This is a genomic window from Enterococcus sp. DJ147D b, assembly GCF_058216655.1.
In genome coordinates this window covers 57,672-115,342 of the sequence record NZ_JBZADF010000002.1, presented here as the reverse complement: position 1 = coordinate 115,342, position 57,671 = coordinate 57,672, and the positions used below count along the sequence as shown (strand labels likewise).

The 57,671-nt window shown below is 31.8% G+C and carries 49 protein-coding genes and 2 pseudogenes (2 of these 51 cut by a window edge); 8 read left to right on the top strand and 43 right to left on the bottom strand.

Translation table 11 applies throughout. From position 1 onward, the window contains the following. From AC4BD1_RS12770 to AC4BD1_RS12750, 5 genes are all read right to left on the bottom strand, one after another. Positions 1 to 207 carry the 5' portion of an ArsR family transcriptional regulator gene (locus tag AC4BD1_RS12770; RefSeq protein WP_490486118.1) on the bottom strand. The gene continues 342 nt to the left of window position 1, outside the view, so 207 of the gene's 549 nt are visible here — the first part of the coding sequence; it begins with the start codon at positions 205 to 207; the stop codon falls past the left edge of the window. Between the two features lie 371 nt (positions 208 to 578). Further along, positions 579 to 1,112, bottom strand: coding sequence for a TraM recognition domain-containing protein (locus AC4BD1_RS12765; RefSeq protein WP_490486117.1), 534 nt, complete (start codon positions 1,110 to 1,112; stop codon positions 579 to 581). 349 nt (positions 1,113 to 1,461) lie between these two features. Continuing rightward, entirely contained in the window at positions 1,462 to 2,523 is a 1,062-nt protein-coding gene (locus AC4BD1_RS12760) for a YncE family protein (protein ID WP_490486116.1), read from the bottom strand. Between the two features lie 80 nt (positions 2,524 to 2,603). Beyond that, the gene (locus tag AC4BD1_RS12755; RefSeq protein ID WP_490486115.1) at positions 2,604 to 3,239 is read right to left on the bottom strand and encodes a hypothetical protein; all 636 of its coding nucleotides are present in this window, start codon (positions 3,237 to 3,239) and stop codon (positions 2,604 to 2,606) included. Between the two features lie 269 nt (positions 3,240 to 3,508). Continuing rightward, positions 3,509 to 3,916: a hypothetical protein gene (locus AC4BD1_RS12750; RefSeq protein ID WP_206910785.1), complete on the bottom strand. Its 408-nt coding sequence runs from the start codon at positions 3,914 to 3,916 to the stop codon at positions 3,509 to 3,511. A 447-nt stretch (positions 3,917 to 4,363) separates the two neighbouring features. On the opposite strand from AC4BD1_RS12750, the gene AC4BD1_RS12745 reads away from it, so the two are divergent. The 3 genes from AC4BD1_RS12745 (at position 4,364) to AC4BD1_RS12735 (ending at position 5,449) form a co-directional block, all read left to right on the top strand. Further along, positions 4,364 to 4,720, top strand: a complete 357-nt coding sequence (locus AC4BD1_RS12745) for a potassium channel family protein (RefSeq protein ID WP_490486114.1) — start codon at positions 4,364 to 4,366, stop codon at positions 4,718 to 4,720. A 216-nt stretch (positions 4,721 to 4,936) separates the two neighbouring features. Continuing rightward, the gene (locus AC4BD1_RS12740; RefSeq protein ID WP_490486113.1) at positions 4,937 to 5,167 is read left to right on the top strand and encodes a hypothetical protein; all 231 of its coding nucleotides are present in this window, start codon (positions 4,937 to 4,939) and stop codon (positions 5,165 to 5,167) included. Between the two features lie 45 nt (positions 5,168 to 5,212). Continuing rightward, on the top strand, positions 5,213 to 5,449 hold the full coding sequence (locus AC4BD1_RS12735) for a transcriptional regulator, SarA/Rot family (RefSeq protein WP_242589999.1): 237 nt from the start codon (positions 5,213 to 5,215) through the stop codon (positions 5,447 to 5,449). A gap of 315 nt (positions 5,450 to 5,764) precedes the next feature. Here the strand turns inward: AC4BD1_RS12735 and AC4BD1_RS12730 are convergent, their stop codons facing one another. The 18 genes from AC4BD1_RS12730 to AC4BD1_RS12645 all read right to left on the bottom strand — a co-directional run bounded on the left by AC4BD1_RS12730 (position 5,765) and on the right by AC4BD1_RS12645 (position 31,137). Beyond that, a complete protein-coding gene (locus tag AC4BD1_RS12730; protein WP_490486112.1) occupies positions 5,765 to 6,538 on the bottom strand; it encodes a carbonic anhydrase in 774 nt (257 codons plus the stop codon). A 955-nt stretch (positions 6,539 to 7,493) separates the two neighbouring features. Further along, positions 7,494 to 8,324 carry a hypothetical protein gene (locus tag AC4BD1_RS12725; protein WP_490486111.1) on the bottom strand — a complete coding sequence of 277 codons (831 nt, stop codon included), beginning with the start codon at positions 8,322 to 8,324 and terminating at the stop codon, positions 7,494 to 7,496. A gap of 21 nt (positions 8,325 to 8,345) precedes the next feature. Further along, positions 8,346 to 9,263, bottom strand: coding sequence for an ABC transporter ATP-binding protein (locus AC4BD1_RS12720; RefSeq protein ID WP_490486110.1), 918 nt, complete (start codon positions 9,261 to 9,263; stop codon positions 8,346 to 8,348). A 20-nt stretch (positions 9,264 to 9,283) separates the two neighbouring features. Further along, on the bottom strand, positions 9,284 to 10,093 hold the full coding sequence (locus AC4BD1_RS12715; protein ID WP_098040922.1) for an ABC transporter permease: 810 nt from the start codon (positions 10,091 to 10,093) through the stop codon (positions 9,284 to 9,286). Then, the gene (locus AC4BD1_RS12710; RefSeq protein ID WP_490486109.1) at positions 10,090 to 11,148 is read right to left on the bottom strand and encodes a hypothetical protein; all 1,059 of its coding nucleotides are present in this window, start codon (positions 11,146 to 11,148) and stop codon (positions 10,090 to 10,092) included. Before AC4BD1_RS12710 ends, AC4BD1_RS12715 begins: the two co-directional genes overlap by 4 nt. A gap of 22 nt (positions 11,149 to 11,170) precedes the next feature. Next, complete coding sequence (locus AC4BD1_RS12705; RefSeq protein WP_490467346.1) at positions 11,171 to 11,962, bottom strand: serpin family protein; 792 nt, start codon at positions 11,960 to 11,962, stop codon at positions 11,171 to 11,173. A 14-nt stretch (positions 11,963 to 11,976) separates the two neighbouring features. Continuing rightward, complete coding sequence (locus AC4BD1_RS12700; protein ID WP_206910177.1) at positions 11,977 to 12,288, bottom strand: hypothetical protein; 312 nt, start codon at positions 12,286 to 12,288, stop codon at positions 11,977 to 11,979. Positions 12,289 to 12,306: 18 nt separating this feature from the next. After that, positions 12,307 to 14,448 carry a glycosyltransferase gene (locus AC4BD1_RS12695; RefSeq protein WP_206910176.1) on the bottom strand — a complete coding sequence of 714 codons (2,142 nt, stop codon included), beginning with the start codon at positions 14,446 to 14,448 and terminating at the stop codon, positions 12,307 to 12,309. A gap of 9 nt (positions 14,449 to 14,457) precedes the next feature. Beyond that, on the bottom strand, positions 14,458 to 16,632 hold the full coding sequence (locus tag AC4BD1_RS12690; protein ID WP_490486108.1) for a CgeB family protein: 2,175 nt from the start codon (positions 16,630 to 16,632) through the stop codon (positions 14,458 to 14,460). Further along, positions 16,605 to 17,054 (bottom strand): hypothetical protein, encoded by a 450-nt coding sequence (locus tag AC4BD1_RS12685; RefSeq protein ID WP_490486107.1) that lies wholly within the window; start codon positions 17,052 to 17,054, stop codon positions 16,605 to 16,607. The genes AC4BD1_RS12690 and AC4BD1_RS12685 overlap by 28 nt, the downstream gene beginning before the upstream one ends. Next, a complete protein-coding gene (locus AC4BD1_RS12680; RefSeq protein WP_490486106.1) occupies positions 17,055 to 18,290 on the bottom strand; it encodes a glycosyltransferase in 1,236 nt (411 codons plus the stop codon). Further along, positions 18,283 to 19,419 (bottom strand): glycosyltransferase family 4 protein, encoded by a 1,137-nt coding sequence (locus AC4BD1_RS12675; protein ID WP_490486140.1) that lies wholly within the window; start codon positions 19,417 to 19,419, stop codon positions 18,283 to 18,285. The genes AC4BD1_RS12680 and AC4BD1_RS12675 overlap by 8 nt, the downstream gene beginning before the upstream one ends. 91 nt (positions 19,420 to 19,510) lie before the next feature. Beyond that, entirely contained in the window at positions 19,511 to 20,767 is a 1,257-nt protein-coding gene (locus tag AC4BD1_RS12670) for a nucleotide sugar dehydrogenase (RefSeq protein WP_490486105.1), read from the bottom strand. A 28-nt stretch (positions 20,768 to 20,795) separates the two neighbouring features. Beyond that, positions 20,796 to 21,275 (bottom strand): DUF4352 domain-containing protein, encoded by a 480-nt coding sequence (locus AC4BD1_RS12665; protein WP_490486104.1) that lies wholly within the window; start codon positions 21,273 to 21,275, stop codon positions 20,796 to 20,798. A 118-nt stretch (positions 21,276 to 21,393) separates the two neighbouring features. Further along, positions 21,394 to 23,949: an immunoglobulin-like domain-containing protein gene (locus AC4BD1_RS12660; protein WP_490486103.1), complete on the bottom strand. Its 2,556-nt coding sequence runs from the start codon at positions 23,947 to 23,949 to the stop codon at positions 21,394 to 21,396. Positions 23,950 to 24,412: 463 nt separating this feature from the next. Then, the gene (locus AC4BD1_RS12655; RefSeq protein WP_490486102.1) at positions 24,413 to 25,894 is read right to left on the bottom strand and encodes an AcpB/EbpR/MafR family transcriptional regulator; all 1,482 of its coding nucleotides are present in this window, start codon (positions 25,892 to 25,894) and stop codon (positions 24,413 to 24,415) included. 667 nt (positions 25,895 to 26,561) lie between these two features. After that, complete coding sequence (locus AC4BD1_RS12650; protein ID WP_490486101.1) at positions 26,562 to 28,046, bottom strand: helix-turn-helix domain-containing protein; 1,485 nt, start codon at positions 28,044 to 28,046, stop codon at positions 26,562 to 26,564. A 607-nt stretch (positions 28,047 to 28,653) separates the two neighbouring features. After that, positions 28,654 to 31,137, bottom strand: coding sequence for an MSCRAMM family protein (locus AC4BD1_RS12645; RefSeq protein WP_490486100.1), 2,484 nt, complete (start codon positions 31,135 to 31,137; stop codon positions 28,654 to 28,656). Between the two features lie 516 nt (positions 31,138 to 31,653). Here AC4BD1_RS12645 and AC4BD1_RS12640 point away from each other — a divergent pair. Then, entirely contained in the window at positions 31,654 to 33,141 is a 1,488-nt protein-coding gene (locus AC4BD1_RS12640) for a helix-turn-helix domain-containing protein (protein WP_490486099.1), read from the top strand. A gap of 415 nt (positions 33,142 to 33,556) precedes the next feature. On the opposite strand, the gene AC4BD1_RS12635 is transcribed toward AC4BD1_RS12640, so the two are convergent. From AC4BD1_RS12635 to AC4BD1_RS12620, 4 genes and pseudogenes are all read right to left on the bottom strand, one after another. After that, complete coding sequence (locus AC4BD1_RS12635) at positions 33,557 to 33,688, bottom strand: hypothetical protein (RefSeq protein ID WP_277988536.1); 132 nt, start codon at positions 33,686 to 33,688, stop codon at positions 33,557 to 33,559. Further along, positions 33,662 to 33,921, bottom strand: a pseudogene (locus AC4BD1_RS12630) (nucleotidyl transferase AbiEii/AbiGii toxin family protein); the annotation flags it as partial. The gene AC4BD1_RS12635 and the pseudogene AC4BD1_RS12630, both read right to left, overlap by 27 nt. 96 nt (positions 33,922 to 34,017) lie before the next feature. Further along, positions 34,018 to 34,662 (bottom strand): type IV toxin-antitoxin system AbiEi family antitoxin domain-containing protein, encoded by a 645-nt coding sequence (locus AC4BD1_RS12625; protein WP_490486098.1) that lies wholly within the window; start codon positions 34,660 to 34,662, stop codon positions 34,018 to 34,020. 297 nt (positions 34,663 to 34,959) lie between these two features. After that, positions 34,960 to 36,048, bottom strand: a complete 1,089-nt coding sequence (locus AC4BD1_RS12620) for a replication initiator protein A (protein ID WP_490486097.1) — start codon at positions 36,046 to 36,048, stop codon at positions 34,960 to 34,962. A gap of 885 nt (positions 36,049 to 36,933) precedes the next feature. Between AC4BD1_RS12620 and AC4BD1_RS12615 the strand changes: the two genes are divergently transcribed. Both AC4BD1_RS12615 and AC4BD1_RS12610 read left to right on the top strand, forming a co-directional pair. Next, positions 36,934 to 37,791 carry a ParA family protein gene (locus AC4BD1_RS12615; protein ID WP_206911180.1) on the top strand — a complete coding sequence of 286 codons (858 nt, stop codon included), beginning with the start codon at positions 36,934 to 36,936 and terminating at the stop codon, positions 37,789 to 37,791. A gap of 4 nt (positions 37,792 to 37,795) precedes the next feature. Next, a complete protein-coding gene (locus AC4BD1_RS12610; RefSeq protein ID WP_490486096.1) occupies positions 37,796 to 38,347 on the top strand; it encodes a hypothetical protein in 552 nt (183 codons plus the stop codon). Positions 38,348 to 38,618: 271 nt separating this feature from the next. On the opposite strand, the pseudogene AC4BD1_RS12605 reads toward AC4BD1_RS12610, so the two are convergent. Continuing rightward, positions 38,619 to 38,771: pseudogene (locus AC4BD1_RS12605) on the bottom strand (tyrosine-type recombinase/integrase); the annotation flags it as partial. 306 nt (positions 38,772 to 39,077) lie between these two features. Here AC4BD1_RS12605 and xerS point away from each other — a divergent pair. Continuing rightward, entirely contained in the window at positions 39,078 to 39,824 is a 747-nt protein-coding gene (gene xerS, locus AC4BD1_RS12600) for a tyrosine recombinase XerS (RefSeq protein ID WP_490486139.1), read from the top strand. A gap of 789 nt (positions 39,825 to 40,613) precedes the next feature. Here the strand turns inward: xerS and AC4BD1_RS12595 are convergent. The 15 genes from AC4BD1_RS12595 to AC4BD1_RS12525 form a co-directional block, all read right to left on the bottom strand. Next, the gene (locus AC4BD1_RS12595; protein ID WP_490486095.1) at positions 40,614 to 41,000 is read right to left on the bottom strand and encodes a DUF4176 domain-containing protein; all 387 of its coding nucleotides are present in this window, start codon (positions 40,998 to 41,000) and stop codon (positions 40,614 to 40,616) included. A 314-nt stretch (positions 41,001 to 41,314) separates the two neighbouring features. Then, positions 41,315 to 41,845 carry a hypothetical protein gene (locus AC4BD1_RS12590; RefSeq protein WP_490486094.1) on the bottom strand — a complete coding sequence of 177 codons (531 nt, stop codon included), beginning with the start codon at positions 41,843 to 41,845 and terminating at the stop codon, positions 41,315 to 41,317. Beyond that, entirely contained in the window at positions 41,842 to 43,083 is a 1,242-nt protein-coding gene (locus AC4BD1_RS12585) for a T7SS effector LXG polymorphic toxin (protein WP_490486093.1), read from the bottom strand. The genes AC4BD1_RS12590 and AC4BD1_RS12585 overlap by 4 nt, the downstream gene beginning before the upstream one ends. Continuing rightward, a complete protein-coding gene (locus tag AC4BD1_RS12580) occupies positions 43,074 to 43,436 on the bottom strand; it encodes a hypothetical protein (protein ID WP_490486092.1) in 363 nt (120 codons plus the stop codon). The genes AC4BD1_RS12585 and AC4BD1_RS12580 overlap by 10 nt, the downstream gene beginning before the upstream one ends. Before the next feature lie 15 nt (positions 43,437 to 43,451). After that, positions 43,452 to 43,703 (bottom strand): hypothetical protein, encoded by a 252-nt coding sequence (locus AC4BD1_RS12575; protein WP_490486091.1) that lies wholly within the window; start codon positions 43,701 to 43,703, stop codon positions 43,452 to 43,454. Positions 43,704 to 43,713: 10 nt separating this feature from the next. Further along, positions 43,714 to 44,139, bottom strand: a complete 426-nt coding sequence (locus tag AC4BD1_RS12570; RefSeq protein ID WP_490486090.1) for a DUF4176 domain-containing protein — start codon at positions 44,137 to 44,139, stop codon at positions 43,714 to 43,716. Continuing rightward, positions 44,136 to 48,566 (bottom strand): type VII secretion protein EssC, encoded by a 4,431-nt coding sequence (gene essC, locus AC4BD1_RS12565; RefSeq protein WP_490486089.1) that lies wholly within the window; start codon positions 48,564 to 48,566, stop codon positions 44,136 to 44,138. Before essC ends, AC4BD1_RS12570 begins: the two co-directional genes overlap by 4 nt. After that, complete coding sequence (gene essB, locus AC4BD1_RS12560) at positions 48,547 to 49,719, bottom strand: type VII secretion protein EssB (protein ID WP_490486088.1); 1,173 nt, start codon at positions 49,717 to 49,719, stop codon at positions 48,547 to 48,549. The genes essC and essB overlap by 20 nt, the downstream gene beginning before the upstream one ends. Beyond that, complete coding sequence (locus AC4BD1_RS12555; RefSeq protein ID WP_490486087.1) at positions 49,716 to 49,985, bottom strand: EsaB/YukD family protein; 270 nt, start codon at positions 49,983 to 49,985, stop codon at positions 49,716 to 49,718. Before AC4BD1_RS12555 ends, essB begins: the two co-directional genes overlap by 4 nt. 14 nt (positions 49,986 to 49,999) lie before the next feature. Beyond that, positions 50,000 to 50,497 (bottom strand): hypothetical protein, encoded by a 498-nt coding sequence (locus tag AC4BD1_RS12550; RefSeq protein ID WP_490486086.1) that lies wholly within the window; start codon positions 50,495 to 50,497, stop codon positions 50,000 to 50,002. Continuing rightward, positions 50,494 to 53,889, bottom strand: a complete 3,396-nt coding sequence (esaA, locus tag AC4BD1_RS12545) for a type VII secretion protein EsaA (RefSeq protein ID WP_490486085.1) — start codon at positions 53,887 to 53,889, stop codon at positions 50,494 to 50,496. Before esaA ends, AC4BD1_RS12550 begins: the two co-directional genes overlap by 4 nt. Positions 53,890 to 53,956: 67 nt before the next feature. Continuing rightward, positions 53,957 to 54,250: a WXG100 family type VII secretion target gene (locus AC4BD1_RS12540; protein ID WP_016627689.1), complete on the bottom strand. Its 294-nt coding sequence runs from the start codon at positions 54,248 to 54,250 to the stop codon at positions 53,957 to 53,959. A 116-nt stretch (positions 54,251 to 54,366) separates the two neighbouring features. Then, a complete protein-coding gene (locus AC4BD1_RS12535) occupies positions 54,367 to 54,759 on the bottom strand; it encodes a hypothetical protein (RefSeq protein ID WP_490486084.1) in 393 nt (130 codons plus the stop codon). A gap of 2 nt (positions 54,760 to 54,761) precedes the next feature. Beyond that, positions 54,762 to 55,868 carry a replication initiation factor domain-containing protein gene (locus tag AC4BD1_RS12530; protein ID WP_490486083.1) on the bottom strand — a complete coding sequence of 369 codons (1,107 nt, stop codon included), beginning with the start codon at positions 55,866 to 55,868 and terminating at the stop codon, positions 54,762 to 54,764. Between the two features lie 235 nt (positions 55,869 to 56,103). After that, entirely contained in the window at positions 56,104 to 56,427 is a 324-nt protein-coding gene (locus AC4BD1_RS12525; RefSeq protein ID WP_490486082.1) for a hypothetical protein, read from the bottom strand. A 292-nt stretch (positions 56,428 to 56,719) separates the two neighbouring features. Here AC4BD1_RS12525 and AC4BD1_RS12520 point away from each other — a divergent pair, with 292 nt between their 5' ends. Continuing rightward, positions 56,720 to 57,671, top strand: partial view of a site-specific integrase gene (locus tag AC4BD1_RS12520; protein WP_490486081.1) — the 5' portion only. 212 nt of this gene lie beyond the right edge of the window; 952 of the gene's 1,164 nt are visible here — the first part of the coding sequence; its start codon is at positions 56,720 to 56,722; the stop codon falls past the right edge of the window.

Sequence of the window (57,671 nt, the reverse complement as noted above, 5' to 3'; positions counted from 1 at the left end):
ACGCTTATTTTTACTTGGCTGCATGTCCTTTACTTCGTAAACTTGTCGACGCTCACTTTGAATGTAACGCAAATGTTTTTGAGCTCCAACAACTTTTAAAGTTTCAAGCAAAGCCTCATTAATCATCAAGCAATGGTACCAGTTGTATTTTGGAACTTTTACTAAGGGATAGTATCCTTGAATTGATTGATAGCTAATTCGTTCCAAATAGTACACCTTCGTTTTTTATCGTTGTCAGAAAGAAAATAATCAATCAATTCATCTTTTTTAAAGATACCAAGTGATTTCGGCAGTCCAAGTTTTGGTGGGACGTTGACGGTAGGGTTGTTGCTTTTTCTTTTGACCTTATTCTTTTACTTACTTTTTCTTTTATTATTTTTATCTTTTTTATTTTTCTCTCACTTCTTTAGTCATTATCTTAGGCGGACTTAGTCGATGGGCACTGGACTTTTTGTTAGTTTTTTTTGTCATTGTCTAGATCATGGAAGACTCATTGAAGATTCAATGAAGGGTCATAGAAGACTCATTGCCAAAATAAAGTGTTTATTTTTGAGTGCTTCTATGTTCCTTCAGCTATTTCACACTGGGTTCCTAACGTATACTTTACGTATCGGTTCATGACTATTTTGTCCTTTTCGATAGAAGTAAAACTCACCTGTTCGTAAACTTTTTAAGTCGTTCGGGTGGATATTGAACTTGTCGACCATGCGTTTTGTTCCACGTTCACCTGACCACGAAGTCCTGTTCAAGTTGTTAAAACCATCCGCTTGTTCAATCATTTCAGTGAGTTCTAAGTCACGATAAGTACCGAAAATTTCCGCCCAATAACTCGCTTCGTCCTTCTCATTTACCTGTTCGAACATATATGTGTTGACGTTTCCGACGAGCTGTTTCATGAGTGATTCATCTATTTTGGCAATGTCTGTCATAGTTTGTGGACTGAAGATAGCGTGAACGCCTGCCCCACGTGCCTTGTTTGCAATCGCTATAAAGGACTCGTCCAGATAGCTGGCTGGTTCATCAAATAGTGTGAGAATCTCCTTCTTTTTTTCGGCTCCTTTATAGATTTCTGCTGTTAAATGTTTCAAGTCTCCAATGATAAAATGTGCCAATTATTTGATGAATTCTTCATAGATTAACCCGTTCAATGATAAGTAAACTAACTGATTCTGACGATAAATTTCTTTGAAATCCAGTTCCAGTTCACAATGTTTTGTATCGAATAACTGCCCCACTTCACTATCAATCAACATGTTTATATTGGTCTGAAGTGACTCTGAAGTCGCATACAAATAGAACGGACTTTCCTTATATTCGTACCGAATGAATAACTGATTGAATAGCTTGCGATGGGTTTCTGATAACTCGTCAAACTGTTTATCGAATACAACGAGAACTATCTTAAGAGTTTCTTTTGTAACACACTCTTTTAAAGGAGCTACGATTCACCAGCGTCCCTTACTAATTTAATACCTTTTGTTCATCTAGTTGTAGTACTCTGTCCACTTTAATTATTTTGTTGTTTTTTCTAAAACGCTTGGTACCTGACTCGAAAATAGCATATAAACTATTTTCTTTAGAATAAATCTGCTCTAAATAAGGTGGTGCCTCAATCTCCTTAACTAAATCTTCTTCCAAAGAGAGTGAATTCTTTTCATCATTATAAATCAATATTTTCGATTTCTCTGATCCATAGGACTGAGAAAATAAAATATAGTTCTCATAGAATGTGACTCCTTGAATTTCTTTATTAATGTTATACGTCTGATCTGGTTTATCCTCAATTACGATTTTTCTATCAGATGTTTGCTTGACCGTTCCCTGTTCATTCAAAGTATATCTATTCATTTTTCCATGTCTCTTATCAGAAAAGTCACCTATATAAAGAGCATGATTCTTATAGCCAATAAAAGATGCTTTATTTAAGTCAGTCAAATCAATTGTCTGGTTGTATTCAATAGGCTCATAGTTCTCACTGAATCGATATTTTTTTAAATCGGATAAAGAAATGGATGAAATCCTTGCTGTGGAAGTATTCCTTTTATCATTACAAATCCAAATATTTTGATTGACCGGATCATAGATAATACCTCCCACATGTGGATTACCATCCAAGACCACGGTCTTTATATACGCATGTGTCTTATTATCTAAAACATAGATCACTGAATTGTAATCCTTTTTGTGACTATAAGCGCTAATTAGCACATAGTCTTCTGCAACTGTTATCCCTTGCGGATCCATCTCGTCACTAATTTCTTGTTTTCCTGTTCGATTCGCTTTTAAAGTTTCTGTTTTTAAGAGACCAGGGATAACGTATGTACCGCTATCTTGTTTATCATTAGAAAAAGATAAATCGTAAAACACGGGCATCTTCTCTAATTCCTTCTTTTGTTCATCTAAAGAATAAAGCGTGGGCTTCACATTCGTTTGGTTTTTTCCGTTATCAGCTTCTCGATTTGAACAACCCGCTAAGCCAAGAATGAAAACACAAGCAAGGGCTAGTTTAACGTACCATTTCATAGAAGTTCCTCCTCAACTAAAAAAGGCATTTACTATCTAATGAATTGATTATTAGATAGTAAATGCCTAAAAGATTATTCCTATGGTTCTAGTGGAAGATCCACGTCGAATGTGTGGGTTTCATCATCATCTGCTTTAAAGCCGATTTCTAAAGACTTTATTTCTTCCAATTTTTGTTCTTCTTTAATTTTGAAATGTAGATACCCATCTTTATGTTTGTCATGGGTCAAAACTTCGTCATCCCAATCATCCTCAAATACAAGCGCTTCAACTTTTTCTCCATCATTTAAAATCAAATAAGCTTTATCAGGTTTGATGTGTTTGTCCTTTGAGTCTTCATTATACATTTTATATTTTATAGAGAGCAATGTACTGAACTTATCATCATTTTTATCTTTGTATTTATCGACATCAACAATTTTAATGTGATCAATCACAAATTTTGTATCATCCCAATCAGAATTTTCATAATCTGTTTGATAAGAAACTTCACTCTTTATCTTAGGATCAATTCCATTCGTTACGATATCCTTGAAATACCCATCATCTTTCAATGTTACTTCGTCTACCACAACTTTTGTGGATGAACTACTCACAACTGTTTCTTTTCCAGACTCATCCACGATTTTTCCTGATTCTTCAGTTTTTGAACACGCACCTAGTGTTACCAATGTGATTGCTGCAAAACACATTCCGATTATTCTTTTTGATCTCATACTGTTTTCCTCCTCAATATTAATATTGTCAGACATCCTCTGACTGGATATTCTTCAAACCAACTGATGGGTTTAAATTAGTAGATAGATGAATTGTTGCCAAATGTTCTTTGTCTTGTGACAATGGGTATAACAAAGTGAACCACGAAAGTCCAAAAGTTAGGGGAAGACTCTGTCACAATTCGCCAATTTTTTGAAGATAGGGTCACTGACCACATTTTACTAAGAAGAACTTACATAAAATTATTTACAGCCTCAATCAAACTTTTTTATAAGTCAAAAAATCGACTTGCATCGTGTAAAATATTTTTTATATCACGAATAGCTTGTTTTTGAGCGATGAACCGTTTAGCTTTGTTGGCATTACCAGTTAATGTATAAAGCTGTTTTTCAAGATCCTTTAATTTTTTATTGATTTTTTTTAAGGTCTTTACTTCACTTGAAGCCCAGTCATCAATAGCTTTTTCTTCATGAACTTCCTCTTTATCCTCTAGGTTACCAAGCTTAGCTTCATTTTCTAAAATATAAGAAATGTTTGCTAATGCAGCTTGTTGTTCTGAGTAAATTAAATCAATATCATCACTTGTATTGATAATATCCATGTCAGTATCAATATTAGTAATACTATCATTGATTTTTGATAATACTTTGCTTTCTTTTTTTTGAATGTTTACCATAATATAACCTTCTTTCAAAAATAATTATATAAATAAACAAAAAGCTTACAAATAAAAAAACGGACTAATTATGTGCAATAAAATAACGCTACAAAAAAGTTGGAGATTCTTACATATTTAAAGATTTCTGATAAGTAGAAGACAGCTGAGAAATTAGGAATTGGATTTGTTTATCTACACAAATTACAGATCGATGAAAACTTTTAGTAAAAAAATATTATTAATTGATGCGCAAGTAAGGTTTAAAAATTTAATCAGTATTAATAAAAAAACAGAAGAATTATTTATGTGACTATGTGATTGTATTGTACAAGTCCTTTTGTATAGATAACTATGACTTGTTTATCTGGTATATTATATTTTAATAACTATATTAAATATAAAGCAGGTTCAAGGAGTAGAAATACGTTTCTTATGACAGACTGCTAAGAAATGGAGCTAATTATCATGAATATGTATAAATCAATAAATATGCTATTAAGGAAATTCGTTTTAATCTTAAAAAATGAAGATATGCGCAGTATCTTGTTTTTAATGGTAATTACATTATTTGTGGGGACTATGGGGTTTTTCTTAATAGAGGATCTTAGTATATTTAATTCCTTTTATTTAAGTTTTATTACCTTAACGACAATAGGCTTTGGAGATATACATCCAGTAACTATCTTAGGTAAAACATTTTTGATTATCTACGGAACTTTTGGAATGGGCGTGATGAGTATTTTTATTTCATCACTAGTAAAGTATTATATTCATTCACATGAGTCACATAAACGACATCAAAGGGATAAACATCAAGCATAATAATCAACTTTATTCTGTGGCTAATCAGACAAAGAAAATTCTGTAAAAATCAGAAAGAATCAGTATCTTATAACTTTTGAAGATACTGATTCTATAATTACTACAGAGAACTTCAAAACAATAATCTTCCTGCAAGTTGGTGTGATAGCTATTCCCACGGTGGAGGTGCCTCTTTAGCAATATGTTAATAAGGTTCTTTTATGGGAGGCAGGGTCAATGATTGAGAATCATAAAATAGGTTCAGGAAACTACTCTCAAGCAATCCATAGAACATATAAACCTGATTTATTATTTTCACCACTAGATTGGAGTGTACTTATGAAAGCAGATAAAAACTTAGTTCCTTTGGATGATCATCTTTGTTTTTCGCTTTATACCACTTCTCGTACCATTCAGAGACTTTATCGTCCAATGCTAGAGAAACATGGACTGACCTATCCTCAATAGTTGATCTTAGTCATCCTTCACGATGAAAACACCCTTTCAGTAAAAATGATTGGTGAGAAGTTAGATTTATCAAGCAATACTCTGACACCTCTATTAAAGCGAATGGACCAACACGGATTAGTAAAACGAATTCGCAGTAAAGAAGATGAGCGTGTCTTGCTGATCACTATTACCAAACTAGGAAAAACGACTCGAGAAGAAGCATATGATCTTCCGAATATTTTATTAGACCGTTCAACCCTTTCTTTTTTCCGAATGGAACGAACTAAACCGCTTACTTGATCGTTTATTTAAAGACACAAAAAATTGATTAGTTAATTAAAACATAAATATTTAATTTTATAGTCCAGTAGGATATTTCCTATTGGACTATAACTCATTGGTATTTTAGCAGGCATCTTGTCAAAATTGCCTGCATAATAGTAGATGGGTGTATTGCCAATATCTATTTTTTTATTAGATAAAATATAATGTTCATAATTTCAGTTCTTAACAACTCCTATCTTCATCGTTCAATTTTCATCAAAATTATTGATACTAATTAAGGGGCTACCACTTATAGAATCAGATTGAAAGAAGTTTTTATCACTAATTTATTTATTCGTTATGCTCAATTATTGCTCTACCATTCAACGGTTGAATATCCCTATTATTATGAGAGTATAGTTTTTTAAAAGATTCAATTTGCTCTGGTGATACTTCAATGTTGTTTTTCATAACATACCATTCAACATTTTCAGTTAATGGGGGTGTTGTTAAAGAACCTAAATAATGATAGTAACTTTTATTAGTAGGAATCATATCATTTAAATTCTTAATAGGTTCTGGTTTCTCCTTGTTCACATCATCCAACACTTCTTGAAATCCTTTGTTTTCTGTTCCTTCTGTAAAAAAGACGCCTATTACTGCGATTCGTCCATCTTGAGACATATTAACAAAATGAGCTTCGATGGGATAATGTTCACCATCAACAGTATGCTCACTTTCCGCATGAAAATGGAATTGACTTAATTCAAAATTTCTTCCGTTAATGATAGCTTGTCCTCCTCCAGTAACCTGGATACTGTGGCCATTATTTTCAACACTCGTGATATCCTTACTATAATCTAATGTAATTGTTCCATTATCTGGCGTCATTTTTTCAGTCTTATCCCCTAGAATGTCAATTGGAGATTGCATTTTTCCAGAAGTAAATTCCCAATCTGCTTGATCATCATAGTCAACATGGCCTGATTTTTCTGCATGTTTTGATGCCTCTGTGGTTGCCCATTCTTTTTTTGACGAATTAATTGTAGTATTACTTGAAGAACATCCAACAAATAATACAACGGTGCAGTTCAAAAGTAACATAACGAGCACTTTTCTTTTCATTTTTCATCCTTCTTAATACTAGTTTTCTCCAATATACATTAAATTAAAGTATTTAAGTGTCATATTTAGTTATTTATAATACCTATTTTTACCCACTTGAATATAAAGTACAGCATCATGTCAAATAGTTAAAAAAATTACCAATTTTTTATTTTTTCATAAAGAACATATTTTAAGATATTTTCCTCACACCCATGGACATATGCAGCAATCGGGGAATAGTTCTGGTGAAGTCACGGCTTACCAATAAACATCATTTACACCATCGCTAATATCTGGAATCACAGAAAATCCATAATCAACAAATCTAATGCTATACAAAAAAGCTTCGATTCATTCTTATTATATTTCCTATTTAACCTTTTCAGTTCCAGTTGTCTTTGCTTTGAATCTTTACTGTTACTGGGAGACGCTTAGTTCCTAGAGATAAAGTCATTTCATTTCAATTTATCATTTTTGGATAAAAAAAGAATTGTGAAATAAAAAAATCAGCTCAAATCCTTTTCAACAAGGTTTTGAACTGATTCATTTAAGTTTAATATTTGTAACTTGTTTTCCGATCAATCGATAGTTCATGAGCTATTTCAATACCATTTTTATACCCCTCGATATTTCTTAAATAATCAAGTATTTCTATTTTTTTTTTACATCATTATCGATAAAACAATTTATATCCATCTCAACCTCCAAAAGATTTAAAATAATAGTGTGCCATGATGAATTTGTCTAGATAAGTTTATCATGGCACACTATTATTTTAAATGTTCGTTATTTTGATAAAATATGAAAAGCTATAGAATTTATTGTTGTTGATTAGTAATACAGGAGCTAACCTTCCGGTGGTGCACATCATAATTTTTTTGGGGGTCTTCTTACAGCTAGCAATTAATCCACCTAATTTTAAAATTAGTTTAATGGGAAAGTCTATTATTGCTGTAAAGTATTACAACTAAGTTTACTGCATACCTATAGCTTTATAAGTCGCAATATGGACATTATCTGATACAGAAGTAAACTCATCTTCGTTCCAAAGAATATCTTGATCTAATCTTTGAATTAGTGAAGTAACTAACTTTGTGTGATTTTTAATCAACGGATTGTGTGGCTCAGGTGTAGGCATTATTAATAATTGACTATTTATGTCTAATACTTCGTTAAGTTTTCGATGGAAATTAACGAGTTCTTTAAAACCATAGTCACGAACCCCTGTAAAAAAGTAAAAACTTGTTTTTTTAGTAGCATACTTCATATCTTTAAATATAATGTCATTGTTAAAAATATTTTTTACTTTTTCTTCAAATAATTTATCATTGTTGAAAAAAAGATCTTTACCGCTATCACCAAAGCCATCAGTAGATATTCTTAAATCTGGTACCATTGCAAATACTTTATCAATAAACTTATTATGTAAAGCCATTAGAATAGATCCAGCACCGCCTTTAGAGCTACCCACCAAATAAACTTTTTGATAATTATTTTCCATTATAAGTTGTTCTATTTTTTGACTTAATTCTTCATAAATAAATTTACCATGATCAAAAATATACCAACCATAGAGCTTTGAGTAATAATCTTTTAAATACAAATAATCTCTTTTATCATTCCTTTGTGATAATTTCATAAAATGATAATAATTATGAAGATTTTTGACAGATTCTTCATCTATCTGTCCATTAACAATGCTTTTCGCGTACATTTCATTTGTTTTAGAGAAAACTCCTTGTAATACAATAACTAATGTATCTGAATTATTCTTTATGTGTTTTCCCTCTATCATAACTTCCAAATTCTAACATCCCTTCTCAGATTAAAGAATACCAATTAACTTAAATCCAGTAATAATTACAATAAAAAATAAAATTGTTACTGATATAATTGGAAACTTAAAAGAGTCATGTTTAATTTTTGTTCTTAACTTTCTTTCTTGCCCTGCCATCATTTTTTTTTGATATATTTTTTTTTCAGACCGACTCAGTTTATTAAAGTGATGGATAAACTTACTATATTCTAAACAAACGGTCTCACATTCTCCAAATTGTCGTAACTTGCCATAGTGAATCCAGGCAACAACATCAGCAATATCTCTCATTTGACTAGTCGCATGACTGACAAAAATAATAGTTTTTTTCTGATTTTTAAATTTTTCAATTTCGTCTAAGCATTTTCTATAAAAGGTTTGATCGCCAACAGATAGCGCCTCATCAATAATTAAAATATCTGGATCTGTTTGTACAGCAATGCCAAAACCTAATTTTGCTCTCATCCCACTTGAATAATGCTTTAAAGGTTTATCAATAAAATCATATAGTTCTGTAAATTCTATGATTTTATTGATTCTACGGTTGATCTCTTTATTACTGAACCCCATCAATAACATTTTCAGTCTAATATTTTCACGGCCCGTTAAATTTGGTTTAAGACCTGAACTGATCGCCAATAAAGAAGTAGTCCCTTTAAAATTAAATTCTCCGTATGTCGGTTTTAAGTGCTTAGCCAAAATATTCGCCAAAGTTGTCTTTCCTGAACCATTTAATCCAACTAACCCAACACATTGACCGGGCTTAAATGTGAATGTGATTTCATCCAAAGCTTCAAAATATTGATATCTTTTTCTATTTTTTTTATTATCCTTCTTACTATCTTTCTTTACATAATATAATTTAGTAATATTACGTACGTTAATCTTTTCATTAGAATCTGATAGGAAAGTTTTTTCTTTAGCCAATAATTTCTCCTACTTTCTTGCTACATGTATTCTACAAAATCATTCTTATACTTTTCAGTAATATATATTCCTACAAGCAAAATTAAAGCGACGCTAGAAAAGAAATAAGCCATTTTGGGAATATTATGAAAAAACCATCCTCTTGAAAGAAGCGCATCTCTAAATCCTTCTATAATATAAACAAAAGGATTCAAAAGTAATAATTTAGCTAGCCTAGAATCAGTATTACTACTCACATTGATAACTGTGCCAGAAATAAAAAATAATAATCTCATACTTGAACTAATCAAAGGTTGTAAATCTCTAAACATAACGGTTATTGCAGAAGTAACTACAGAAATTGCAAGTAACGAAATTATCATGCAGAAAAAATAATAAATTAACTGTATCCATTCTAAAGTTGGATAAAATCCCTGGATTATGAAATAGAAAAGAAATAATCCCATCATGGTAAAAAAACTATTTAATCCTTTAAGAATAGAAATTGTAGGAAGGATTTCTACTGGAAATTTTGTTTTTGAAATTAAATTTAAGTTTTGATATATAGACCCTGACCCTACAACAATACTAGAACTGATGTAAAACCAAGGTATCATGCCTATCAGCATCCAATCAATATATGGTATTTGAGAATTAATCATCGTTTGCCCTTTTAGTCGAACGCCAAAGACAAAATAATAAATCAAAATTTGAATTGTAGGACTTAGAAATTCCCAAAAAAATCCGAATGAATAACTTTTATTAATTGATTTTTTGTCAAAATGAGTTATTCTCAAAATGCGAGGTATGTTGAGAATTTGCAATTTCAACCATGAAAACAAAAGTTTCATTTATTATTCTCCTTATCCTGAATAATTTCATGAATTTTGTTTTGTAAAAAAGGAGTAAAATAAAGTCCTGTTTGACTATGATCATCATAAAGTTTCAAGTCCAAACTGTAGTCAACTTCCTTCTTTTCAAATAAATTTAACAATGGTTTGAGGTGTTGCTCATAATGAAAGTCCCCTTCACCAACATGAAAATGCAGGTTTGGAAATTGATCTGTCATAATCACTTGATTTAAGATCAAATTGTTCCAAAAAGCTTGCCCAAATTTTCTATCTTTTCCCAATAATTTATAATATCTTTTACGCATAGATTTAGAGTTAGCACGTTGTTGCAAATATTTGGAAATATAAATCTGTGGAGCCCCAATAATGGCATGGCCAAAATAATATTTTATACTAAAATAAAGTGCAGCTGAGCCACCTTTACTTGAACCCGTAGCAATTATATTATCTACAGGTATTTTCAATCTATTTGCAACACTCATTATTAAAGCAAACACGCTACGTTCAAATTCCTTCGATCCTCCAAAACCTACATAATAACAAAATTGTTCTTCAAAAGAATCCAAGATAAATAATTTGTTTGTATCTATTGTTTCCAAAGTTCGAATATGATTATATACTGGCGGTCCACCTTGAAATTCTGTCGAATATAATCCTGAAAAAGAAATTACTAAATAAGGAGAATTATTTTTGGATTCTTGTAAAACAAATTTAACAGGGTGATCATTAAAATAGACTCTTTCTGAGTTAAAATTAGAAGGAATTGTTTTTTTTTCTTCTACACTGATCCACAGAAGATTCGATTGTTGATTTAATATGATCTTTTCTTTATATTTAACAAATAGTCGAATCTGATAGGAACCACTAAATAATGGAACTTCTACAATCTCTTGATACCTCGAAGATGATGTTTGATACCATATCCGTTTTATAACCTTTCCGTCTTGATACAAGTAGTATGCATATTCATATTCTGATGGTTGTAATGTATCTACTTCAAAAGCCAGTTTTAACTTTTCTTCTGTAAAAACCAGCTCATCTAACATTATTTTCATAATTACTAGTACTAATTTTGGGCTACTTCAAAATAAAACACTCTTCACTTATTTGATACGTTAACCGATTAGTACGTCTATCCTCCTCCTCAATTAAGTCCTCTAAAAAACTATAAATAAAATTAGTATACTGATTTACTAATCGAGTATGCTTTTCATCACTGCGGTTTAAATAAAGCTTACTGACAATATTTTTATCTTTTAAAAATTTTCTATATTCAAGTAAGTTATTGAATTGAATATCTTGGGAACCTGTGTAAAAATTAATGTTGGTTTGAGAGTAATCATTATATAAATCAGAAGAATAAAATAGATTATTTACTTTTTGTTCAAACTCTAAACTATTATGAAAAAAAAGACTTTTTTCATTTGGACAGAGTTTGTTAATAAAAGTAGCGACATTAATTTGTGGAACTAAGGAGAAGACATCCGTAATAAACGGATTGATTAAGCCGTATAGTAAGGCTCCTGTCCCCCCTTTACTAGAACCAAAACTAATCACTCTTTTATATTTATTTTTTTTAATAAACATTGTCAGTTGTTTATTAAATTCTTCATAAATAAATTTTCCTTCATCCATGATATACCAGCCATAAACACTAGAAAAATGATCCTTTACAAATAAATAATCAACTTTACTACATGTTTTCGCAAACTTAATCCAAGTATATTGTTCATGCATTTCACTAACTTCAGCTTGACTTATTTTGTTCAAATAAATATTGGGTATCGCTTCATTTAATGGTTTCGCAGCATTTTGGAAAACAATAACCAGTGTCTTTCTTCCATTTTGAAAATGTTTTCCGTGTAACATTTGCTTCTTCTCCTTTAAAAATCAATGACAGTCGTTTTTTGTATAGGTGAGCTCATCATAGTTTTAATTTCGTTTGTGGTATTATTTTTAACAAAAACCTTTACTCTATATTCACCATTATCCACTAACTTAATTTGATTAGTATCAAACGAGCTGTAATCTGAACGATATATAGCATCTGCTCTATCTTGCTGATATACATAAAAAGCAAAAGAATACCCTTTTTTTGATGTTGTTAGCTGACATTTTGTTTGTAGATACTGTTTAACTAAAAATACATCAACACTTTTAATTAAATCTTCTTTCGTTTCTTTCTTTTTACTCAAAATAGAAATCAATCCCTTTTATTTTCTTCTTTGGGTAATACTAGATCTCACCATATTTTCTATCTGCCTTGAAATTTTTTTCTTATCAAACTTATCAAAAGCTTCTTTCTTACGAGACTCCATAGCTTCTTCTGACCAATCAGCATGTTTAACTTTTTCAATTGCCGAACCTAAAGAACTTACAATATATTTCTCAAAATAGATTGTATTTGCTCCGGCCCAATTTCGAATAATAGGAATGGAGCCACTGGCTATTGCTTCTGAGACAGAAACATGTGACCCTTCATAGTCACTAGGAGAAAGGAGAAAACCAATTTTTTGCAACCATTCTGGTATATCGCTACCATGCCCATCAAATTGAACATTTTCCTTCCACGGTGCTGTTTCTATTCTATTCATCACTGATTCATAATAACTACGTTCACTTTTTCTAGCCATTAACCAAGCAACCTCTTCTGGTCTTTTCCCCTTAATAAACAGTTTATAACGATTGTCGGTTTCCCAAAGCGCCTCAAATAAATCTATAGCTATATCCAATCGTTTACGTGCTGGTAAAATCCCACATATTCCTAGATTGAATTTACTATCTTTGTTCTTTGGTAAATTTAGTTGATTAGCGTCAATCAAATTATCCACATAGTTTAATTTATATTTTGGAATTTCAAAAATACGATGAAACTCTTCTAACATATAGGGAGTGATTGCTATAAACTTATCTACTTTTTTAAAGTCTACCATTCTCAAAAATTTTAAATCTTTTTCTTGAAAATGAAGCCGTGCTATTAATGACTGATTATCTTTTTTATGGTTTGAATACCAAACTAAATTGCCTAATCCCCACTCACAAAAAATAACATCTGCCCATTCTACACATGCTTTACTGTGATTTACATCATGTTTTTCATGTGAACTAAATTGATCAATTTTTACTTCAAAACCTGCATTGTTTTCAAAGTGTTTAATAATCATGTTAGCAAATTTTAAATCATGTCCTGCAAAAACAATCTTTATAGGCTCTTTTTTAAATGACCAAATAAATTTACTTAATCGGTTATGTGCTGCCTGAAATGTATATTGAAGACTAGCATTATACATTTTTCGTGCTGATTCGAAATATAAATCTTCATTTTGAAAAATATTTGTTACTTTGGCAATTACGTCTTCCTCTGAATCTACAAATAATGGATAATCTTTTCCAAGTAAATCTTCGTGCATTTTAGTTCTTCTAACTAAAGCCGGCTTCCCTAAGCGTCCGTATTCTAGTAATTTACTAGATAGTTCAACACTATTGTCATTGTCTAAAAACGCACTACGCCAACTAATTCCTATATCAGAATTTTCTATTATTTCTTGGCATTTTTCCCTAGAAACAGCCCCTACCCAATCAATTGATTCGGTTTCCTGTAATGCTTTCTTTATTCGTAGTTGATTTTCTTTTTCTCTCAACGCATCTTGGAATTTATCACCAACAATTGTTGTCTTAATTCTATCGTCTAATAATGACAACTTTTTTGTTACTTTTATAATTTCCTCCGTATACCAATCTTCATGAAATTTACCACTATATACTAAACGATAATGCTTATTTCTAAAGTCTGGTTGTCCTACTGGATCCGGAATCATTGGGGTTAAAATGCGAATTTTTTCTCCTCCGACATTGATTAACTTTTGAAATGCACTTTTAGTTTCTTTGGTCTGTAAAAACATAAAATTAAAGTGATCATACACTTTTTTTAATTTTTCTCGTTCTTGCTTTGTGGAGCGTTCATCATGCTTAAAATCAGTTAAATAAGGAACTGTAATTTCTTTGAATTCTTTGTATTTCATAACTTCTGAGACTAATTCAAATCCTCTTATAATAACAAGATCATAACTTTTTTGTCTCTCTAACTTTCGCATGAAACTAACTGCTTCAATTACAGTTAGTCGTTCTGAACTATCACTATTCATTGCCTCTGATGCTGGGATGCAATGAATATTAGGGATATTTTTTACTGATTGTACTAAGTGTTTATTTTTTTCTTTAGCTTTTAACACTAAATCAATATTTACATTAGGATTTAGTGCTAGCATTTGTGCCATCGAAATTAGCCATACTGCTGAACCATCCATAAAATTTAGATCAATATCACCATATAACAAAATGTTCAAATTTCTCATGTTTCACCTCTATATTTCCACTTGCTTTCTACTGGTTGCTGTAACATTATTACAATCTTTTATAAAGTTATAACAATCGGAACTAAACATAATGCCACCATAACGTTTATATTCACTTAAACTTTCGTTATCTAAAAAACTTGAAAGCAATTGCTTAGCATCCTTACTGAAAGCATATCTGCTTTTAACTATTGAACTCTCTGGACGTAACTCATCCACATAGATATATTCTTGTCCGTCATTGACTTTAACTAAATCTTCATTTTCATCCATACAATAATAGGTGTTTTTTCCAATAAAGTCAGCTTCTGTATAAATACTTGCTAACATTAAATCCTTTAGATAATTATATCCATAATAATTATCTAAATTAATAAACGCTAACCAATCTGTGGTAAATGCAGAACTAATTTCATCATAATTGTCCATATATGAAAGTAAATAAACGCTTATATCTTCTTCTTGATATACATTAAAGATATGATTTATATCTTTAATTTTGTTTTCTTCGTTAATTATCAAGACTAATTTTTTATTACTATAACTTTGAGATTTAAACAAAGCTATAGCTTCGTTTACGTCCTCTTCTGAATTTACAACGACCATTACTGTAACAGACTCTGGAGTAACAGCCACATCTATATCCATATTTTTTAAGATATACGATAATCTATGTTTATAGGTATGCTTTTCGTATACCTCTCTAATACCTAGTAATGATTTTCTATGATATGCTCTATCATTTTCAGAAATAAATTTTAGTTGTTTTCTTAGTCCATCTGCGTCTTCAGAGATCATTACAATATTATTAAATGTCTTCAAAATTCCCTCAGAATAACTACTCAAAATAGGGGTGCCCGATGCTAAGCCCTCAAAAACTCTTCTTGAAAACATAGTTGGCGACTGTATAACACTATTGACATTTAACATAAAACGATATCCCTTATATGCTTTGTTAATGTCTTTATATGATAAACTCCCAATAATGTCTTCTGAGAATCTTTTTGGAAATCTGAATTCCTCTTCAGGACGGTCAAAATTACGATCGTAAATAACTAATCCATATTCTTGACAGATATCTAACATTTCATCCATAATTTTCCGTCGTTCTTCATGACGATTCGCATAATATGAACCTGCAAAACAAATTAAATCTTTTCGTGGTTCCTCCAGCTGGATTGGATTGTGTAACTTAGGATTAGCAGCAAATGGCAATGCAAAGACATTATTATGATTAACATGCTTTTTATACTCGCTCACCATATTTCTATCAGTGGTGTATATATAATCAAAATGTTTAGCAGTGTCGATAAATTTGTTAAAATGAATAGGGTCTTCCTTATTCCAAAAAATAGTGGGGATACCATTTTGATTACACCACTTCAATAACTGAAATAGATTTTCCCGACTTACATTAGAATATTCTCCTATTTGATATTGCCATGTTCCATCGTTTCCATGCCATGCAGATTCAACAAATAAAAGGTGTGGCATATTATTTGTTAAAACAGTTTCCCAATTTTCTGGGGTAAATGTTATTAGTTCCACTTCATTTCTATAATTAGCCATTGTAAATGGATCAAAAATACACGCAATTTTTAACTCTTGAAATTTTGTTATTTGATTTGGATGTTTATTTGCATTTTTAATTTCTTTTTTTCTATTAAACATTCTATCTAGCGTTACTTCTTTTATTCTCAAAATACCCTTACCACTAATTTTCATAGCTAATCGTAAATATTTAGTATCTTTATTCAATAAAATCTGTTCCTTTTGATTCAAATCTATAAGTGTTGTTTTTATTTTTTCAGTTACACTATATTCAATAATAGCTATTTTGGCTTTTAAACCTTCTGAAAATTCCGCTTGGATCTTAACACTCAAATTTTCATCGGGTAAAACTTCAATTTTATGATCTGGAAGACGATTAAATGCAACATTACCTTCTAGAAAAGAAGCATAATTTGATCTATTATATGCATTCGCAAAGCAAAGTTCATCTTCTAAAATATATGCATGCAAGCCCTCATTTTTTACATACCACCAATTTTCGGCTTTACAGAATTCTTTTTGCGTAATTATTTGCGGGTAAATATCTGCAATTATTTCCTTTTGAAATGTATGCAGAGACTTATAGAAAAAATCGATTTGTTTTTTTAATGTATTTTCTTTAATAGATTCCAATACTTTCCAGTCCATTTCATTGTTTTTGTATTCATCATTTTCGTATATCTTTCCGTAATAAATTCCAGCTCTGTTTCTCTATCCAATAACTGTTTGGTTAGTTTGTCATTTTCACGTTCGATAGTGTCAACATCATTATAAAATGACTTAAGCCAAGTCTTCTGATTCTCAATCAGTCCATAAGAACGCTGTTTATAATCAATTAATTCTGATTGTAATTGTTTAACTTTTTCATTGAGTTGAATAGTTAATTCCTTATTTTCATATTTTGTTTCTATTTCCAACAGCAAATTATTTTTGTCATTGTTTAGTATTTTTACTTGTTCTTTCAAATAAGAAAGCTCTTTTTTTAATTCCTTATTTTCTGATCGCAAAGATATCTCTCTATCAATATATTGTTGAATATCTTCTTGGTCTTCCATCTACATCTCCTCCTTATATAATGCTTCATAAATTTTTAATAAATTTACTTTTTCTAATTCCCAATTGTATTTCATTCTAGCTTTAAGAGAATTTTCTTTTAACTGTGCCCATAATTGCGTATCCTCTACTAAAAGATTTACTCCATTAGCGATAGAAGTATAATCTGATGAATCCACAACTATTCCCGTACCTTCACCATCAATAATTTTTTTTATCTCTGGAAAATCACAACCAACAACTGGAACTCCAGCCATCATGTATTCAAACAGCTTATTAGAAGCAGCTGAAAAATGATTGTAGCAAGTATTATTCAATAACTGAAAACCTATATATGCATTTCTGGTATACAGATGTAATAATTCCATTGGTACTTTATCAATAAATTTGATTCTATTCTCTAATTTATTTTTATGTGTCTCTTGTATTAAGTACTCTTTAAGTTTTCCATCACCTATGAAAACAACCGTACCCTTGTTAATAAAAGGGACAGCCTGTATTAATTGTTCCAACCCACGACCTTGTTGCAATCCCCCTTGATAGATCAAGAGTAATTCACTTTCAGGTAAATCTAATAGTTTGTGCATATTTATTTTCTTTTCATCTTGTCTTAAATACGGATAATTATAAAGTACTTGGGGTCGGAAACCATACAAATTTTCTATGTATTCCGCACGAGTATGATTTTCATGAATAACACAATTCGGAATATGGATTAAAGATTTTTCCAGAAACGCGTATATCCATGAGTCATACCCTGAACGACTAGTATTAACTTCATGTGAATCAAAAATAAGTTTCTTCCCTTTGAGTTTTGCACAGATAGTTGCTTGAATTAAAGTATTTAAATCATTTGCATGATAGATATCTGTTTTTAATTTCAAACCCCAAAATAGCATTTTTGATAATAAGATTATTCTTCGTGTTATTATATTTATTTTTGAAATTTTAAGTAGGGCGCATACTACGAGAAATAAAATAGCTATTCTATAATTCCACATTAACAAATATATAGATGCACAAATAAATAGACATTTGAACATAAAACTGGTTTCAAAGTTACGATAAGATACTCTATATATTTTAAACATTTCCTTACGCTCTTCTATACTATCAGTTTTTCCTAATGCAATTAAATTAACTTGATAGCCAGCTTGTTCTAATGCTGTACACTCTCTCAATACACGAGAATCATTATAAAAATCATTCCATACGAACATTGTCACTTTTTTAGTCATCGAGATTTTTCAATACCTTTCCTAATAAATTTTGATTACTATCCCAATCAAAATGTTTCTGAGCGTATATCCTAGAGTTTTCTCCATAATATCTTCTAACATCTGAATGATAAATCAATCCTTCTATTGATTTTACCCAGTCATCAATTCCATCATCTAAATTCAAAACAATGCCCGCATCTGCTTCTTCAATTATTTTTCTTGAATATCCATATGTCAAAGCAATTATAGGTAATCCCGCTCCCATATAGTCAATAAGCTTTCCGGGTATAACTGTATGAAAAGCTGACTGATTTTCTAACCCTATATATGCAATATCCGATTCTTTCATTCTTTCTAGTACCTTTGCTCTGGGTTCTGGTTGTAAGATTTCTATATTTGTTAAGTTTCTTTTTTCTACAGTATCAATAATATCTTGGCTATAAATGCCATAACCCATTAAGACAAATTTAACTATATTATTATTTTTAAATGCGTTAGCTAGTTCTAAAAAAACACTTAGATCTTGAGCAATCCCTAAATTACCTGCATAAATAATTTGAATGGTTTCTTTATTTTCATATTTTTTATCATAGTTAAATTCTTTAGTGGTTAAAGAGTTTGGTATAAATACAATTTCTTTATCTGGACCAATAATTTCTCGTATATATGGAATAAAAGCTTCGCTATTTACAATAATACTATTAGAAGATTGATAAATTTTTTTTTCAAGCGGATAAGAAATATACTGAAGTATCAAAGATGAAATACTTTTTATGGCCTTTAATGTTTCCGGCCATAAATCTCTAACATCTAAAATTAATTTAGCTTTAAATTTATGCTTTGCATAAATTCCTAATAGCGGAATAGATAAGGGAGGGCTGCTTACAAAAATAAAATCATACTTTTCTTTACTCAAATCGTTATGAATACCTCTAAATAATTTAATAAATACTTCTAAATATAGAAATAATCTCAACATTAAAAAATGTTTATAGGATTTTTTTTTTGTACGAACACGTATTACTTTAATATTCTCATTTACTTTACTCTGCCAATCTTTTTTATTTCTATACAATTCGGAATTTGGATACTGAGGTTCTGTAGTTAAGACCGTGACATCATAATCAGAACTGAAATAATTACTAATAAATGAAAGTCGATTAGCAGCGCTTCCTATCTCTGGGGAAAAATTTTGAGTAATTAAAAGTACTCTTTTTATTACAAGCAGCTCCTTTCTACTAAATTTGAGAAATATTTCCTAAGGTATAATAATTTTCATAATCAATACATTGATTTGCAATATTTTTAGCATCAATAACAATTGCATTTTTTGTTGTATTGAAATTTTCTGGAACCAAATTTTTAAATTCATCATGATCTACCAGTATCAGAACTAAACTAGCATCTTTTAATGCAGCCTCAAGATTATTTTCAACAATATCACTTTGCACATGTGGATCATACGCAACTACATCGTAATTTTTAGGGGAATTTTTCAACGTGTTATAAACTTCAAGTGCAGGGCTTTCTCGAATATCGTCGATATTGCCTTTGTAAGTAAGTCCCATAACAACTACCTTATTTCCTGTAGCTTTTTCTAAAACATGGTTACTTTTTTCAACAATAAAATTCGGCATACTCGTATTAATTTCTCTAGAAATTTGAATTAATGGTGACACGTCAGGCACTTGTGCAGCAATGAAATAAGGATCTACAGCTAAACAATGTCCTCCTACTCCGGGTCCAGGGGTATGAAGATTAACACGTGGATGTTTGTTAGCTAATTCTATTACTTCAAGCGCGTTAATTTCTAATGAGTCACAAATTTTTACTAATTCATTAGCCAATGCGATATTGACGTCTCTATATGTGTTTTCCATTAATTTGGATAATTCTGCGACTGATGCAGATGTTCCCAAAAGTTCTCCTTTAACAAATTTTCCATATATATATTTACCTTTTTCAGTACAGTTTGGTGTAATGCCTCCAATAATTCTATTATTAAAAACAAGTTCCTCAAGTACTTTTCCTGGTAAAACTCTCTCTGGACAATGAACTAAAAAGACATCTTCTCCAGGGGTAAATCCAGCACCTTCAATCATTGGTTGAATTTTGTCTGACATACTTCTAGGTGCTATAGTAGATTCAATAATGACAGTACTTCCATTTTTTAAAACAGGTAAAATCATTTTTACTGCAGATTGAACATATGACAAATCACATGATTTCAATTCATCATTCTTATTAGGTGTAGGAACTGAAATAATATATACATCTGCTGGTTGAACTTCATTGCTAACACTAAAGTTACCTTTTTCTATTGCTTGTTCTAGCGCAGCTTGTAGACCTGGTTCCTCAATGTGCACTTTTCCTTCTGCCAGCTGCTTTAATACTTCACTATTTGTATCATAGCCAATAACTTGTTGGTCATGATTTGCAAACATAACGGCTGTAGGTAATCCAATATACCCAAGACCTAATACTGATATTTTCACAATTTAAACCTTCCTTTTCTAATAAGAATTATTCAGGTGAAGGAATTTCAATTTCCCACTCCGCTAATACTTTATCTGCTGGTTTATAGACTAATTTAGCTTTTGTTAGTTTTTCTGGAATTACAAAAGTTAAGTTTTTCTTTAATTCCTTGCCAGAATCTACTGGTTCACCAAAATTATTTGAATTTGCATCTACCGCGTATTCTTTCCCATCACCCTCTAAATAAAAATCAATTGAGCCAATATCTTTTCCTTCTAAACCGTTATTTTCAATATCCATTGTTAAAATAACTTTTTTATTCTTATCTTCCGTTTTTGCCACCTTTACTTCAGAAACATTTAAAAGTAAATTATCTGCATCTTTAAGTGCAAATGATTGTGTAGTTTCTGAAGAATTACTTGAAGAATTGCTCTTAGTCTCTTCTTTTGAACACCCTGTAAGTAAAACTAAACTTAAGCTTAATCCTAAGACAAGTACACTAGCGGCTTTCCAATATCTTTTTTTCAATTAAATATCCTCCTTTTTAATTTTGCCCTTGTTAAAAAAACAAGGACAAAACTAAAATTATGCTTAAAAACTATCATTTATTTACAATAAATAACCAAACTTTTTGTTTTTCGTTTGATTAAACTAATTTAACGTTTACTCTATTTAGTTCGTTTCTTTGGTCATCATAGGCAACCAATACAACAGTATCATCTTTAGACTTAATTGCTGATCCAACATAATAGTCATAAGTTCCGTCATCTTTGACTGCTCTTTGTGATACTTCCAAACCATTAACAAACATTTTTACTACGGCAACATCTCCAGTTGTTTTACCATGGATGTATGCATCTTTACCACCAACTTCATACTCATTAGCAGTAATTGTTCCTTGTTTTGGTTTTTCTTTTTCTTTAAGATTTACATTTGCGCGATCCAATTCTTTTCCATCTGGGCCGTATGCAACAACTGTAACTTTATCGTTTATTGAAGTAATATTGCTACCCACATAGTATTGGTATGGGCTACTTGTTGCTGGAATTGTTGTTAGTTCTTTACCGTTAACAATGACGCTAATTCTACTTACATCGCCAGTATACGTACCTTTGACATAGCCATCCTGTTTGATAGTGAAATCATTCGCAGTAATTGTTCCTTCATAACTTGGTGCTTCTTTATCTTTAAGATTTACATTTGCGCGATCCAATTCTTTTCCATCTGGACCGTATGCAACAACTGTAACTTTATCGTTTACTGAAGTAATTTTGCTACCCACATAATATTGATAAGGACTACCTGTTGCAGGAATTGTTGTTAGTTCTTTCCCATTAACAATGACGCTAATTCTACTTACATCGCCAGTATACGTACCTTTGACATAACCATCTTGTTTAACTGTGAAATCATTCGCAGTAATTGTTCCTTCATAATTTGGTGCTTCTTTATCTTTAAGATTTACATTTGCGCGATCCAATTCTTTTCCATCTGGGCCGTATGCAACAACTGTAACTTTATCGTTTACTGAAGTAATTTTGCTACCCACATAGTATTGATAAGGACTACCTGTTGCACTAATTTTCGCTTGTTCTTTTCCATTAATAATGACACTGATTGAACTTACATCGCCGGTATACGTACCTTTGACATAACCATCTTGTTTAACTGTGAAATCATTCGCAGTAATTGTTCCTACATAACTTGGTGCTTCTTTATCTTTAAGATTTACATTTGCGCGATCCAATTCTTTTCCATTTGGACCGTATGCAACAACTGTAACGCTATCGTTTACTGAAGTAATTTTGTTACCTACATAGTATTGATAAGGGCTACCTGTTGCCTTAATTTCCGCTTGTTCTTTCCCATTAATGAAGACCTTGATTGTAGTTACGTCGCCAGTATACGTACCTTTGATATAACCGTCTTGTTTAATTGTGAAATCATTCGCAGTAATTGTTCCTTCATAACTGTTAATGCTGTCATCGATAACAGTTACATAAATTGTTTTAGTTACTGTTTTACCATCAGCTGTTACTTCATACGTTACAGAATAGAATCCTTCTTTACTTGTATCTACATTATTTGCTATTACTTTAATGTTTGAAGTAATATCATTGTTGTCTTTGTCTGTTGCTGTTACACCTTCTAAAGGATCAAATGGATCATTTACATGAAGTTCTTTGTCTGATGCATTGATTACTACTTCATTTTCTTCTCCAGAAGTAAAGATGTCATTCATATCATCAAGTAATAAATTAAGAATTCTAATTTCATTTCTTAGAAAATGAGTTGTAATAAATGTTCCAATCCAAGTTTCAGCGTTTCTTTGTTTTGTAATAGCTGCTTTAACATCCTCAATTGATTGTTTTGCCGCTGCCAAATCATATTCTGTATCGCCATTATTCACATTTGCTCTAGCAATATTCAAATATCTTACAAAGCTCTCGTAGTCAGAATCGATAATACCTCTCTGTGGTAAAAATAATGCTTGATTAGCTTTTTGTTGAGAATTTCTAAAATTATCTCTATCTGCATCTGTCAAAGTAGGTACTACAGAAATCAAGCCCGTTCTATGATCACCTTGGTTGAGCATATATTTATGATTTGTTCCTAAATCTTGTTGGAATCCAGCAGGATTGATCCATGTCTGTGCTGAATAATCTCTCCACAAATCACGAAGCTGCCCAGCTCGTACCTCAATGCTATCGATTAATTTTAGTACTGCAGCTGCATCCTCTTGTTTTAATGATGCGCCTTCATTCGCCGCATCACTCACTCGTGAAGATTCCACTTCTGTATTGCTTGTACTTTCTTCAGTTGCTTCATCAGATTGTGAAGATTCCACTTCTGTATTGCTTGTACTTTCTTCAGTCGCTTCATCAGATTGTGAAGATTCCACTTCTGTATTGCTTGTACTTTCTTCAGTTGCTTCATCAGATTGTGAAGATTCCACTTCTGTATTGCTTGTACTTTCTTCAGTTGCTTCATCAGATTGTGAAGATTCCACTTCTGTATTGCTTGTACTTTCTTCAATCGCTTCATTAGCTTTTGAAGATTCTACTACTTCTGTGTTGCTTTTATTGTTCTCTTCCGCAAGTACAGTTGTCGGTACTACTGATAAAGATTGGAACAACATTACTGTCGTTGCCCCCAATGTTACGCACTTTTTAAACTTATCCATATATTTGATAATTAACATCTCCTTTTTTTACAAATAATATAAGGGACATAGACTTATGTATCGATACCTATAACGTTACTCACTTTGCACAAAAGATAGATTGCTTAATCTTTTTTATTACTAATAAACGCTCCTTTCCTATGAAACATATATCTAGTTAGCAAATTCTTCTGTCTTTTTCGGAATACACTACATGAATCTGAAATACTGGATCTATAATACCCAAATACACAACTTTTACTCAGCAACATATATATTTTCATCTACTTTAGATATGACACACTCATTGCCGAGTGAATATACAATAACATTTTCAGAATCGGCAGATAATCAAAAACAAGACCTTAAAAAACACTTTTTTGACTGAATTTTTTCAAATAAAAAAAAAAAAACACATACAAAAATCCGAAAAATGATTTTTGTACGTGTATTTTTTTCAAGAATATTCTTGCTATAGATCCTTTTCAATATTCTAAATTATTCAATAGCTCTTATTCAATTCTTGTTCAATTCTTTTTAAATCTCTATTTCTAATTTCTCGATTAATAGCAATGATCTTCGCATTAGGATACTCTTTATCTAGTCCATCAAGCGAATTAGTTGATAGAATAATATCCATCTCATTCTCATTATAATTCATGTCACTCGTATATACGTTAATATTATATTTGAAATTAAAATGACCTTCGACCATCTGTCTAAGTGTTTCTCTTAAAGATTTGGGCAAATCTGTTTCTAAAAGTAGATTTGTCTTTTTTTCATACATAGCTGCCTTATTAAAGTGGCTAAATATCGCCCAATAGTAAATAATTAAGTAGCTTTCTTCTAAAAAAATTTTATTATTGGTAGTTTTATACAAAATGTCTATAAGGTTGGATATACGTTTCTTTAATTCCGGGTAGTATAACTCAATCTTTCTTAAATAATGATACCCATTCAAATCAGTTAGCAAGTTTTCAAACAAACTAGCTGACATATGTGTAGCATATAAATAGGGTTCAATCTGTTTAATAAAACTTGGATTTAAAGTAAAGAAATATTCTTGAAAAAGCCTTAAAGTAGCATTTACTGAAATTGCTACACCACTTTGTTTCTCTTTCTCTTGCTCAATAATTCCAGCCATATCACTTGTCCATAAGAATATCTTCCATATTTCATAATGAAATAGAATCTCATCCTCACTCAAAAAAATATCTTTTTTTAGTTCAGAAAAAGCTTCAAAAAATTTATCAAAATACGAATTGCGCTCCATTTCCCAGTCACGAATTATTTTAATGTATTTTTTCTCTCTTGTTCGAATTAACGTAATTGCAATATAAAACATCATACGCCTACGCTCAATTCTAGAAACTTTTGATAAACCTTTCTTCTCATCACATAAATAATCTACTATTCTCTCTACTCTATGTTCAGAAATATTTCTAAATGGCCAACCAACCCCTTGATTAATCCTCCAATAAAACAACAACATAAAAATTCTAATTTGTTTCTCGGAGCCCTCTATTGAAAAATCTCTTCTAGCTATATCTATATTATATTGTCCAAGATAAGTTCTGATTTTTCTTATATATCTTCTTACTGTTGCTTCACTAATATAGTTATTTTGTGAATAATTTATAACAGAAATGAATGTATTAGAAAATAATTCATCCAATAAAGCAATCAAGGGACTCTTCAATAATAAATGAGATAACAATGCTTTCATATCTGTTTCTGAAGGAAGAACTAAACGAACTCCACCTCTTTTTACCCTTAATAATTGAATATTTTTATCGCCATGATTCTCTACATGTTCCTCTAATTTTTGTACAATTTTAGTAATCTTTTTGGGTTCTTCATTAAGAACCGCTGATAGCTCTGCAGTAGAAACAAACCTATCAGCATTAAATAAATAATCAACTATTTTTATCTCTAAATCTACTTCCGGTGTTAAAAGCCATTCCCTCGCAAGCATTCTTTCCATTTTAATTCCACCTTAATAATTTCAAACATTTTAGTACTACCCTTTTAAACGAGAAAACTTATGGCGTTAATAGTTGGTCACTGGCCTTTAGATATGGTAGCCTAATTGAAAAAATTCTTATATCTAAAAGCTATTTATTTTCTCGTTGTTATGGTTATTATTACTATTACATTTTTAATCTCTTATAAAACTAACTAGCTATCCTAAATTTTAGTAGAGAAGATGACCCTTTATGCTTTAATAAGTTTCTTTCTTTTTCAATGAGGTATGGAAAGTTTCAATACCTCAGACTTTATTTTTTTATGAATAGCTACACTAATGTTGAACATTAGAATTTTTGGTTGAATTTATCAAGCATCAGCAGTTTAAGTATTTATACCGACCATAGTTTTAACTATTTCAAACGCTTTACTTCTATCTTTAAATACAATTAGTTCTATTTCATTAAATAATTGTTCAACGTACCTCACAATTATAGAGTTTTCTGATACTTTATACTTGTGTACCTCATTCAATATTTCATCTTTATAGGTATGAAAATCTAAAATAGAATTCACCATTATCTCCCCTTTCTATGTAAACTAACCCAGTTCGAACTATTGTACTGAGTTAGTTTAGTTTATAAGAACAAAGAAAACGATTCCACCAAAACTCAACTGTAAGAAGACTAATGTAAATTTCGTATAGCTATGTGAATATGAATTATTTCATATAAGGTCAAATTTCGTGAAACAGTGACTCTCAAGTTATCATTAGTGTCGTACATTCTTAAGTTGGATACTATTAAATCGGGGGTAACTTCAGGGGGGAGTTCTTCTTCAAATAAAACAGATACATTATATGTTTTTTGCAAAATGTATTCTAATATATCCCGTTGATAATTTCTTATATATGAATTCAACTCTGTTTCAAATAAAACATATATTTTTTTTTCATAGACTGTTAGTTTATTTGCTAGATAGAAAATCATACAATATCGTATATTCAATAATCTTTCCTTATCAAAAATATTGCTCTGTAAATTATTTTGCAAATCATTTATGAAAAACTTTATTCTTTCCGACAATTTTGGGACTAAGGTGTTTATATAACGTATATAAGAATTACCCAATTCATCAATTTCTAAATTTGGGCTTATTTTTACCATAGTATGTGTACTAAATAAAAACATTTTTGTTTGCTTGTATACTCTCATATCACTTATTTGAAAAAACTCTTTTTCAAATAAGTCTAAGACCACGCTTGTTTGCACAGCTTCAGGTACATAGTTAGATAGTTCCTCACAAAAGCACTCCTCCATATTTGGAAGAAAATTAAAAACTTTAAATACATCAAATAGTCCATGAAATTCATGAATATTTGATGTACGAATCAAATCAGCTTTCTCCATTTCTTGTTTAAATTTTTGAAATACTTTTCCCTCATATACATCGCTATTCTCAATGAAGTTCTTTTGTGCTATCCGTAATTTCCATATAGCTATATGATAAACTAGCTTTCTTTTTTCGATTCGATTTAATTGTTGTACATATGACCACTCATTAACACTGCTGACTATTTCATTCTCAATAATATACTCGAATGGCCAAGCATCTTTGTTTACTTTCCAATAAAATATAAAGATCAAAAATCTTACCTTATTTTCAGGACCGATTAACGTCATTTTGTTTCTATCAATAGAAACATCTAATTTTTCTACAGATTTTTTTAGCTTTGATAAATCTTTTTTTAGTTTTGACTCACTGATAAACTTTTCTTGACAATATTTTTGAACTGACGTAATTCGTTTAAAAATAATATCATGTAATAAAATAACCATAGGATTTTTATATATAAGTTCTGTTATAAATCCCCTTAAATCCGTACCATCATGAGCTTCTAGAAAGTATCCCTTGCCTCTAATAAAGTCAATTGAGCTCTCATTATCTTTAAAATAAGTATCCATTTCATTTTTTAAATCCAAAAGCATCATGTTACTTTTTTTATATGTAATATTAAAATTCCCAGCTATTTCATTTGCTGGCACATAATAAGGACGGAGTTTTAGGTATTCCAAAATAAGCATCTTTAAATAGGTATCTTTATCAATAAAACGTAAAAATTCTACATTCATTTGGGTCTCTAATTTAGATTGATTATTAGGAATATACATAAAAAACATTCTCCTTCATTATAAATGTTATGTAGAATGATACCTCAATCCAAAAAACAAAGCGAATATGTTGCATAACTATCTTAATTTAAAGTAAAAAAATGAACCTGAAATATAGACATGGTTCTCAAATGCGATAACTTGCCATCCACGAATGATTTTGAAATTAGCACTATGTATGTCCAAACAATCTGTCTAAACATCAGAACTTTGCTTCCATTAAAAATTGCTCCAAACTCATCTTATCTATATTTTTTTGATAGTTTAAAAAGAGAATTAATAGAAACAAAGAAAACGCTCCAACTAAAATTAGTATTTACTATAAAACTAATAAATGACCATTTATTTTAAAAAATTGAAGTTACCAAAAAATGTAGAGTTTTTCGAAGCAGCGAACTCTACTCGTCCATTTGATTGGTAGAAGTCATAGACAATTCTGATTTTTCTTGTTTGGAAAATTGGAATCTTTTAAAACAGAGCTATAATTTAACCATAAAAAATCGACCTCCAAAAATTAGATTTTTGGTCTAATTTTTGGAGGTCCGATTAATAAAGATATTTTTTTATATCTCAAATCTTCTATCATTTATTTACTATCAAATTTAGTTTAATGTTTTTTGTTCTTGCGTAAACTAAATACTGCTAATCCAATAAATGCTAATCCAATGATAATAACAATTGGATTACTTCCAGAATCACCTGTCTTAGGAAGAGAGCCACCGCTTGATTGATCTGAACTTCCATTTGGCTTATTACTTGATGAACCTGTTGTTAAATCATTTTTTGATTCTATTGTACTTGATTCTGTTGTACTTGGTTCCGTTGTACTTGATTCTGTTGTACTTGGTTCCGTTGTACTTGGTTCCGTTGTACTTGGTTCTGTCGTACTTGGTTCCGTTGTACTTGGTTCTGTCGTACTTGGTTCCGTTGTACTTGGTTCCGTTGTACTTGGTTCTGTCGTACTTGGTTCCGTTGTACTTGGTTCCGTTGTACTTGGTTCCGTTGTACTTGGTTCTGTCGTACTTGGTTCTGTCGTACTTGGTTCCGTTGGAATAAGTGTATTCTTTTTCGTCACTTCTACGTCTGTGTCATCATCTTTATAAATCGTAAACGTAATTGGTGTCTCATCCAATTCATATCCATCTGGAGCTTTCGTCTCAATAAATTTATAATTACCCGGTTCTAAGTCCGATACATGGATTAGGCCATTTTCATCTGTAATTAAATTTTCATCAAGTACTGTTCCATCTTCTTTAACCAGTTTGAACTCCGCACCAGTCAATGTTTTATTACTTTCACTTGATACTTTTTTCAAAGTAACTGACCCAGTTATAGGTACATTAAGTTTATTAGTGGCGGTTAAATTAATAGATGTTTCTTGCCCTTCTGTCACAATAAATGGAATTGGTGATTCATCTAAAACGTAGCCATTCGGAGCTTTTGTTTCAACAAAGGCATAGTTTCCTGGTGACAGTATTCCCGAATTAATAAATCCCTTTTCGTCAGTAACAAGATTTTCGACAACTGTATTTCCTTCAGCATCAACTATTTTAAATTCTGCACCAGCTAAAGGATTTTTATTATCTGCATCTATTTTATAAAGATGTGCACTACCATCTAGTGTTGTTGTAGTATCCTTACTAGATATATTTGTTCCACTGTAATTAAAATATGCTTTGTTTACAATTGTTTCTCCAGGCACAGCATCAGGATTTTCAAAATGAACTTTAAAAGAAACTTTAATGCTCTCACCTGCTGGTAAATCCTTCAACAATTCATAAGATATACTATTTGTTTCTGAATCATATTCTACATCAGATAAATAACCACTGGAGTTATCAGTTGTAGAAACAAAAGATATAAACTCTGGTAGTGGATCTGTCAATTTTGTGCCAGCAGTTGTTTTACCCACGTTATTCTTAAATGTTAAAGTATAAATCAGATCCCCTGAATTGGCAGCTAAGGTTGATTGAGAGACTTCTTTATTTAAAGTTACTGAATCAAATTGTACTTCTTTTAATGCCATATAAGTACCAGATTGTCTGATTTCTTCTCCGTTACTAGTTAATACTGCATTATTTAAACGAGATCCAAATTCATCTGGTGTAAAATCTCCATCAATATTCTGTGCATACATGAGAACATAGCTATCGTTGGGAGTTAAATTTCCAAAGTCAACTGTAAATCCGCTATCTGTTAAAAATATTTTATCAGAAAACTCTGTAGTAACATATTCCCAACTATTTGGAATCCCATTTTCATCTCTACCATTAACTTTTGCAATTCTAAAGTGGTTAATGACTGTACTATCCCCAGTTGCAGGAATATATTTATCTGGATCTGTCAAATAAGTACCTTCTGGTATAGTATCTACTATTTGAACATTATCCAAACTCTGCTGATTATAGTTCACTATAATTGCAAATTTATTCCTTGATGGGTTGTTAGGATCTAAGATGGCTGAATCATGTCCATATAATTCTTCATATCCTCCATCAGTTATAGCAAACTTACTCAAAAGTGGGTTACCAGGTGTTGTAGTACTCACCTGTGATACCGTTTTGTCACTACTAATAATATTATTTCCCATATATAGATCTGAACTAAATTCCACTTCATCTGGATAATTATTATTAGGATCTGTCGAATTCAAGTAAGGTGCTTTAAACAAAATTTTAACAGTGTTACCTTGGGCATCATGTGGATCATATTTTGTGTGATCATATGCAATATTGATAATATAGTTTCCCTCATTATCCTCTTCCAAGGCTGGATCATCTAAATAAAAAGGATCATCAATAACGATGTTATTCATCATGTACTCTTTGTTTGAAACAATAACTTTAGGAATTGCAACCTTAATAACTCCATCTTCCGTAATTGTCCCCGCTGTCGATGCCATTGACACATCAACCTGAACGTTACCACTCGGATAAATCGGATTAGTAGCAGTAATTGTCACTCCAGGATCATCTCCCGCAACTTTGGGAGTGGAATTTTCTGCAAATGCCATTCCCATAAACCCAAATTGGCTCATTACAATAACAATTATAGAAAGCAAATATGAATACTTCGGCAATCTCTTTTTCATTTTTTTCCTCCTTAATATTTATAGTCATTAACTATATAATAAGCAGATTATATCTTATGAAATCAATGAAAAAAGACCTATTTATGTACTATAGAAGTACCTTATAAGAACAAGGAATTCCACTACAATAAATAAAAAAGCATATGGTATCTCTGCTATTCAAATCTATATTGAATAACAGAGATACCATATGCTTTTTTATTGACTATTTTAAATAAACTTTCTAGTATATATTTAATAACTATCTTGAAAAAGAGAAAATTTTTCTAGTGAAGAATTTCTTTTTGCTATATTTATTAGCAACAAAATAGGTATTATTTGAACAAAATTATATTTATTTGCTTATAAACTATTCATTTTTTCATTGAACAATTTAACTCTATTTATGCTCTGTTGCTACTCACCCACTTAAAACTAGCAAACGTCCATGTTTTTGTCCATGCTCTATCGATGACTTAGTAATACATGCTTATTTGCTTTTATAATATCTTTTCAAAAAGAAATGTGAGGATTACAATGGAAAATTTCAATAAGATTTTGGGAAAAGAGGTCCAAAAAAAAACTGAATTATTATCTCTATTATATAAACAACCTACTATAATTACCACTAATGAATTGAGTAAAAAATTAAAGATGGATCGCCGATCTATTTATAAGTATTTTGGTTTACTATCAAAGCTCCCATATGTTCAAGAGAATAATGGTATTTTGGTTGAGAAACACGGTCAAGGATATAAATTTAACGGGACAAAAAAAGATTATAAAATTCTTTCCACACAGATTATACAGGAAAGCCCTTTCTTTAAATTGATTGAGAATATTTTAACTAATACGCAAGTAAATATTGTCCAATTTGCTTATGATAATTTTTTATCGGAATCTCTGGTTAATAAAAAACTATCCTTACTAAGAAAACATCTAAATACAATGAATCTTGATTTAAAAAAAAGACAGGGAATTGTGAGATTAGTCGGAGATGAAGAAAAAATCCGATTTTTAATCGTTTCTTTTTTTTGGAGAAACTACAATGGTATCGATTGGCCTTTTGCAGGCATTTCAAAAGCTAATTGTAAAAAAATAATATCTACTATTTATAGTCAAAATGGTATTGAAGTACCTCCTGCTAAAATGGAGCTAAGTTGCTATATTTTAGCAACAACTATTCTAAGATCTAAAAAAGGAGGTACAATAATCAATCAACATCTTAATACGTTAACCAAAACCCTTTTCCTTTCGGATAATTTTTTCATTAAAATAAAACATTTTAGTCGTTCTATGTATAAACATCTATCTCCTAAATATCATTTAAAAAGAGAAGACATCGAATACTTGACAATCCTAGCTTGTCGAGAACCTTTTTTTCTAATGCAAATTTTTAAAGATGTTGATACTATTTCTGAAGTTTTTAATAATAAAAATTTATTAGAATTATTATTATATTCAGATGATATCGAAAGGAATTTTACTTACTCTAATTTCCAAACAAAAAAAATTTTCATTAGTAGTATTATTGCCGCTTTTGTTTCAGCCGAAACAATCGGAAAAGTTGATTATACTATCTCTGGTTATAATATTAATAAATATATTCATAAAAATTACCCTACTATTAAACCAATAATCAATGCTATTTTAGATGAAAATAATGTATACAGTGAAGATTCTAATAAACGTTCAAGTTTAATTACCCCTTTAGCGTCTTCTTATGCCTTACTTATATCACCATCTAAAAATCAAAAGCTCATTAAAATTAAAATTGAAACAGATTTATCTCAAAGTTTAGAAACTTTGATTATTGAAAGAATTTCAGATGCATTCAAAAGTTTTTACCATCTAGAGCTTAATAGCTCAATCCCAGAATCAGAAGCTGCATTTTGTTTATGTACAAACTATAGGTCATTAGATTTTATTAATATCGATACACTTTTGATTGACGCACAAGTTTCTTTTAAAGATTTCATAAACATCCAAAATAAAATTAAAAGTATTTTAAGTAAGCATAAATGATACGTTCCTTCCCCCATCTCAAACATTAGTCGAAAAGACTAACGTTTGAGGTGTTTTTATATGACAAAATTTCGATTTAAATATCAAAATCACTAAATTTACTACAAAATTCATCAATAATCAACATTGTTCGTATGACATACTCTGCTATTCAAAGATTGCAAAAGAATAAAATATTACGAGAAAAACCGTATATAGAATAAAAAAAGACAGCCTGATTAATGATAAAAGGCAACTTGTTGCCGGTCTGGCAAATCAATAAAGAAATAGCGAGCAGGAACGAACCTTTTGGTGAGAGAAAGTTTTTTCAATTGAGAAGGCGTTTGTGCCTTCCTAAACAGGCCTTTTCATTTCTTCCTGTTTCTATGTAAAACAAAAAGAGATACAGTCCGACATTAGGATTGCAACTCTTCTTTTATTTATATGCCCATTGATCGCGTAAAATGATCGGGGTTTCTAATTGCATCGATTCAATGACTAATTGATTCCTTTTATTAAAGTGACCTGTCACTGAAATAGTATACTCGGATTCTCTCGTTTCTATCATCCCTTGAATCTCAAATTGAATGCCCTCTTTCGTTGGCGTCTAAAAAATGTCGTTTAGAACCATTGTCAATGTCTCTTTGGTTACTTTCATTACACGTAAGGCCGTATCAATGCCTTTGGTTGTGCAATTTTCAATGCCATATTTTGAGCCAATTAAGAAACCGCCTTTTAACACAAAATTTTCACGATAAGGAGACTCCGATATTTTTTCCAAGAATTTTTCCATCCCATCATAAAATGTCTTAAAAAAAGTTGCGGATCAACTTCTTTTTCTCTGGAAATATTTTTCACTTTTGCTTTTAACTATGTAGGTGTTATGTATCTTCTCCTTTAATTTAAAGCCATAATATAAGAACGCATCGATTTATCTGTTGGTAAAATTCGTCGATACTCATTCAATTTTCTAATATTTTTTCTGTCCGACGCCATGTAGTTTTTAACTGCTTTTACTTTGATTTCATCCTCAACGTTATACCAGGGATTCCAAATGTCACATAAGTTTCTTTCTGGATCATAGGCTATAACAGGATTACCGTAACGACTTTTTACTTCGATCTTACCTAGTTCATACCATTCCGCTTTTGTGTAGTGTAGCTCAACTGCAAATTCCTTTAACCCCTTTTCAGAGACGTGATAACCATAAGGAACGGTCAGATCGATCTGTCTAGGGATCATATCTGTTAAATCATACAAATCTAATGCGGTAATATGTGAAATAATGCCGCGCTCATATTTTTTTTGTGCAATAAACAACTCATCAGGAAATTGACCAGGTAATGTGAAAAAACCTGGATACTTTCGGTCCAACTCCCCTCGATCCACCATGCGTTTGATCGTTACAGGAGAAATGCCCGCTTTTTTTGCATCTTTCAAAGCCAAAGTTCCATTAAATTCTTCTAGCAGCTTGTATACCATTGCTTTTGTCCTTTTCTCCCTCCTTTGTATACGTATAAACTTATAAATATAGCATAACATAAGTTTATACGTATACAATAATTAGGTGTACTAATTTAGCACATTCTCAATTTCATCGGGCGTATCTCTATACAAAACTATATTTTCATACTTACTCAGAACTTATTCCTAAACTAACCGAAGAAGAAAAGAAGACCGCTTTCGGCAATTAGTTCTTTTCAACTATTGGACTAATTTTTACGTTAAAATCGTCATGGATTTCACTTAGATTATACCTTTGACTATCAGCTAAGTGAAATTGGCGGTAGTAAGGAATGCCAAAATAATCTATCATCTTCTTTGAACTTGTTAGAACGGCTAAGCTTTAACAGAATTTTTTAATTCTTCTTCAAGCCAATTTTTTGTTGTCGCAATGGAATTTGAATGATTCGTTTGCAATGCAGCATATTTTGCTGGATAACAATGTTCAGTAAACCAATTTCTCACATAAACAAAAATCAAATTTTGCTTGTTTTCGATTTTTTCAGTCTTAATTCGTTGGTATGCTTTCAACAAAGTAGTGTATAGTTCTGTTTCTGCATTGATTCCATAACTTTCTAGGTCTTCAAAGATTAAAACGTCCCCATTATTTAACTGCTGTGCTTTATGTTTGGCATTATGGATTGTTTTGATTGTTTGCTGTGCTTCAGCGTAAGTGTCAGAAAATACTTTTATCAATTCTAGAACATGTTCGGGAACAAAGGTATCGATACTTTCATCGCTCATAATGGTTGAAAGATTGTCTAACAACAATTTATTTTGTAAAGCGTCTTTTTCAGTGTCTATATAGTGTCTATTAGTGTCTAAAGAATTAATAGAATATAATAGATTGTCTGCGATTTTCGCATTTACGGTGGAAGCCTTGATATCATTGGCTTTTTCCGTATTTGCGATTTTCGCATTTACGGTAGAATCGTTGTCAAAATAGGCTTTTGCCGTACGTGCGATTTTCGCATTTACGGTGGAGCTTTCAGTTTCTTGAGATGGCGGTGAAATTTGGTCACTTTCTGTAATTTTGAAAACATCAGTAGAAGTAACTTCTGCTTTGCCTAGATAAAGTCGATTAGGCGTTGTTTTTATTTGGCCATTTGTTGTGTTGATACGCCCCTTTTTTTGTTTTAAAAGATTTACTTTTTCTAATTCTTTTTTTATTTTTGCTACTTTTCCTTCTCTGCAATGTAGAAGTTCCATTAATTCTGCCACGGTATAGATAAAATAAATATTATCATCGGAATCTACCCAGTTATTTTGAACAGAATGATCGAAACGATCTTTTAGCAGCATATATGCAATTTTTGCGTCATTGGATAATTGCACATATTTTTCGTTTGTAAAAAAAACTTTCGGCATTTGGTAATATTTTTCTCGATAAACTTCTTTTGATTTATAGAACTGAAATTCTGACATATCAACCCTCTACTTTCAATCTAGTAATTTATGTACTCTGTTTGAAAAATAGCAAATAAAAATAGAAAAAGCAATGTGCCAAAAACACATAAATTAATTAGTTACTACCTTTTGTTGGCGATAACGTCGATTAAGTACTACCAAACAAAGCTATTAGTTACTACCAGTTTTAAAAAAACATTTTCTGTTAAGTACTACCTTTTTTAGGTAGTACTTAATAATCTATGTAGATTAAGTACTACCATTTTTTCTTTAAGGTACTACCTCTAATCATAATTACATACTACCATTTTAAGGTAGTATGTAATTATGAAGCCTTATGTTTATTAGTTAAGGATATTTTGGTTCTAATTAAGTACTACCCTTTTATTTAGATTGTTCAATTATCTACTACCTCTTAAAAAAAAAAGGGTAATTAAGTACTACCTTTTAGTTATAGGTAGTACTTAATCGTTCTAATTAAGTACTACCCTTTTTATATGGGGGACTTTCTTTTTATGAAATAGGTACTACCAGTACACGTAATTAGGTACTACCTAACTGATTATATTTTCTTAATTAAATACTACCTTACATTAATTAAATACTACCAAAAAAAAATGGTAGTACGTAATTTTTAAGAAGTTCCTTTACAGACTGCAAATAAAAGAATAAATAAAATCAACAAACGTTATCTGCTTAGTTAACGCCTAATTTTTAGATTGAATAGTTAGCAATACTACCTGTATAGGTAGGCGATTTATCAATGATTTATAGGTTGCTATATTGAATACTACTAATTTAAGGTAGTATTCAATATAAACATTTTGGGTAGTATTTATTATTTGTGATATACTAAAATAAATCAATTAAAGTAGTATCTAATTAAAAGAAAAGAGGTAGGACATGGTAGCGAAGAAATATGTTATTGGTAATTTCAAAGGTGGGGTTGGAAAAAGCACTTGTGCACAAATGTTAGGTTTCGAATCTGCTGTTCATGAAAATAAGCGCACACTCATTATCGATTTAGATATGCAAGGGAATACTTCAGACGTGATGAATTTAACACATATGAATTTTCCAGCAGATGAAGGCGGGGGAGATGGCACACCGATTGCTTATGAAAATACTGTGACCGATGTACTCATTAATGATTTGCCAGCAGAAGAAGCTGTCTACAAAGTAATTGATAATTTATATATATTGCCAGCAGATATGTCATTTGAAATGTATGATGATTGGGTGAAAGAACATTTCAGCGATTCTTTATCACAATTTAAGTATATGGAAGAAAGACTACAGCCATTATTCGATCAATTTGAAGTTATTTACTTAGATGTACCTCCTTCTATTTCAGTTTATAGTAAGTCAGCTATGTACATTGCCGATTGGGCCATTGTTGTTTTGCAAACCCAAGTTAAATCTATGAGAAATGCAATGCAATATTTGGAATATATGGACTTTTTTGTCAAAGAATTTGATACAGAGCTATATGTTGCAGGGGTCATTCCTTTCATGCTAGAAAGTGGTGACGCTGTTGATCAAGAAATGTATAAGCAAGCACAAGAAATTTATGGTGAACATTTAATTAAAAATGTGGTATTAAAAAATGCGCGTTTGAAGCGTTATGACGGCTCGGGAATTACTATGGAAAAAACGAAAAAAGGTTTATTAAAACAATGGGATAGAAAAAGCCATGAATTGTTTATCAACATATTAAAAGAACTGGAAGAGCATGAAAATTGGTATGCGGAGGTGAACTAATTCAATGGCAGATATTAAAGGGTTAGATATTTTTGGGAATAATAAAGGGCTTGCTAAAATAAAAAAAGAAGCGGAAGCAAAGAAAAAGCAACCAGTGGTTAAACCTAAAGTAGAAGCAAAGCCAAAAGAACAAAATAATAATTTGAATAATGTACCTACAAGTCAAAATCAATTGAAGCAGGAACATGTAAAAAAAGCAGGAGCCCCTATTAGGAAATTTGATAAAGTCTACTCTGCAAAGCATCCATTGAAATTATCAACGTTACTCAATGCAACTTCTAGAGTTTTAGTTGAAAAATATGAAACGAGTATGACGCGTGATGAATTGCTGAGAAAGGCCTTAGATGAGTACATTAAACAAAACTTGACACAAGAAGACAAGCAAGATTTATTTAATGACGTGAACAAAGAGTTGGATTTGTTTCGAGAAAAGTATCCAATTATTCCAGAGTTAGATAGTAATGGCAAGATTATTCGCTCTGCCAAACAAATTGAAAAAGATACAAAGGAATCAATCCAAAGTAATTGGGGGATGAATTCTAAATCAAGAAATTAAAAATAAGATACTACCTAATAGAGGTAGTATCTTATTTTTTTACTCAATCTTGAAAACTAGAATAAGAAAACTCGCTTTAGTATTAGCGCCGATAATTAATCATAGTTTGATAGTAGCTAAAAATTTTTTTGCTTCTCAAGATAAAAAATTTTGTGTTGTTCAATAATATCATGAAAAAACTCTACTATTATGTAGAAGGTTTTTATGCTCTTAAAAATATGTTAGCTGCTCTTCATCCACTAAATATTTCATAATATCGTAAGTGAATTTTTCATATGCCAATTTTAAAGTCTGCTAGTGAAGCATCAATTTCATCTTCTGTAATTCCAATGTATCTTTTAGTGATTGCCTGAGAACTATGATTAAAAATAAACATCAGTGTAGCAATATCGTGTGTTCGTTTGTAGTAATGGTAACCAAAAGTCTAATGAACTTAAAAGAATTAAAAAACAAAACGTTAATAAATGCGAATTTTAGTTCATGATTTTACATAAAATAGTGAACTCAGAATATTTTATATTTATCTGTACATTAATTTGTAATATACATAATAGAAGATTTCAGAATGGGAGGAGAGGCAGAATCATTAGATTCCCTACAGATACGGATTGCTACGCAATATAAAGCCTACCTTCTTAGCAGAAAAAAACAAAATTCGAAACAGGTCAATAAGGATGGCTCTCCAAAGGAATCCACTGCAACTTTGTCAAAAGTAACAATCTAGCGAAATATTACTGCATTAAAGGTTTTATTTAAGTATCTATCGGAAAGTCACAATAATGTAATCGGCAAACCTTACCTGTCTCACAATATTATGCAGGAAATATCAAATGTGACTGAAAGACAAACACTTCAAGCTAGAGCAGATTTGTTAGAAGAAAAGCTGTTTCTCGGTAATGAAACTGAAGAGTATTTGAACTATATTAATGATGTTTATCCTAGCATTCTCTCATCGCAAGCGATGAAGTACTATAAACGGGACCGAGAAAGAGACCTTGCAATTAATGCATTGATGTTAGGTAGCGGTCTTCGATTATCCGAAGTAGTCAACTTGAATGTCGATGATATTAGTTTTGAACAAAATCGAGTTTCAGTCGTCCGTAAAGGTGACAAAAAAGACTCAGTTAGGATCGCATCTTTTGCAATGGAATACTTAGCAAATTATCTAACTATTAGAGATTCACGTTATCACCCAGATAAATACGAAACAGCATTCTTCGTCTCAATTAGCAAAGGTATAGCTAAAAGAATTACGGAATCAGCAATCGAAAAAATGGTGGAGAAATACTCTTCTGGATTTAAAGTACGTGTAACGCCGCATAAGCTTCGCCACACGCTTGCTACAAGATTATATAAGCAATCTGGAGGAGATTTGATCCTAACTGCTCAGCAACTAGAACACAGTTCAACACTTACGACGAACTTGTATGTCCACGTGGAAAACAATACAACTACAGATGCATTGAATTCTTTATAAAGCTCAACAAGACATAAGTAAAAAGTTTAAAAAGAAAAAATAGAGCTACCACAATACTTCTGTGGTAGCTCTTATCATTCAAGTAACTATGCTTTATTTTTAATGTTTGATATGTTATTGATTGTTTTTTTATGATCGATATTTCAATATTAAATAAAGGAGTGATTTAATATTGAAAAGCAAAATAGAAAATGCTGAATTACAAACAAGTTACAGACGGTGGGACGTTGCAAAGTCGAGGCAGTTACCTATTAACCGATGGCTCATTGCAGATTTTTAGATTCAATTATCTAGAAATATTAATCAAGATCCCTTACAGTTAGTTACTACTGAGAGTGAAAAAGAAGAAATCAAGCATTTATTGGCACCTGATTTTACAGAAGACGATCAACAAACTGAACAAAATGGTTTATTCCAAACCTATACGAAAGAAATAAATGATGTCTCGATCCAAATAGACTGCAATTTACTCCATTAAAATTATCAATTATTATCAAATCAACCTCTAGAAACATTTATATATAACATTAAAATCAACAGATATCGCGACATCTCTAACTAATAGCATTCAATTTAGCATTCAATAAACTAATTTACGTGGGGATATTAATTAATGTATTAAAGCATTGATCTAGTAAAAAACACTTTACTATCTATGGTTAGAAAGTAAAGTATTTTTTATTCTTATGATTCGACAAATTTAACAGAAATTCTTTATAAATCAAAAACCAAATAAAACGAATCATCTTCATCCAGACAAACAAAATTAGCCTCTAGATGATTTATTTTTTAGAAACCAAAAGTTTCTTCATTTTGAAATTTATTTTTATTCGAATTTTTCTGTTCGTTTTCCTTAATAGTTTGTTTTAGATTAACAACAGAACCTTTGGGAACCTCTAGGTTATTTTCTTTCCATTCTCTCAAAGCTTTCAACACTGTTTTTTCATTTACACTAAGATATCCTTTGTGTAATACTTCTCTAATATCTTCCTGATTAAAGTAAGCAATTTCTTCAATATTACTTAAACCCGTTAGTTGATTTACTCCTGCATAATCTACATAATAAATTATTTCTTCCAACTCAAGAAGTGGTTGTCGCGCAACAATTAATAGTGGTACAACCCCTTCTTTCAAATACACGACGCTTCCCAGTGGTAACAAATTCTCTTGATTCATAATACATCCTCCATTCTAATTATGTTATTACTGCTGCCTCCAACATTCCAAAGACCTATACTTTATATTTATAAAAGTATAATCAAATAAAAATCATTAATCTTCTTTATTCTTAAACATTATTTTAAACTTTACTTTTTCAGTAGAATATATCGTTCCATTAAATACAGTCATTACAATAATAATTATTGTAATGACTAATACCAATCTCTCTTGTACCATAAACGGAAGAATTAGAGTAAATAATCCAGAAAAAATCGTTAATCCTATCAACACTATTAACGATTTTACGTAACAAAATATTTTCATTATTTTCACCACCATTTTAAAACTTTTTGTGTAATTATTAACGGTGTAACTGCATACCCTCTACCTACATTTTTTAAAACAGCACCTCTCTTTTTCAATTCTTTTTCTAAGTGTTTTTTACGCCAATAAGATACAACTGAAAGGCAAGCGACTAAAACTATCCAGAAAAGAATTAAATTGATAATTCCATCTAAAATATTTATAGGAAAATTACCTCTACCCCAAAGCCAATTCTTTGGAACAACCCCCCTCATAAACGCACCTAAAGGAAGGATAATTGCTATTCCTAAATAACTTTTCTCCGATTTCTTTTTTATTATTTTTTTCATTTCCAAACCAGAAATACAAAACTTATTTAAAGAAATATTTGTTTGATATATTTTTCTATGAATTTTATATTGCTTGAACCCTACTAATAAATTATTTTGTTTGATTAAATATTCTTTATTATCATCTGAAATAAATAGATACCATCCACGAACTATTCTTTTTTGATCGAAACTTAAATTTTTTATTTTACCTTCTAATTCATTCATCCAAACACCCCAGAAAAATAACTATTGACATTATTTGTTAAATTTTTCCAACCTGATACTACCGCATTGCCAACATTATCTTCAAAGTCTTTGACATTTTTAAAATTATCTCTCAAATAATCATTGCCAAACCCTACTAATGTTCCTACTGCAATAGTAATTCCGAGCCCTGCACCAATAGGTGTCATACCCAAAATAGCTACTCCAACACCTGTCACCAAGCCCGTCGTAATTTCTTTACCCCAAGCTTCTTCCGCGCTATCTCCTGTTGCCACATCTATTCCTACACCAATTAATGTTCCTGCTCCTTCTGTCATCGCTTTTCCTACATATTTAAAAGTTCCTTTAATCGTTCCCTCAGTCATTTCTCTCGCAGCTAAAGTTGCTCCAGGAACTTCTCCTAATATCTTGCCATCTGGCAATTCCAATGAATAACGATTCTGCCAAATATAGCTAGAAGCTTCTTGACTGTATTTCATACCTTTTTTTGTAAATACTTTCTCCGTTTTTTCACTAGCAAGTGTTACTCCTGTTGTTTGAAGAACAGAAATAATTTCTCCATAGTTTTCAGCACCTGTTTGGATTTTAGTAAACCACTTTTTATCCGTCCCTTTCGGCAATGAATAACTCCCGTTACTATTCACCGTTGTTCCATTTAATACCATGACTCCTTGCATCGCCAATTTGAAATCATCTAAACTATTTTGGAATAAGTTTTTTGTTTTGCCATTAAATTCAGTTAGTTTTTTGATTTTCTTTTTTATTCGGTCAATATCTTTTTGATAGCTTTCTGCTCTTTTTAAAAAGTCTCGCTGTTGTTCTCTCAACATATCGGCAATTGCTGGAATCGGGATATTCGCCAGTGTTCCTGCTACGTGAGCCGAGTTTTCAAGAGAAGCTTTGGAACTTTGTAAAATGGTCAGTTGTTCTCTTAAATTATCTTCATCCAAGTATCCTTCATCAGAAATAAAACTATTTGCAGCAGAAAATTTCGTCAAATCATTTTGAACATTTGTAATCGCTGTTGATACACGTTTAATGGACGGAATAATTAATTCTGAAAACAGCCCTTTGCCTGCATTATACGCGGCTCCCGATAAAGTATGACCATCGACAGCTGCCACTAAACGTTGGCTACCAGTATTTAATTGCGCTACAATTGCATTTGCAATAGATAAATTGGTAGTAAGTGTGTTTATTACACTACTCGCATCACTACTTGAATAAATTAATCCCATGGCAATTCATTCCTTTCTTTTTGAAATTGAAGACGCTCTTCATTTAGTTCTTCATTTTTTCTTGTACATTGTTGCCAAAATTCTTGGCTGGCCTGTTGAAAGGCTTGATTAAATTTTCTTTGTCTATCTATCAATTCTTCTTGGAACCAACGGGCTTCTCTATTACCGCCTTGGATTAATTCATTCGTTAAATTCTGTAATTTACGTGAATCTCTTGTTAGTTCCCCTTCTAAGTTACCATATAACTCTTGCATTTGCCTTCTTGTACTTGACAATGTATCCATTCGTTGCTCTGTTTCAACTATTTTACGATTAAACTCTGTTCTTATTTTATCATTGGTTTCCTTTTCCATCGGTCAATTCTCCTATCAAAATTTCGTCTGACTGTCTCGTGCAGCAATCACAGCAGCTAACTTAGGAAACTTATTGGCTTGTGTATTAACCGAAGAAACAAATTTGGTTAAATCATTTAACATTTTATTTCCTATTTCTGAACCTTTTTTCATACTAGCAATATTACTTTTTCCTAGTGTACACTTTTGTCCTCCGCTCACTGAGACATTACTAATCCCAGAAACTGCCGCTTGGGCAGCTCCTTGGTTAGAGGCAACTTTTGTCATTGATTAGTCCTCACTTTCTAAATTTGTAAAAAGGGTCTGCTTTTAATTTTTCTTTTTCATCTTCTTCTAATTCAACTTCTTCTACTTCTTGAGAGTCTGGGATTGTCGTTGCTTTCGTTTGTGATGTTGCTGGGCTCGACTTAGCATTTATCATTTGTCCAATCAAACCTTCTAAAAATTGCTTATCAACTTCATTTGAAAAGCCTTCATACACAACTTCGGAAATATCACTAGCTTTGATTGAAAAAATTTGTTCACTCGGTATATCACCAAAAGGATGTGGCGCCACTTTGTAACGTGAAATAACTTCTCCATGTTCATTTCTAGCAATTGCTCGAGCAACAATTAGAAAAAGCATTGTTCCATAAGCGTCTTTGTCTTCTAAATAAACCATACTCCCCAATGGTAAAAAGGGTGTCGTCAATTTTTCACTCATTTTTTCACCTCCGTTGGTATGACAATTTTATCTAATATATCGTCTTGTAAATGATTTAAGATATTTCTTGGTATTGGAATATTTTGTTGGTTGAATGGAACATTTTCAACAAATAATTGATTTTGTAAGGTTCCACCAAATAAAACTTGAGAAAGATTTTCTTTCACTATTGAAACAAAATTTCCATACGTAGCTGTTAATTTCATTAAACTATCCAGAACAATAAGTTGCGTATTGGAACGTGATTGGTTTAATAGTTGGCTAACTTCTTCTAAATCAAAACTACCCTTGTCTGTTAGATCTACTAAACCATTTATAACCACCATTCGCTGTCTTTCTTTTTCTAACGCTATTGCTGTTAGGGCTTCTTTAAGTTCAGCGCTTTGCTGTGCCACTTGTGTTCGTTCAATGTAAATTGCGACCTTGTCTGTCATCGTTTCCAAATTCCCCGTAACATCAATCAAGATAACTTCGTGATCAGCAGACAATTCTTCCAGTTGCTGCATAAAGAAAGGCATTAATAACTGGAATTGTTTATTAGATTCAACAAAAATCCCCAATGTTTTTCCTTGGAATAACGGGAATGTTTCTGGCAAAGCACTTAATTTGTTTAATCCCAAATAGAATTGATTGGCTTCTTTTTCTGGGATGAATTGTTGAAATTTTTCAACGGTTAATTCTTCAGGAACCATTGGAATCGGTTCTGGGCGCGCGCCTGTCCAATCTTGATTCATTTTATTGACTTCTGCTTCTAAGTTTTCCAACAGCTCCGCACTAGTCGCTCCTTTTGTTGGCAAATAAAATTGAATCGCAGTTGGTACTTCTAATAGGACTTGCCCACGACCATTGATGGCTTGGGCAGCTAAGACTTCCCTTCCTAGTAAAGAATTTAATTCGCTCTCATCGTTTAAATACAATGCCATTTTTGTGGCAATATTACTCATCATATTCATCCGAATACTTCCTGAACGACTGGCAGTAAAGACTAAGTAAACACCAAGACTGGCACCATCTCGTAGTAATTGTAATAATAATTCGTCAATACCGTCTTTACGTTTATCTTCTAAGCTTAAACCATCGTAGCTATCTAACAAGTTAATAATAATTGGCAATTTGCTTTGCGTTTTGGCTTCATACTGTGCCAAACTGGCCACACCGTTAGTTTTAAAAAGCTTTTTCCGTTGTGCTAGAAGTTGGCTAATTTTATCCAACATTTTCTGTAATTTTTCTGCTTCTTCCAAAGTCACAATATCGGCTACATGAGGTAGACCTTTTAGTGGTAATAAGCCGTTATTTCCGAAATCAATTAAATTAAATTGAACTTGCTCAGGAGTATTCTTATGGGCAAGATTGATTGCTATCGTTTGTAAAATCGTCGACTTTCCATAACCTGGACTAGCAAAAATCCCTGTATGACTAGTTTTTTCTAGGTCATATTCATAAACCTGCTGGCTTTGTTCTGCTGGAATATCTAGTAAACCAAGTGGGATTTTTATACTTCTTTCTATCGCTCGTTCTACAACTGGGGTTGGAATTTGTTCTTCAAGATTCGGTAACCACGGTTTATCAGGAATCGTCAGTGTTGATTGTTCAAAAATTTCGCCAATCGTAGTAATAACAGCTTCCAATTGGGTTGGTAAGTCGCTCGTATCTTTACCTTGAACCACTTCTTCACCTGGATCATAAAGCAATTCAGTTTGACCTAAATCATTAATCCGATAAATCCGTTCATCCACCACTTCTTCCATCACCTGGTCAGGATCATAAGGTACTCCAGCATAACCACTTTGGAACATTTCATAGACTTCGTTTTCTCCAACTTTTAAATACCCCCGACCAGGATTGGTAATTTGAGCAGCGTCCGGTGTTTTCAATAATTCGTTAGAATCTTGAACACTGGCCATTTTTAACGCAATTTTGCTGGTACTATTGGCTTCAATTTGATCATTTACCACACCACTTGGTTTTTGTGTCGCCAAAATTAAATGAACACCCAATGAACGGCCAATTCGTGCCACCGAAGTTAGCTCATCTAAAAATTCTGGAACATTCGCTTTTAATTCAGCAAATTCATCAGAAACCAAAATTAAATGAGGCAATGGTTTAGTAGGATAGATAATATCAGGTTTCGGTTCATGTCGTTGTTTGTATAAACTCATATATCCGTTGATATTATTCACACCATATTTAGCGAATTCACGTTGACGTTTATCCAATTCTGCTTTGATACTGGCTAAGGCTCTAGCTGTTCCGGCTCCGTCTAAATTGGTAATAGCGCCCATAAAATGCGGTAGCTTATCTAATGTATTGGCTATTCCGCCACCTTTCCAATCAATAATCAACATGCCAATATCTTCAGGAGAAAAATTAATCGCTAAGCCAATTAAATAAGTTGTTAAAAATTCTGATTTTCCCGAGCCAGTGGTCCCTCCAACAAGTGCATGAGGCCCATGCAAACGTTCGTGTAAGTCCCAATAGACATAATCTGATTTACCACGCCAGCCAATTAGTGAACGAATTGATTTATTTGGCTGCGCATTCAACCAACGTTGATCGATAGTTAATTCTTCAATCCTTGTTACTTCGTATTGCTCAAGTAAACTCAGACTTTCTGGCACCGCATTCTTCTCCACTTCCACATGCTGCAAATTCGCCAAGCGCTGAATCGCATAAGCAAGCGGATAAGCAGTCGGTAAATGATTAGGAACGAAGTTTTGGTTCACATATTTATTATTTTGATTGATTAAAGTCGCCGCTTCACTACTTTGATACTCAATCAGTGTAGTTGTCGTTTCTGGTAACATATTTAAAGCATCTTTTCCCCAAATAACTGTCACACCATATTGACTCATATCTTCAGCTAAAAATTCATTTAAGCCATGCCCTGACAACCAGCTTTCTTCTAAAATCGACAGAATATACTGTGGTTGAAAGTGAACTTTTTCATTGCCGGCTTCGCGCACTTGTTGACGACGTTTCGTAATCATTTGATAGAAAGAATTTAAAACCATATCCCTTGTTTGAGGATCGTGAACAATCCCACGCAAATTCAGGCTGCGGATTTTGACGTGTGGCAACCAACGCCAAGAATGCCAATCTTTCTGATAATCTTCCTCTGGTACTAAAGTAACAAACTCTACGTCACGATAGGAATGTAAAACAGACACTTGAAATAACAACGTTTGAATGGCTGTTCTTAAAACAGCAGGTGTTCCCGCCAATCCTAAGGTTTGTCCCATTAGTGGTACAACAATCGGCGCCTTTTCTAATTGTTTATATGGCCATACTAATTGTTCTTCAGCTTCTTGACTTAGTGAATCATCTTCCGTTGACTGATAATTTGTCGTAAAACTTGAAGAAATTTCACCAACCCCTAAGCGAACTGTCAAAAAATCTTCATTAGTCATCATGCGTTCATATATCCGCGCATGATACTCTTTTGTCATTAAGGCTAATTCGTTCATGGCAGGATTCATATATTCCAAGGCCTCTTTTTGTTTTTGTTGCAGTATACTCAAACGAGCTTTCTCTTGTATTAAATATTGTTCGTAGCTATTTGTCCGTTCGATATTCTTTTGCTTTGTTTCTTTTTTATTGGTGAAATAACTAGAGACTGAAAAGCCAGCCGTCAACAAACTCGCTCCGCCCATACTAAGCATCATAATTGGATTGCCCCCACTTAAAAAGCTTGTTGCGCCACTCAAAACGACCATTCCTAAAGGTGGGACAATCGTCCGTAACAGTTCATTTTTCCCTTCTGTTTGCTTGGCTTTTGGGGCAGCAATTTCTATTTGTTTTTTTGGCTCCTTCAAGTGAATCCGTGGGCTTCGTCGAAATGACGGGAAATCCACAGGATATTCTGGAATAGCCTCCTCTTCTACAATTTGCCAAGGATTCAGGGAATATGTAGCTCCTAGACTTGTTAACTTTAATTGTTTTTCCCGAACTTCAATGATTAAGCCATTGACAACTAATTGATCACCGACTGCAAAAGCATAGCTTCCTTTTTCAACTAAATAATGATTGTAGTAAATCGTATCTTCTCCGGGATAAATCGTTGCTGTATATTCCCCAGTTTCTGATGTTAGTGTAATATTGATGATGGCATCTGTTTCTAATGAAATCGCAGCATTTTTGGCAGAGGCAATTAAAAAATCTTTCTGCGGTTTATTGGTGGTGACAGTAATCAATTCTTCGTGGGGAAAAACAGAAAAATTTTCAGCAGAATCAAAGGTTTCACCATTACAGAATAATTCTTCATTTTCGTAAAAAAATAATTGTTGATTGATTGAAACACTTGGGTTTTTAGCCGTAATTTGACGGTGAAGAAGTTGGGGACCAAAATAAAAAATGTCAAAATAAATCATGCTAGATGTATGAATTTGATCATTCACAGAGACCAATTTTTTACTGATTTTCGTTGTCATCCTTTTTTCCTCCCAAGATTTTCATGTATTTATCAATCGCTTCTTCATATTTTGTTAACAATGCTTGTTTTTTCTCGCCGTTCATTTTGTTATTGGCTTTGGTTGCATCATATAATTTTGTATAGGCATGTAATATATATTGGTTATCGCCTAAATTTTGGGCAATATCTAATGATTTTTCAAAGTCTCCTTTGCCAATATAAATCCAATAAAGTAAGGTATTTTCACTAGATTTTTGAGATAAATTATTTAAAATTGCTGTTTTTTGTTCATTTGATAAATTATCTAGTTGGACAGAACTAACAGCAGCAACATACTTAGCTCCTATCGGCAATTCTTCTGGTGTATCTTCTTTTAATGTTTTCGTAACACTCGCATAGTCATTAGAAATATACTGCGCTTCTGCCAAACTCACTCGCTCTTGGGCTGGTAATTTTTTTAAGACATAAATCCCTGTTGTAGTTGCAAAAAGTAGCGTTAAAGCCAATAACACTAAGCTGGCCCATTTAAAGGTTAAATAACTTTTTTTACTCACTAATTTGGTTTCTGCTTCACGCTTGGCTTTTTGACGAATGATTTGTTCACCAATGATTTGCTCAATTTCATTGATTGTTTTCGCCTCTTGTAATTGTTTAGATAGCATATCTTTCAGGGTACCATTCCCTTGAATCAATTGTTCATACTCATACTTTGGATGTAAGATTGCTAAAATCAGCGCTCGATATTGTTTAAAAAATTCTCTTTCATCTGCTGAATAAGGCACAATGACCTGCATAAAACCACGATGAGCAATTAATAATTCTTCTCCCAAGATATAGATGTTTTCTGGATGAATAAAGGGTTGGACCGGCGCACCTAAGAAATCAACCAAATAATGAACTCTTTGCGCTAACAATAATCGCTCATATTGATCCATTTTTTTTATCGCTTGTAAAATGGATTGCATATATTGATCCTTATGGTATTGAATCACTAACGCTTCTTCCGTTGCTTGCATTATTTTTCCCGATAAAAATCCGCGACTTGGTTTTAAAAATTGTTGAAACTGTTCTAGTCTTTCTAACTGGTATTGATTTGCTTGTAATGTCACTTGAACATATTCTTTTGTTGCTTCTAACGTGATTGTCTCTGAAATATCCTTTAACTCGCTCATTCATTTATCTCCTTCACAGTTTCTTTCACTAATAGTTGATCGCCGTTTCCCAAAGGATAGTCCACGACTAATTGATTGTCCGCTAGATGGATTGGTTTATTTAAAACAACTAATTCAAATGATTCTGGCAAACGAATTGGCAATAAGTCAAACGACTCAATTAATAATTCCTTTAACCGAGCAATTGATATCTGATTAGGAATTTGTAAATCTACAATTTGTTTTCCCACCTGTAAGCCTATGCTAATCGACGTCCCTTTATTCATATTCCATTCTCTCCTTATTTTCCTGTTTGTATTCGATGGTATGAAAAGCGGCTACCTAAAAAAATACCAAACAATAAAATCACTACGCCTCCTAAAAAAATCCCTCCATATGACCAAAATTTAGTAGGTAACTCTTTCTGAGTATTAGCAGATTCAACTATTTCTGGAGTAGTTACCGTCTGCATATTTTTAAATAGGTAAGGATTGATTTTTTGCTCAATGTCGTTTTCTTCTGTATTTTCGTCATTTATAAATACATCTTTTTTTGCTACAGTAACAATTTGTTCTTTCTTACTAGTTGTCGCCTTTTCCAACTTTATCTTTTCAGGTAAAAACAAGTCAGGTATAACAAAAGTCGTTTCTGAACTTCTACCCTGTGTATTATCTTGATAAATAACTTGATTGTTCACTTTTAAAGCTCCTGCTGTTTCCGCCTCTGTCATTTTAATTGGAAACAATAAATAGATAAAACTAACACTTAGAACAAATATTATTTTTACTATTTTTCTCATTTTTGTTCCTCCGGTCGCACCACCAAATTCAGTACCACACCTAAAATGAGCATAACGATTAAAACCAAATAACTAATCCAACCAATTTGTACGTCATTTACTAAGGCAGTGAATCCATTTTGAATATTTTGAAGTGGTGATAACCGATAAAGCCAATTGCTCAAGGAACCTGGTTTAGTTTCGATTCCCAATAAAGGAGTTATCATGAAGAATAAACCTAAGATAGCACCATAAATATATAACGTAAGCTTTTTGAATTGACGCAGACAAGCTAACACTAATAATGCACCACTGGCAAATACCAAGAAACTGTAACTAAACCAAGCGAAACTATTGGTCGTTGACACATTATGCATCAATAAAAGTGAAAATACACTTGCAAGTAAAATAACAGCAATCAAAGACAATAGCAGATTAGGGACATTTTGCCAAACTCTCGTTGGTTCAATCAAAGCATCCGCCGCAGTGACAGCTCTCTTCTTCATAAAGCCTTGTAAAGTTAATGCGATAACTAATGTCAAAAGAGCACTGATTAACGTAGCGTAATAAGGGATTAGTGACGGTAGATGTGTTTTACCAAACACCCCTTCTCCCTGAATCGGACTTGAAAGAAAACTAAACACTTTAGGATTATCGGCACCGCCGTCGCGTGTGTTTGCTAGCACTTTTTCAAAGGTCTTCGCGTACTCTTCATTTTCTTTTGTTGTTTTCTTCGATTCATCAATTGAGTTATTTAAGTTCGTCAGGATATTTTGTGCATGATCTTGAACTTTGGTTGTTGAGGTTTTCAATTCTTTGATAGTCGGGGCAACATCTTTGACTTTAGCTGCTGAATCAGCTGTTGTTAAGCTTGTTTCTTTTGTTGTTTGCATTAACGTTTGCATTATTTTAACTAAATTTTCTGTTTCTACGTCTAAAGGGGTGGTTTGATTTTCTTCTGGATGTGGATTTTTTTCATCAATTACAGAAGTAGCTTCCACTTTTCCAGCTACTTGCCAAGTAGCATATGTCGCATTTACTTGTTTCGTTGCTTCATCAAACCATGTATTTAATTTCTCCGCTTCTTGCAATAATTTATCGGGTATCGTCATTAAATTTAAGGTTCCATATAGCGTTGCTGGATTGCCGACTGTATTTTGATCTGTTTCAGTACCAATTAATTGTTTTAATTGATTAATTTGTTCATCTGTTTCTCGATATAATTGATTTCCTGTTTTTTTATATTCTGCTAAAAGGCGTTCTGTAATCATTTTCTGTTGTTCTTCATCCGTGATATTATCGTACAGCCAATAAATAGATTCTTTTCCTGCTAATTCTTCAATTGTTTTTGTTTGATTTTCGGGGACCTGAAGCATTGCTGCATACTCCCGAATTGATAAACTTTGATTAGGAGTACCGTATAATGTCACAATTTGTTGTGCTGTCGTATCCAACTGTTGAAACTGTTTCATTATTTCTGGTATATCATTAACTAAAGGTTGATCCATGGCTACATAACACGCAAAAAATTTATCCTCTTGTAGATTCCCGTTTACAGACCAAGTATAATCAACAGTATTATAACTAGTTTTCTGTTGTTCTTCTGTTAAATACCAATCAAGTGGAAGATTAACTGATAAACTCATTGTTGCAGGTATCTTCATTTCATTATTTTCTGCGGGTTGATCTTTTTTATTATTATTTTTAGATTCTATATCACTTATTTTTGTTGGCTTTGCAATAGTAAAACTATTCCCTGCAGCTGAAATTGAGGTAATTGATGTTTGATAATCATATGGTTTTAATTGATTATTTAAAAATGTCTGTATCTCTTGAACTTTATTATCATCTAATGTAAAAGTTATATTCCCTTGACTCGAATCTTTTCCTTGTACAATAACAATATTATCTTTAGCTGTATCTAAAGATAGTGTTATCATTTGTGAATTAATTTGAATAATCTCAGGTTGTGTTGGTTTCGTATCTAAATAAGAAAAGTACACATCTGTACCTACGGGCTTTTCAAAATCCGTTGCATACTTATTGACAATTGTTAATTCATCATAAAAAACAGCTGCTTGATCTTTACTTAATACATGTTTCTTCACTAATTCATCTGTGAGTTGTTTAAGACTTTCTACTGGAACATTTTCTAAAATATTGTTAATCGTTTCTTTGTAATTTTTATTCAACTTAGGAACACCTTCTTTTCCGTTAGTAATCAATTGAATAATTGCCTGTCTAATTTGAGCATCGGTTACTGTCTCAGGTGTTGCTTCAGAATCGTTATAGTATTTGGTCGAAATCTGTTTTTTAAGCGCAGTTAACTGTTCTACTCTCGTATGTAATTCTGCAATTTCTTCTTGTAGTTCCCTTATTCGATTACTTTGTGTTACTTGAAACAATTTAGATTCTGTTAGAAAATCAGCGTAAACTCCTGAATCTCCTTGTTCACTTTGTCTATAGAACCCCTCAAACTGATTAGTAGTTATAGTATTTAATTGATCAAATTGATGTTTATAATTTGTCTCATCTTCTTGCCATTGTTTCCGTAGTTGTTCTTTTTGTCGTTCAAATTGTTCATTAAATTGCTCAACTGACTTTTTAATTTTTTTATTTGCTTCTTTTGAATAATCATCAACCGATTTTTTCACAGCAGTTGTTGTCTCTTTGCTTGACTCCAAGCTTTTGTTGTTGTCCTCTAATAATGTCTGAACCGATTTTACAAATGCTTCTTGTTCTGTCGTAAACGATTTATTATCTTCGTCTAAAATACTAGCTGTACTTAAAACTGTTGTATAATTCGTTGGAATTTCTTTAAATGGTTGATACACATTTTCTTCTAATTGTTTTTGATACAATACTTGTGTATCAGTAATTTGGTTAACATTTTGTTGTGCTGTGACTAAATTTCCAACAATACTTGAAAAATACATTTGGATCACTCGTTGATTAAAATCTTTTAAAATAGTATTTACTTTATCCTGGATTGCTTGATTCATCAATTCGTTTTGTCCATCTCGTACTTGATACTCAATAGATACTTGTTCAGGGTTAACCGCTTGTAATGATAATAGTTTTTCAGAAAAATCTTGAGGAATAATAATTTGAGCATCAAATTGACCATTTTCAACCCCAGCTGTTGCAATATTTCGAGTGGTAGTTTCCCAGCGATTAATTGTATCTTTATTAATTAATGTGACAAAATCAGAGCCTAATGCATAACGTTTTCCTTCAAAACTTGCGCCTTTATCTTCATTGACTAGAGCGTATTGCATTTTCATTGTCTGGTCATTACTACTTCTAGTAACAGTGTCATCTTTAAACCCTATTTGAATGAAAAAAAGCAATAACAAGAAACTTGCTAGAATTGCCAAGGAAAAAGGGATACTTTTTTTAATTTTTCTGTCCATTATCTTCTCTCCTTTAGAAAAAGCGCTAGTGCAATTTATTGCTCTAGCGCTTCTATCACTCACTAAATTAAAATCCAAACGAACTTGCGTCTTGACGATCACGTTCTGCAACAGTATCCGCATATTTGTTTAATTGTTGATTGATACTTTCTAGCAATTGTTCCATTTGTTTAACATTGCCTTCTAGTTGGTTGTATTGTTCAAGATAGGCTTGAAAAGCTTGTCCTTTCCACTCTTGAGCAATTTGTTGATTCATTGAATTCACTTTGCGGATAGCATCTTGGATTTGAGAAGATGCTTGTGAATAAACTTTTGCTTGAGATTTTAGTTGCTCGGGTGTTACTGCTACTGTACCTGCCATAATTCTTTCCCTCCTAAATTCTTTTGCTCACAAATGAGCAACTTAATTATACCCATAACTATTCAAAATAATAAAATAAAAGAGGCTAAACTTTTAGCCCCTTCCTGTGATAATTCTTATTTTTTTGTTTCTTCTTGTGAGAGAAGGTTCATTTCTTCTGCTTTATAATACATTGGATTCCCTGACATAGAAACCATTAGATTTTTAAAACGACATTTTGCACTATCACGTTTTTGAATCTCTTCATTCGTAATCACTTCACCCAATCCATCAATCGTCACTTGTGTTGATTTTTTTCGAAAGGCTCCATCTAAGATAGTGACGGAATATTTATAACCGACAATTTCAGCCGTACTAAACTTTCTTGGTCTACCTTCTGTATCTAAAATAACAGCTCCTGTACTATCCTTTCGCTCTTCTGTCGCAAATTTTGGCATCACTTCATCTACTTCAAACAATGTGCCAATTGCTGCTAAATCAAAATCTCTTATTGATAACATTTTTGCCATGTTCATTTCCTCATTTCTCTATATTCTTTTATTTTTGGTTGTTTTATTAAATGTTTCAATTCTGGAATTAACTCAATTCGCCCTTTTTCTGTTGCTCGTTTAATCAATTCACTGGTTAATTGTGGAGAAAAGATTCCCTCCAATTCCATACTTGTTTGCATTCGCTTAAATTCTTCTAATTCATACTCATTGAGTAACTTATTCTTTAAACAATAATGATATGCATGATAAACTGGATAAGCTCCCTGATAAAAGTACCATCTAAATTTTTGAGTTAATTCAGAATCTTCTTTGGGAACCGAAATACTTACTGGGAGAGATTTCCCTAAAAATCGTTCCCATTTTCTGAGCGGTTGTATCATTTGAGTATCTGAAAAAAATTTTACTTTTTCTTTTAAATATCCTTTGATTACATCAATCAATGCATAATCGTATGCAAGATAATACAAAACAAATTTCTGTGCCTTTTCTCTTCTAAATGCAATTTCTACACGTATCCATGGAGGCAGGTCTTTTTTTCTTAACCCACTTGCTTTTGCACGTTCGGCTTGTTTGTCATAAATTTTTATCCGATCATCTGCATTAGGAGGTTTTAAATACAAGGTCATTCCTTTTTCTTTGGTTTCTTGACCATATACATCATATGTGGTACTTTTCCCATAGAAAAATTGTTTCTTTTCACATATTTTCAATAATTGTTTAGGAGTAAAATAAGGAATTTCATTAAAATCATCGATAGTGGCATCAACTCTTGTTACCTTCATACGCCATCGTTTATTTGATAACAATTGTTTTAAAAAAACTTTAAGCGTGATTCCTTTTTCTGGTAAATAGATTTCTTGAAGAAATCTCATGCCTGTACCATCAATAATAATCATACAATCGCCATCTTCGCTTTCTTTTTCGTTCTCCGAACGAAAGTATATTCGAATATTTGCGTATTCAATTACTCGGTTGTAGCTATAATATGTCAATTGGCCTTTTCTCTCTACAAAATAATCAAAAGGTATCTCAAGTAACTCTTCCACCACTTCTTGTAACTCTTCTTTATTTAGCACTTGTATTTGCAACCAATCTATCAATGCATGTAGCTTTTTCTGCGTTGTCATTTTCCACCTTTTTCCAGAGAAAAAAACAAGGGATGTTTTTGCCAAAGCTTGAACGTCTAAAACGTTAATTTGACGGTTTCTACACCAGTTTTGTCTCTATTCTAGAGGGTGGTGTTACTATACACCCCTATTTCTCTATTTTTCAGAAAATTTATCGCCATCGCTAAGCTTCAAATTTTGAGCTACCCTGCTTGAGGCAGTCGCTCAAAATTGAAGTGCTTGTCGCCAGCATTTTCTAATGAAAAAACTTTCGTTTTTTCTTCATCACTCCTTCTTGTTGTAGTTCTCTAACTTCTCTTTTTAATCCTTCAATTTCTCTGCTATACGTCTTTGAAACCTTAATTAAAACTTGTACAGCTTCTTTTAAACCATCTAATTCTTCTTCCATATTCATTTTTTTCTCTTGACTGGAAAAGGCTTGTACAATCGCTTTTTCCAGTCCAAGTTCATTTTTTAGGTTTGCAACCTGTTGTAACTTTAAAATATCTTCTTCACTAAAAAGATACATAACCGTTGCACTTTTTCTTCCAATTCTTTTAGTTGAAAACTTAAATTTCATATCTGTACGCTGTTCTATGAGCTTTCGCCAACGTTTTAAGGAACTAAATACTATTCAGTCCTTCAACACGCTTCACGACCTCACCATACTCATAATAATGCATTCTATTTCTCCTTCAACGAAAAGAGGGACTTATTCAGTACATAGAAGAATTAATCAACTTGTGTTATACTTATCCTATCCTAATTTTTAAACTTATTTATTGCTTTAGGCATTCTTTCCCTGCAACGGTTAGAATGCTTTTTTCTTTCAATTCTCCTATACGCCCCACGTAATAGATAACGAGACATTTATGGCAACATTTAAACAATATTCAAAAAAAGATGGTAGTAAGGCATGGTCTTTCCAAGCTTACTTAGGAATTGACCCTGTCACAAAAAAATCAATTAAAATAACTAGAAGAAATTTCAGAACAAAAAAAGAAGCCCAACTTGCATTATCTCGTTTACAAGTAGACTTTGAAAAAAATGATTTGTCTAACCATAAAAATATGACCTTTAATCAATTATACAATTTGTGGTTTGAGCAACATTCAAAAGATATTAAAATAACTACACAACAACGTATTAAAATTCATTTTGAAAACCATATCTTGAAACATTTTGGAGTACTTAAAATCAGTGATATAACACCTTTATACTGCCAAAAAGTACTAAATAGTTGGGCAGAATCTTTAGCGACTTATAAACATCTTCGCACCCATGTAAATATGGTGCTTAAATACGGTGTTTTAATTGATGCTATTGCTGATAATCCTATGGAACGAACCATTACACCTAAGAAAAAACAAACAGCAAAAAAGACGACTGATAATTATTACACTAAAAGTGAACTAAAACATTTTTTTACGTGTCTATTGCGTTTAAAAGAAAGACGAGCTTATACGTTCTTTCGAGTTTTAGCTTTTGTAGGATTAAGAAAAGGTGAAGCATTGGCTTTAACTTGGAAAGATATAGATTTTTCAAATAACACTATTACAATAAATAAAACTTTAGTCGAACTTCAAAACGGAGACTTGCTTGTACAGGATACAAAAACAGAATCTTCTAATCGGATAGTCAAAGTTGATAATCAAACTATGAGTATTCTCAAAGAATGGAAAAACCACATTTTACAGGAAAAACTCCGACTCGGTGAAAGAGAAAAAGATTTCCATAAAAATGTGGTTTTTTGCAACTCTGTTTTATATCGAGATAATGCTTATCTGTATAAATCTTATCCAAATAATGTTTTAAAAAAGGTAC

Excerpts from the sequence above, each read along its gene's own strand:
- AC4BD1_RS12760 (WP_490486116.1), bottom strand. The coding sequence starts at position 2,523 with ATGAAATGGTACGTTAAACTAGCCCTTGCTTGTGTTTTCATTCTTGGC.
- AC4BD1_RS12755 (WP_490486115.1), bottom strand. The coding sequence starts at position 3,239 with ATGAGATCAAAAAGAATAATCGGAATGTGTTTTGCAGCAATCACATTG.
- AC4BD1_RS12750 (WP_206910785.1), bottom strand. The coding sequence starts at position 3,916 with ATGGTAAACATTCAAAAAAAAGAAAGCAAAGTATTATCAAAAATCAAT.
- AC4BD1_RS12745 (WP_490486114.1), top strand. The coding sequence starts at position 4,364 with ATGAATATGTATAAATCAATAAATATGCTATTAAGGAAATTCGTTTTA.
- AC4BD1_RS12740 (WP_490486113.1), top strand. The coding sequence starts at position 4,937 with ATGATTGAGAATCATAAAATAGGTTCAGGAAACTACTCTCAAGCAATC.
- AC4BD1_RS12735 (WP_242589999.1), top strand. The coding sequence starts at position 5,213 with ATGATTGGTGAGAAGTTAGATTTATCAAGCAATACTCTGACACCTCTA.
- AC4BD1_RS12730 (WP_490486112.1), bottom strand. The coding sequence starts at position 6,538 with ATGAAAAGAAAAGTGCTCGTTATGTTACTTTTGAACTGCACCGTTGTA.
- AC4BD1_RS12715 (WP_098040922.1), bottom strand. The coding sequence starts at position 10,093 with ATGAAACTTTTGTTTTCATGGTTGAAATTGCAAATTCTCAACATACCT.
- AC4BD1_RS12710 (WP_490486109.1), bottom strand. The coding sequence starts at position 11,148 with ATGAAAATAATGTTAGATGAGCTGGTTTTTACAGAAGAAAAGTTAAAA.
- AC4BD1_RS12705 (WP_490467346.1), bottom strand. The coding sequence starts at position 11,962 with ATGTTACACGGAAAACATTTTCAAAATGGAAGAAAGACACTGGTTATT.
- AC4BD1_RS12695 (WP_206910176.1), bottom strand. The coding sequence starts at position 14,448 with ATGAGAAATTTGAACATTTTGTTATATGGTGATATTGATCTAAATTTT.
- AC4BD1_RS12685 (WP_490486107.1), bottom strand. The coding sequence starts at position 17,054 with ATGGAAGACCAAGAAGATATTCAACAATATATTGATAGAGAGATATCT.
- AC4BD1_RS12680 (WP_490486106.1), bottom strand. The coding sequence starts at position 18,290 with ATGACTAAAAAAGTGACAATGTTCGTATGGAATGATTTTTATAATGAT.
- AC4BD1_RS12660 (WP_490486103.1), bottom strand. The coding sequence starts at position 23,949 with ATGTTAATTATCAAATATATGGATAAGTTTAAAAAGTGCGTAACATTG.
- AC4BD1_RS12655 (WP_490486102.1), bottom strand. The coding sequence starts at position 25,894 with ATGGAAAGAATGCTTGCGAGGGAATGGCTTTTAACACCGGAAGTAGAT.
- AC4BD1_RS12650 (WP_490486101.1), bottom strand. The coding sequence starts at position 28,046 with ATGTATATTCCTAATAATCAATCTAAATTAGAGACCCAAATGAATGTA.
- AC4BD1_RS12645 (WP_490486100.1), bottom strand. The coding sequence starts at position 31,137 with ATGAAAAAGAGATTGCCGAAGTATTCATATTTGCTTTCTATAATTGTT.
- AC4BD1_RS12640 (WP_490486099.1), top strand. The coding sequence starts at position 31,654 with ATGGAAAATTTCAATAAGATTTTGGGAAAAGAGGTCCAAAAAAAAACT.
- AC4BD1_RS12635 (WP_277988536.1), bottom strand. The coding sequence starts at position 33,688 with ATGATAGAAACGAGAGAATCCGAGTATACTATTTCAGTGACAGGTCAC.
- AC4BD1_RS12625 (WP_490486098.1), bottom strand. The coding sequence starts at position 34,662 with ATGTTATGCTATATTTATAAGTTTATACGTATACAAAGGAGGGAGAAA.
- AC4BD1_RS12620 (WP_490486097.1), bottom strand. The coding sequence starts at position 36,048 with ATGTCAGAATTTCAGTTCTATAAATCAAAAGAAGTTTATCGAGAAAAA.
- AC4BD1_RS12615 (WP_206911180.1), top strand. The coding sequence starts at position 36,934 with ATGGTAGCGAAGAAATATGTTATTGGTAATTTCAAAGGTGGGGTTGGA.
- AC4BD1_RS12610 (WP_490486096.1), top strand. The coding sequence starts at position 37,796 with ATGGCAGATATTAAAGGGTTAGATATTTTTGGGAATAATAAAGGGCTT.
- AC4BD1_RS12595 (WP_490486095.1), bottom strand. The coding sequence starts at position 41,000 with ATGAATCAAGAGAATTTGTTACCACTGGGAAGCGTCGTGTATTTGAAA.
- AC4BD1_RS12590 (WP_490486094.1), bottom strand. The coding sequence starts at position 41,845 with ATGAATGAATTAGAAGGTAAAATAAAAAATTTAAGTTTCGATCAAAAA.
- AC4BD1_RS12585 (WP_490486093.1), bottom strand. The coding sequence starts at position 43,083 with ATGGGATTAATTTATTCAAGTAGTGATGCGAGTAGTGTAATAAACACA.
- AC4BD1_RS12580 (WP_490486092.1), bottom strand. The coding sequence starts at position 43,436 with ATGGAAAAGGAAACCAATGATAAAATAAGAACAGAGTTTAATCGTAAA.
- AC4BD1_RS12575 (WP_490486091.1), bottom strand. The coding sequence starts at position 43,703 with ATGACAAAAGTTGCCTCTAACCAAGGAGCTGCCCAAGCGGCAGTTTCT.
- AC4BD1_RS12570 (WP_490486090.1), bottom strand. The coding sequence starts at position 44,139 with ATGAGTGAAAAATTGACGACACCCTTTTTACCATTGGGGAGTATGGTT.
- essC (WP_490486089.1), bottom strand. The coding sequence starts at position 48,566 with ATGACAACGAAAATCAGTAAAAAATTGGTCTCTGTGAATGATCAAATT.
- essB (WP_490486088.1), bottom strand. The coding sequence starts at position 49,719 with ATGAGCGAGTTAAAGGATATTTCAGAGACAATCACGTTAGAAGCAACA.
- AC4BD1_RS12555 (WP_490486087.1), bottom strand. The coding sequence starts at position 49,985 with ATGAATAAAGGGACGTCGATTAGCATAGGCTTACAGGTGGGAAAACAA.
- AC4BD1_RS12550 (WP_490486086.1), bottom strand. The coding sequence starts at position 50,497 with ATGAGAAAAATAGTAAAAATAATATTTGTTCTAAGTGTTAGTTTTATC.
- esaA (WP_490486085.1), bottom strand. The coding sequence starts at position 53,889 with ATGGACAGAAAAATTAAAAAAAGTATCCCTTTTTCCTTGGCAATTCTA.
- AC4BD1_RS12540 (WP_016627689.1), bottom strand. The coding sequence starts at position 54,250 with ATGGCAGGTACAGTAGCAGTAACACCCGAGCAACTAAAATCTCAAGCA.
- AC4BD1_RS12535 (WP_490486084.1), bottom strand. The coding sequence starts at position 54,759 with ATGGCAAAAATGTTATCAATAAGAGATTTTGATTTAGCAGCAATTGGC.
- AC4BD1_RS12530 (WP_490486083.1), bottom strand. The coding sequence starts at position 55,868 with ATGACAACGCAGAAAAAGCTACATGCATTGATAGATTGGTTGCAAATA.
- AC4BD1_RS12525 (WP_490486082.1), bottom strand. The coding sequence starts at position 56,427 with ATGAAATTTAAGTTTTCAACTAAAAGAATTGGAAGAAAAAGTGCAACG.